52 protein-coding genes and 1 pseudogene (1 of these 53 only partly in view) are annotated in these 57,039 nt (G+C 63.5%); 28 read left to right on the top strand and 25 right to left on the bottom strand.

Going from position 1 to position 57,039, the window contains the following annotated elements:
- Window positions 1-158, bottom strand: the beginning of a protein-coding gene (locus VK804_RS06470; RefSeq protein ID WP_325369038.1) for an acetyl-CoA C-acetyltransferase. 1,015 nt of this gene lie to the left of the window's left edge; the window shows 158 of its 1,173 coding nt (coding positions 1-158); the start codon lies at window positions 156-158; its stop codon lies beyond the left edge, outside the window.
- A gap of 152 nt (window positions 159-310) precedes the next feature.
- Here VK804_RS06470 and VK804_RS06465 point away from each other — a divergent pair, with 152 nt between their 5' ends.
- The 6 genes from VK804_RS06465 (at window position 311) to VK804_RS06440 (ending at window position 6,609) form a co-directional block, all read left to right on the top strand.
- Window positions 311-964 carry a TetR family transcriptional regulator gene (locus tag VK804_RS06465; RefSeq protein WP_325369036.1) on the top strand — a complete coding sequence of 218 codons (654 nt, stop codon included), beginning with the start codon at window positions 311-313 and terminating at the stop codon, window positions 962-964.
- Between the two features lie 129 nt (window positions 965-1,093).
- A complete protein-coding gene (locus VK804_RS06460; protein WP_325369034.1) occupies window positions 1,094-1,852 on the top strand; it encodes an SDR family NAD(P)-dependent oxidoreductase in 759 nt (252 codons plus the stop codon).
- Window positions 1,853-1,925: 73 nt separating this feature from the next.
- Window positions 1,926-3,053 (top strand): acyl-CoA dehydrogenase family protein, encoded by a 1,128-nt coding sequence (locus VK804_RS06455; RefSeq protein WP_325369032.1) that lies wholly within the window; start codon window positions 1,926-1,928, stop codon window positions 3,051-3,053.
- A 120-nt stretch (window positions 3,054-3,173) separates the two neighbouring features.
- Window positions 3,174-4,418, top strand: coding sequence for an acyl-CoA dehydrogenase (locus tag VK804_RS06450; RefSeq protein WP_325369030.1), 1,245 nt, complete (start codon window positions 3,174-3,176; stop codon window positions 4,416-4,418).
- Window positions 4,419-4,562: 144 nt separating this feature from the next.
- A complete protein-coding gene (locus VK804_RS06445) occupies window positions 4,563-5,807 on the top strand; it encodes an acyl-CoA dehydrogenase (RefSeq protein ID WP_325369028.1) in 1,245 nt (414 codons plus the stop codon).
- A 106-nt stretch (window positions 5,808-5,913) separates the two neighbouring features.
- Entirely contained in the window at window positions 5,914-6,609 is a 696-nt protein-coding gene (locus VK804_RS06440; RefSeq protein ID WP_325369026.1) for a nitroreductase, read from the top strand.
- Window positions 6,610-6,745: 136 nt separating this feature from the next.
- Here the strand turns inward: VK804_RS06440 and VK804_RS06435 are convergent, their stop codons facing one another.
- Window positions 6,746-7,543, bottom strand: a complete 798-nt coding sequence (locus VK804_RS06435; RefSeq protein ID WP_325369024.1) for an enoyl-CoA hydratase/isomerase family protein — start codon at window positions 7,541-7,543, stop codon at window positions 6,746-6,748.
- Window positions 7,540-8,652, bottom strand: coding sequence for a cyclic nucleotide-gated ion channel (locus VK804_RS06430; RefSeq protein WP_325369022.1), 1,113 nt, complete (start codon window positions 8,650-8,652; stop codon window positions 7,540-7,542). The genes VK804_RS06435 and VK804_RS06430 overlap by 4 nt, the downstream gene beginning before the upstream one ends.
- A gap of 424 nt (window positions 8,653-9,076) precedes the next feature.
- Between VK804_RS06430 and VK804_RS32960 the strand changes: the two genes are divergently transcribed.
- A complete protein-coding gene (locus VK804_RS32960; protein ID WP_414642726.1) occupies window positions 9,077-9,988 on the top strand; it encodes a hypothetical protein in 912 nt (303 codons plus the stop codon).
- A 198-nt stretch (window positions 9,989-10,186) separates the two neighbouring features.
- On the opposite strand, the gene VK804_RS06420 is transcribed toward VK804_RS32960, so the two are convergent.
- Window positions 10,187-11,584 carry a TAXI family TRAP transporter solute-binding subunit gene (locus VK804_RS06420; RefSeq protein ID WP_325369020.1) on the bottom strand — a complete coding sequence of 466 codons (1,398 nt, stop codon included), beginning with the start codon at window positions 11,582-11,584 and terminating at the stop codon, window positions 10,187-10,189.
- A gap of 424 nt (window positions 11,585-12,008) precedes the next feature.
- On the opposite strand from VK804_RS06420, the gene VK804_RS06415 reads away from it, so the two are divergent.
- Window positions 12,009-12,365: a DUF3307 domain-containing protein gene (locus VK804_RS06415; RefSeq protein ID WP_325369098.1), complete on the top strand. Its 357-nt coding sequence runs from the start codon at window positions 12,009-12,011 to the stop codon at window positions 12,363-12,365.
- Between the two features lie 182 nt (window positions 12,366-12,547).
- Window positions 12,548-12,952 carry a hypothetical protein gene (locus VK804_RS06410; RefSeq protein ID WP_325369018.1) on the top strand — a complete coding sequence of 135 codons (405 nt, stop codon included), beginning with the start codon at window positions 12,548-12,550 and terminating at the stop codon, window positions 12,950-12,952.
- Window positions 12,953-13,098: 146 nt separating this feature from the next.
- Here VK804_RS06410 and VK804_RS06405 read toward each other — a convergent pair whose 3' ends face one another.
- Both VK804_RS06405 and VK804_RS06400 read right to left on the bottom strand, forming a co-directional pair.
- Window positions 13,099-13,434, bottom strand: a complete 336-nt coding sequence (locus VK804_RS06405) for a YkgJ family cysteine cluster protein (protein WP_325369016.1) — start codon at window positions 13,432-13,434, stop codon at window positions 13,099-13,101.
- Window positions 13,435-13,480: 46 nt separating this feature from the next.
- Window positions 13,481-14,179 (bottom strand): YafY family protein, encoded by a 699-nt coding sequence (locus VK804_RS06400; protein WP_325369014.1) that lies wholly within the window; start codon window positions 14,177-14,179, stop codon window positions 13,481-13,483.
- Between the two features lie 216 nt (window positions 14,180-14,395).
- Between VK804_RS06400 and VK804_RS06395 the strand changes: the two genes are divergently transcribed.
- Window positions 14,396-15,124 carry a glutathione S-transferase family protein gene (locus tag VK804_RS06395; protein WP_325369012.1) on the top strand — a complete coding sequence of 243 codons (729 nt, stop codon included), beginning with the start codon at window positions 14,396-14,398 and terminating at the stop codon, window positions 15,122-15,124.
- Between the two features lie 3 nt (window positions 15,125-15,127).
- Here VK804_RS06395 and VK804_RS06390 read toward each other — a convergent pair whose 3' ends face one another.
- Complete coding sequence (locus tag VK804_RS06390; protein WP_325369010.1) at window positions 15,128-15,754, bottom strand: pyridoxamine 5'-phosphate oxidase family protein; 627 nt, start codon at window positions 15,752-15,754, stop codon at window positions 15,128-15,130.
- 100 nt (window positions 15,755-15,854) lie between these two features.
- Here VK804_RS06390 and VK804_RS06385 point away from each other — a divergent pair, with 100 nt between their 5' ends.
- Window positions 15,855-16,751, top strand: coding sequence for a LysR family transcriptional regulator (locus VK804_RS06385; protein ID WP_325369007.1), 897 nt, complete (start codon window positions 15,855-15,857; stop codon window positions 16,749-16,751).
- 170 nt (window positions 16,752-16,921) lie between these two features.
- Here the strand turns inward: VK804_RS06385 and VK804_RS06380 are convergent, their stop codons facing one another.
- The 3 genes from VK804_RS06380 to pobA form a co-directional block, all read right to left on the bottom strand.
- Window positions 16,922-17,335 carry a PaaI family thioesterase gene (locus VK804_RS06380; protein ID WP_325369005.1) on the bottom strand — a complete coding sequence of 138 codons (414 nt, stop codon included), beginning with the start codon at window positions 17,333-17,335 and terminating at the stop codon, window positions 16,922-16,924.
- A gap of 260 nt (window positions 17,336-17,595) precedes the next feature.
- Window positions 17,596-18,174 (bottom strand): glutathione S-transferase family protein, encoded by a 579-nt coding sequence (locus tag VK804_RS06375; RefSeq protein WP_325369003.1) that lies wholly within the window; start codon window positions 18,172-18,174, stop codon window positions 17,596-17,598.
- 125 nt (window positions 18,175-18,299) lie between these two features.
- Entirely contained in the window at window positions 18,300-19,469 is a 1,170-nt protein-coding gene (pobA, locus tag VK804_RS06370; protein WP_325369001.1) for a 4-hydroxybenzoate 3-monooxygenase, read from the bottom strand.
- A gap of 140 nt (window positions 19,470-19,609) precedes the next feature.
- Between pobA and VK804_RS06365 the strand changes: the two genes are divergently transcribed.
- The 9 genes from VK804_RS06365 to VK804_RS06325 all read left to right on the top strand — a co-directional run bounded on the left by VK804_RS06365 (window position 19,610) and on the right by VK804_RS06325 (window position 28,572).
- Window positions 19,610-20,626: a TRAP transporter substrate-binding protein gene (locus VK804_RS06365; protein WP_325368999.1), complete on the top strand. Its 1,017-nt coding sequence runs from the start codon at window positions 19,610-19,612 to the stop codon at window positions 20,624-20,626.
- 82 nt (window positions 20,627-20,708) lie between these two features.
- Complete coding sequence (locus tag VK804_RS06360) at window positions 20,709-21,218, top strand: TRAP transporter small permease (RefSeq protein ID WP_325368997.1); 510 nt, start codon at window positions 20,709-20,711, stop codon at window positions 21,216-21,218.
- Window positions 21,219-21,221: 3 nt separating this feature from the next.
- A complete protein-coding gene (locus tag VK804_RS06355) occupies window positions 21,222-22,541 on the top strand; it encodes a TRAP transporter permease (protein WP_325368995.1) in 1,320 nt (439 codons plus the stop codon).
- Window position 22,542: 1 nt separating this feature from the next.
- Window positions 22,543-23,004: a DUF3237 domain-containing protein gene (locus VK804_RS06350; RefSeq protein ID WP_325368993.1), complete on the top strand. Its 462-nt coding sequence runs from the start codon at window positions 22,543-22,545 to the stop codon at window positions 23,002-23,004.
- Between the two features lie 183 nt (window positions 23,005-23,187).
- Window positions 23,188-23,991 (top strand): crotonase/enoyl-CoA hydratase family protein, encoded by an 804-nt coding sequence (locus VK804_RS06345; RefSeq protein ID WP_325368991.1) that lies wholly within the window; start codon window positions 23,188-23,190, stop codon window positions 23,989-23,991.
- Window position 23,992: 1 nt separating this feature from the next.
- Window positions 23,993-25,888, top strand: coding sequence for a feruloyl-CoA synthase (locus VK804_RS06340; protein WP_325368989.1), 1,896 nt, complete (start codon window positions 23,993-23,995; stop codon window positions 25,886-25,888).
- A gap of 18 nt (window positions 25,889-25,906) precedes the next feature.
- The gene (locus VK804_RS06335) at window positions 25,907-26,668 is read left to right on the top strand and encodes an SDR family NAD(P)-dependent oxidoreductase (protein WP_325368987.1); all 762 of its coding nucleotides are present in this window, start codon (window positions 25,907-25,909) and stop codon (window positions 26,666-26,668) included.
- A 244-nt stretch (window positions 26,669-26,912) separates the two neighbouring features.
- Window positions 26,913-27,332, top strand: coding sequence for a thioesterase family protein (locus VK804_RS06330; RefSeq protein WP_325368985.1), 420 nt, complete (start codon window positions 26,913-26,915; stop codon window positions 27,330-27,332).
- Between the two features lie 88 nt (window positions 27,333-27,420).
- On the top strand, window positions 27,421-28,572 hold the full coding sequence (locus VK804_RS06325; RefSeq protein WP_325368983.1) for an ABC transporter substrate-binding protein: 1,152 nt from the start codon (window positions 27,421-27,423) through the stop codon (window positions 28,570-28,572).
- Between the two features lie 118 nt (window positions 28,573-28,690).
- Here VK804_RS06325 and VK804_RS06320 read toward each other — a convergent pair whose 3' ends face one another.
- The 4 genes from VK804_RS06320 to VK804_RS06305 all read right to left on the bottom strand — a co-directional run bounded on the left by VK804_RS06320 (window position 28,691) and on the right by VK804_RS06305 (window position 32,765).
- On the bottom strand, window positions 28,691-29,086 hold the full coding sequence (locus VK804_RS06320; RefSeq protein WP_325368981.1) for an endonuclease domain-containing protein: 396 nt from the start codon (window positions 29,084-29,086) through the stop codon (window positions 28,691-28,693).
- Between the two features lie 135 nt (window positions 29,087-29,221).
- Complete coding sequence (locus VK804_RS06315) at window positions 29,222-29,953, bottom strand: ABC transporter ATP-binding protein (RefSeq protein ID WP_325368979.1); 732 nt, start codon at window positions 29,951-29,953, stop codon at window positions 29,222-29,224.
- Window positions 29,950-31,719, bottom strand: coding sequence for a branched-chain amino acid ABC transporter ATP-binding protein/permease (locus VK804_RS06310; protein WP_325368977.1), 1,770 nt, complete (start codon window positions 31,717-31,719; stop codon window positions 29,950-29,952). Before VK804_RS06310 ends, VK804_RS06315 begins: the two co-directional genes overlap by 4 nt.
- A gap of 5 nt (window positions 31,720-31,724) precedes the next feature.
- On the bottom strand, window positions 31,725-32,765 hold the full coding sequence (locus VK804_RS06305; protein WP_325368975.1) for a branched-chain amino acid ABC transporter permease: 1,041 nt from the start codon (window positions 32,763-32,765) through the stop codon (window positions 31,725-31,727).
- Window positions 32,766-32,958: 193 nt separating this feature from the next.
- Here VK804_RS06305 and VK804_RS06300 point away from each other — a divergent pair, with 193 nt between their 5' ends.
- Window positions 32,959-33,507, top strand: coding sequence for a MarR family transcriptional regulator (locus tag VK804_RS06300; protein ID WP_325368973.1), 549 nt, complete (start codon window positions 32,959-32,961; stop codon window positions 33,505-33,507).
- An 89-nt stretch (window positions 33,508-33,596) separates the two neighbouring features.
- On the opposite strand, the gene VK804_RS06295 is transcribed toward VK804_RS06300, so the two are convergent.
- The 4 genes from VK804_RS06295 to VK804_RS06280 all read right to left on the bottom strand — a co-directional run bounded on the left by VK804_RS06295 (window position 33,597) and on the right by VK804_RS06280 (window position 40,003).
- On the bottom strand, window positions 33,597-35,750 hold the full coding sequence (locus tag VK804_RS06295; RefSeq protein WP_325368971.1) for an EAL domain-containing protein: 2,154 nt from the start codon (window positions 35,748-35,750) through the stop codon (window positions 33,597-33,599).
- A gap of 211 nt (window positions 35,751-35,961) precedes the next feature.
- Window positions 35,962-37,251, bottom strand: a complete 1,290-nt coding sequence (locus VK804_RS06290; protein WP_325368969.1) for a glycerate kinase type-2 family protein — start codon at window positions 37,249-37,251, stop codon at window positions 35,962-35,964.
- A gap of 128 nt (window positions 37,252-37,379) precedes the next feature.
- Complete coding sequence (locus VK804_RS06285; protein WP_325368967.1) at window positions 37,380-38,606, bottom strand: ABC transporter substrate-binding protein; 1,227 nt, start codon at window positions 38,604-38,606, stop codon at window positions 37,380-37,382.
- A 167-nt stretch (window positions 38,607-38,773) separates the two neighbouring features.
- Window positions 38,774-40,003 (bottom strand): ABC transporter substrate-binding protein, encoded by a 1,230-nt coding sequence (locus VK804_RS06280; RefSeq protein ID WP_325368965.1) that lies wholly within the window; start codon window positions 40,001-40,003, stop codon window positions 38,774-38,776.
- Between the two features lie 378 nt (window positions 40,004-40,381).
- Here VK804_RS06280 and VK804_RS06275 point away from each other — a divergent pair, with 378 nt between their 5' ends.
- Window positions 40,382-41,374, top strand: coding sequence for an ABC transporter substrate-binding protein (locus tag VK804_RS06275; protein WP_325368963.1), 993 nt, complete (start codon window positions 40,382-40,384; stop codon window positions 41,372-41,374).
- Between the two features lie 161 nt (window positions 41,375-41,535).
- Here VK804_RS06275 and VK804_RS06270 read toward each other — a convergent pair whose 3' ends face one another.
- The 6 genes from VK804_RS06270 to VK804_RS06245 form a co-directional block, all read right to left on the bottom strand.
- Window positions 41,536-42,765 (bottom strand): ABC transporter substrate-binding protein, encoded by a 1,230-nt coding sequence (locus VK804_RS06270; protein WP_325368961.1) that lies wholly within the window; start codon window positions 42,763-42,765, stop codon window positions 41,536-41,538.
- A 19-nt stretch (window positions 42,766-42,784) separates the two neighbouring features.
- Window positions 42,785-43,807, bottom strand: a complete 1,023-nt coding sequence (locus VK804_RS06265; protein WP_325368959.1) for a branched-chain amino acid ABC transporter permease — start codon at window positions 43,805-43,807, stop codon at window positions 42,785-42,787.
- 2 nt (window positions 43,808-43,809) lie between these two features.
- Window positions 43,810-44,688, bottom strand: a complete 879-nt coding sequence (locus VK804_RS06260) for a branched-chain amino acid ABC transporter permease (RefSeq protein ID WP_325368957.1) — start codon at window positions 44,686-44,688, stop codon at window positions 43,810-43,812.
- A gap of 11 nt (window positions 44,689-44,699) precedes the next feature.
- Entirely contained in the window at window positions 44,700-45,413 is a 714-nt protein-coding gene (locus VK804_RS06255) for an ABC transporter ATP-binding protein (RefSeq protein WP_325368955.1), read from the bottom strand.
- Window positions 45,410-46,231, bottom strand: coding sequence for an ABC transporter ATP-binding protein (locus VK804_RS06250; RefSeq protein WP_325368953.1), 822 nt, complete (start codon window positions 46,229-46,231; stop codon window positions 45,410-45,412). Before VK804_RS06250 ends, VK804_RS06255 begins: the two co-directional genes overlap by 4 nt.
- A gap of 75 nt (window positions 46,232-46,306) precedes the next feature.
- A complete protein-coding gene (locus VK804_RS06245; RefSeq protein ID WP_325369096.1) occupies window positions 46,307-47,200 on the bottom strand; it encodes an IclR family transcriptional regulator in 894 nt (297 codons plus the stop codon).
- Window positions 47,201-47,378: 178 nt separating this feature from the next.
- On the opposite strand from VK804_RS06245, the gene VK804_RS06240 reads away from it, so the two are divergent.
- The 6 genes from VK804_RS06240 to glpK all read left to right on the top strand — a co-directional run bounded on the left by VK804_RS06240 (window position 47,379) and on the right by glpK (window position 56,707).
- Window positions 47,379-49,475, top strand: a complete 2,097-nt coding sequence (locus tag VK804_RS06240; protein ID WP_325368951.1) for a 3-hydroxyacyl-CoA dehydrogenase NAD-binding domain-containing protein — start codon at window positions 47,379-47,381, stop codon at window positions 49,473-49,475.
- Window positions 49,476-49,587: 112 nt separating this feature from the next.
- The gene (gene pimA / locus VK804_RS06235; RefSeq protein ID WP_325368949.1) at window positions 49,588-51,273 is read left to right on the top strand and encodes a dicarboxylate--CoA ligase PimA; all 1,686 of its coding nucleotides are present in this window, start codon (window positions 49,588-49,590) and stop codon (window positions 51,271-51,273) included.
- Window positions 51,274-51,447: 174 nt separating this feature from the next.
- Window positions 51,448-52,638 (top strand): pimeloyl-CoA dehydrogenase large subunit, encoded by a 1,191-nt coding sequence (pimC, locus tag VK804_RS06230; protein WP_325368947.1) that lies wholly within the window; start codon window positions 51,448-51,450, stop codon window positions 52,636-52,638.
- A 229-nt stretch (window positions 52,639-52,867) separates the two neighbouring features.
- Window positions 52,868-54,010, top strand: coding sequence for a pimeloyl-CoA dehydrogenase small subunit (gene pimD / locus VK804_RS06225; protein ID WP_325368945.1), 1,143 nt, complete (start codon window positions 52,868-52,870; stop codon window positions 54,008-54,010).
- Window positions 54,011-54,173: 163 nt separating this feature from the next.
- Window positions 54,174-54,947: an SDR family oxidoreductase gene (locus VK804_RS06220; RefSeq protein ID WP_325368942.1), complete on the top strand. Its 774-nt coding sequence runs from the start codon at window positions 54,174-54,176 to the stop codon at window positions 54,945-54,947.
- A 254-nt stretch (window positions 54,948-55,201) separates the two neighbouring features.
- On the top strand, window positions 55,202-56,707 hold the full coding sequence (glpK, locus tag VK804_RS06215) for a glycerol kinase GlpK (RefSeq protein ID WP_325368940.1): 1,506 nt from the start codon (window positions 55,202-55,204) through the stop codon (window positions 56,705-56,707).
- Window positions 56,708-56,840: 133 nt separating this feature from the next.
- On the opposite strand, the pseudogene VK804_RS06210 reads toward glpK, so the two are convergent.
- Window positions 56,841-57,039 (bottom strand): annotated as a pseudogene (locus VK804_RS06210) (hypothetical protein); the annotation flags it as partial.

Below are 57,039 nucleotides of genomic sequence, written 5' to 3'. Positions count from 1 at the left end.
ATGATCACGTCCTCGATCTGGTCGGGGGCGGCGCCCGAGCGCTCGACCAGCGCATCCAGCACCGAAGCGGCGAGATCGGCCGGATGCCAGCCGGCGAGGCGGCCTCCCTTGCGGCCGCCCGCGGTGCGCGCGGCGGCGACGATATAGGCCTCGGCCATGACGGTTCTCCCTGCTTGTTATGGGGCATGGTTTGAATGACGGGAGCGGATTTAAGGTGCGCAGAGGGATTTAGTCAATCAATCAATTAACTCTTGAGTGCGGCCGCTTCATCGGCTTATCTGCCTTCGCAAATTCTCCCGACGGGCGGGCCATGGCGTCACAGTTGAATACCAGTATGCCGGTCAGGCATCCCTCGGCGAAGAACAGCACCGCCGAGAAGCTCCTGGTCGCGGCCAGCGAACTGATGATCGAACGCTCCTCGATCGAGGTGTCGCTCAGCGACATCGCGCAAAAATCCGGCGTCAACGCCGCCCTGGTGAAATATCATTTCGGCAACAAGGACGGCCTGTTGCTGGCGCTGTTGGCGCGCGACGCCGCCACCGAGGTGGAGAACCTCGAATATCTGCTGGCGCAGCCGATTCAGCCTACCGCGAAACTGAAGCTGCATATCGCCGGCATCATCCGCGCCTACCACCAGTTCCCCTATATGAACCGGCTGATCCATTATCTCTTGCATGAGAGCAGCGCGGAAGCCGCTGACGAGGTTTCAAAGTTCTTCGTGGCACCCTTGCTTGATTTCCATCGCCGCCTGCTCGCCGAAGGCACCAGGGCCGGCGAGTTCCGCGCCATCGATCCCGTGCTGTTCTACACCAGCCTGATCGGCGCCTGCGATCACCTGTTCTTCGGACGGCACGCGATGTCGCGCGCGTCCGGCGTCGGCCCCGTCACCGACGAGGTCTGCCGCCAATACATCAAGCACATGGAAGCGCTGATTTGCGGAGGCATGTTGAGAAGAAGCGAATAGCGAATGGCGAATGGAAGCGGCGAATAGCGAATAGCGAATAGGGAAGAACAGAGAAGGGTCATTTTCCCCATTCGCTATTCGCCACTCGCCATTCGCCCCAAAGAAAGAAACATCAAGGGAGGTTCTCTCATGCAGTTGAAAGACGTTGCCGTTCTCATCACCGGTGGAGGCTCGGGCCTGGGCGCCGCCACTGCGCGTGCCATGGCCGCCAAGGGCGCGAAGATCGCCGTGCTCGACCAGAGCCTGGAGAATGCCGAAAAAGTCGCGGCGGAAGTAAAGGGCGTGGCCGTCCATGCCGACGTCACCGACGAGGCCCAGGTCAAGGCCGGCATCGCCAAGGCCGAGGCCGCCCATGGTGTTGCGCGCGTCTTGATGAACTGCGCCGGGATCGGCGGCTCGCAGCGTATCGTCGGCCGCGATGGCGTCTATCCGCTGGCGAAGTTCGTCCGCATCATCAATGTCAACCTGATCGGCACCTTCAACGTGCTGCGGCTGTTCGCCGAGCGGCTGGTCACGGCGGAGCCGATCGGCGAGGAGCGCGGCGTCATCATCAATACTGCCAGCGTCGCGGCCTATGAGGGCCAGATCGGCCAGATCGCCTATGCGGCGTCCAAGGGCGGCGTGGTCGGTCTCACGCTGCCGGCGGCGCGCGACCTCGCCAGCCAGAAAATCCGCGTCAACACCATCGCGCCCGGCCTGTTCCTGACGCCGCTGTTGATGGGGCTGAACGAGGAAGCGCGGAAAAGCCTCGGCGCGCAGGTGCCGCATCCGGCGCGGCTCGGCGATGCCTCGGAATACGGCAACCTCGCGGTCCACATCGTCGAGAACCCGATGCTGAACGGCGAAACCATCCGCCTCGACGGCGCCATCCGCATGGCGCCCCGGTAATTTCATCGTCGTCCCGGCGAAGGCCGGGACGACGCGACACGAAAAATACCTCACACAAGCCGAGTAACACGCCATGAACTTCGATTTCTCCGACGAACAGAAACAGCTCCGCGACGAAGCGCGAAAATTCCTCGCCGAGAAATGCCCGCCGAAGGCGGTACGCACGGTGCTGGACGGCAAGGAGCCCTATGACCGCGGCCTGTGGAAGGGGCTTGCCGACATGGGTTTTCTCGGGGTCGCGATCCCCGAGACCTATGGCGGCGCCGGCGCCGGCCATCTCGAACTCTGCGTGATCGCGGAGGAAATGGGCCGCGCGCTGGCGCCGGTGCCGTTTTCATCCACGGTGTATCTCGCCGCCGAAGCGATCCTGCTCGCAGGTTCCGAGGCGCAGAAGCAGAAATGGCTGCCGCTGATCGCATCGGGGGAAGCGATCGGCACGCTGGCCCTGTTCGAGGGCAAGGGCAATCCGTCGCCGCAAGCGATAAAACTCGTCGCTTCCGGCGGCAGCCTCAATGGCACCAAGAAGCCGGTGCCCGACGGCGCGATCGCCGATTTCGCCGTCGTTGCCGCGCGCACCGGTTCGAGCGGGCGCGATACCGACGTCTCGCTGTTTCTGGTCGACATGAAGGCCGAAGGCGTCGAGGCCAAGGCGCTGACCAATGTCGATCCGTCGCGCGGACAGGCCGAACTCACCTTCAAAAACTGCAAGGCCGAGCCGCTCGGCGCCGCCAACGAAGGCTGGAGCATTCTTTCGCAGGTGCTCGACCGCGCCGCCGTGCTGATGGCCTTCGAACAGGTCGGCGGCGCCGACCGCGCGCTGGGAATGGGCCGCGACTACGCGCTCGACCGCATCGCCTTCGGCCGGCCGATCGGCTCGTTCCAGGCGGTGAAGCATATGCTGGCCGACATGTATGTCTCCGCGACCTTGGCGCGCTCGAACTGCTATTACGGCGCCTGGGCGCTCTCGACCAACGCCTCGGAACTGCCGGAAGCCGCCGCCGCCGCGCGCATCAGCGCAACGCAGGCGTTCCAGCATTGCGCCAAGAACAACATCCAGGTCCATGGCGGCATGGGATTCACCTGGGAATTCGACTGCCACATGTACTACCGCCGCGCCAACGCCACCGCATTGGGGCTCGGCTCATTGTCGTATTGGGAAGACGCGCTGATCGACCGCATGCGCAAGCGGAATGCGGCGTAGCCACAACGTCATTCCGGGGCGATGCGAAGCATCGAACCCGGAATCTCGAGATAATTAACTTCTAGATTCCGGGTCTGGTCCTTCGGACCATCCCGGAATGACGAGCAAGGATCAGGCGAAATGAATTTCGACGACACCCCGCAGGAAGCCGCATTCCGCGCCGAGGCGAAGGCCTGGATCGCCGCCAACGCGCCGAAGCAGTATGAAGAGGAATTGAAAAAATCCTCGCTCGGCCGCACGGCGCTGAAGGGCGCCAACATCCTCGAGGTCGCAAAGGCCTGGCAGAAGAAGAAGGCGGACGCGGGCTGGGCCTGCCTGCATTGGCCAAAGGAATATGGCGGCCGCGGCGCCACGCCCATCGAGCGCGTGATCTGGCAGCAGGAGGAGGGCGCGTTCGGAAAGCTCTCCGGCCTGTTCATCATCGGCCACGGCATGTGCGGGCCGACCATGATGGCGTTCGCCGCCGAAGACCAGAAGCGCAAATACCTGCCGCCGCTGGCCTCTGGCGAAAACATCTGGTGCCAGCTGTTCTCCGAGCCCGCCGGCGGCTCCGATGTCGCGGGGCTTCGCACGCGCGCGGAAAAGAGTGGCAGCGACTGGATTATCAACGGCCAGAAGATCTGGACTTCCGGCGCGCATTATTCGGACTACGGCATCCTGCTGACGCGCACCGATCCCAACGTGCCCAAGCACAAGGGGCTCACCATGTTCTTCCTCGATATGAGGAGCCCGGGGGTGGTCATAAAACCGATCAAGCAGGCCAGCGGCCAGTCCGATTTCAACGAGGTGTTCTTCACCGACGTGAAAATCCCGGACGCGCAGCGGCTCGGCGAAGTCAATGACGGCTGGAACGTGTCACTGACCACGCTGATGAACGAACGGATGTCGATCGGCGCCGGCGTCTCCACCGGTTTTCCCGAGTTGTTCGAATTCTGCAGCAATTTGATGCTGGAAGAGGGTCCTGCGATCGACGATCGCAACGTCCGCTCGAAACTCGCGCAATGGGCGGTGAAGGCGAGCGGGCTGAAATATACCAGCATGCGCGCGATCTCGGCGCTGTCGAAGGGCGAGCGGCCGGGACCGGAGAATTCGATCGGCAAATTGGTCGCAGGCTCGATGGTGCAGGACGTCGCGGCCTACGCGCTCGATCTGCAGGGCGCGAGCGGCGTGCTCAGCGGGCCGGAGGATGCGGAGGCCACCGGCAAATTCCAGGCGATGCTGTTGCGCGCGCCGGGAACCCGCGTCGAGGGCGGCACCGACGAGATCATGCGCAACATCATCGCCGAGCGCGTCTTGGGCCTACCCGGCGATATCAGGGTGGACAAGGACGTGCCGTTCAACAAGATTCCGACGAAGGGACGATGATGCTCGTGTCCCGGACGCGGTGCAGCTCTCTTGGCGCTGCTCCGCAGAGCCGGGACCCAAAGAACGCTACTCGATGGACCCCGGATCAGCAGCGCATCACTTCGTGCTGCGCGGCGTCCGGGGAACGACCAGAGGAGAATGTGAATGAATTTCGATGACACCCCGCAGGAAGCCGAATTCCGCGCCACCGCGCGGAAATGGATCGACGGCAACGCGCCGAAGGAGCTGGAAGCCGAGCTCTCGAAATCCTCGCTCGGCCGCATCCGCCTGCAGCACCACGACATGGTCGAGGTCGGCAAGGCCTGGCAGAAGAAGAAGGCGCAAGCCGGGTGGGCCTGCCTGCACTGGCCGAAGGAATATGGCGGCCGCGGCGCCACGCCGATCGAGCGCGTGATCTGGCAGCAGGAAGAGGGCGTCTACGGCAAGCTGACGCAGCCGTTCCAGATCGGCGAGGGCATGTGCGGCCCGACCGTGATGGCCTATGGCTCTGAGGAGCACAAACGCCATTACCTGCCGAAACTCGCCGCCGGCGAACAGATCTGGTGCCAGCTGTTTTCCGAGCCCGCCGGGGGCTCCGACGTCGCGGGCCTGCGCACCCGCGCGGAAAAGCGCGGCGACGACTGGATCATCAATGGCCAGAAGATCTGGACCTCGGGCGCGCATTATTCGGATTACGGCCTGCTGATCACGCGCACCGATCCCAATGTGCCGAAGCACAAGGGCCTGACGATGTTCTTTCTCGACATGAAGAGCAAGGGCGTGGAGGTGCGCCCCATCAAGCAGGCCAACGGCATGCAGGAATTCAACGAGGTCTATTTCACCGACGTCGTGATCCCCGATTCGCAGCGGCTCGGCGCGGTCGGCGACGGCTGGAACGTGTCGCTGACCACGCTGATGAACGAGCGCATGTCGATCGGCTCGCGGCTCGCCACTGGCTTTCCCGAGATGTTCGAGTTCTGCTCCAACCTGATGACCGACGACGGCCCGGCGATCGACGACCGCGCCACCCGCTCGAAGCTTGCGCATTGGGCGGTGAAGGCGAGCGGGCTGAAATACACCAGCTACCGCGCGATATCGGCGCTGTCGAAGGGCGAGCGGCCGGGGCCGGAAAACTCGATCGGAAAATTGGTCGCCGGATCGATGCTGCAGGACATCGCGACCTATGCGATGGATCTCGAAGGCGCCGCCGGCGCCTTGACCGGAGCAGACGAGGAACAGGCGCGCGGCCAGTTCCAGCAGATGCTCTTGTCGTCGCCGTCGATGCGGATCGCCGGCGGCACCGACGAAATCCTGCGCAACATCATCGCCGAGCGCGTGCTCGGGCTACCCGGCGACATCCGAGTCGACAAGGACGTGCCGTTCAACAAGATTCCGACCAAGGGACGATAGCTTGTAGGGTGGGCATCGCGCTTGCGATGCCCACCGCGCGTCACGATAGGTGGTGGGCACGCTTCGCTTTGCCCACCCTACGGACGCTGAGAGAGGCGACAACATTATGGACACCAAAACCGACACCGCGCCGATCGAGGTGCTCGAAGAACTGCTGAGCGAGCGCTTTTCCTGCCGCGCGTTCCGGCCTGATCCGGTGCCGCGCGCGACCATCGAGCGCATTTTGGCGGCGGCGCAGAAGACCGCGTCGTGGTGCAACAGCCAGCCATGGCGGCTCGAGATCGCCTCGGGGCAAGCGACCAAAAAATTCCGCGACGTGATGTACGGCGCCGCCAGTAGCGGCAAGCCGAACAGCGGCGATTTTCCGTTCCCGCGCGAATATCGCGGCGTCTATCTGGAGCGCCGGCGCGAAAGCGGGTTTCAGCTTTACAATTCGCTCGGCATCCCCAGAGGCGACAAGGCCGCCTATGCCAGGCAGGCCCTGGAAAATTTCAATTTCTTCGGCGCGCCGCATGTCGCCATCGTGCACACCGACGAGGCGCTCGGTGTCTACGGCGCGATCGACTGCGGCGGCTATGTCACGAGCTTCATGCTGGCGGCGCAGGCGCTCGGCATAGCCACCGTGCCGCAGGCGGCGCTGGCGTTTCATTCCGAACCGGTGCGAGCGCATTTTGGATTGGGCGACGACCGCAAGGTGGTCTGCGGCATTTCCTTCGGCTATCCCGACCGCGCCCACAAGGCCAACAGCTACCGCACCACGCGGGCCTCTGTCGGCGATACCGTCACCTTCATCGACGAATGATCGTAACCCTCCGCGACGCAGCGCAGCAAGAGTGCCGCGAGCTGGCTCCACTCTACTTTGCATGGGGTTGTTTTCGCGATTTTTGTCCACGCCCTGCCTTGCGGGATGAATTGATGCAACTCCAACACGTCACACCCTAAAACTTCGGCGGCCGTTTCTCCGCGAACGCGGCGATGCCTTCCTTGATCTCGGCGCTGCGCATGCTGTCGCGGGCGCGGCGGTCGGCGGCGGCTTCATCGAGCTTGCCGCGGGCGAATTCGTTGATGGTGCGCTTCATGCCGGCCATCGCCACCGGCGCGTTGCCGGCGAGCAGCGCCGCCAGCCGGTCGACCTCCTGGTCCAGCGCTTCCGCCGGCGCCATCGCGGTGAGATAGCCGATCCGCAGCATCTCCGCGGCGCCGATCTTCTCGGCGGTCAGGAACAGTTTCTTGGCATTGTCGACGCCAAGCCGCGTCACATAGCGGGCGATGCCGCTCTTGTAATAATGCAGCCCGAGCCGTGCGGCCGGCATGAACATCTCGCAACTATCGACGCCGATGCGGAAATCGCAGGCCAGCGCCAGATCCGTCGAGCCGCCATAGACACCGCCATTGAGCCGGCAGATCGTCGGCAGGCTAAGGTCTTCGAGCCGGTTGACCACGACCTCGAACGCGCTGTCTGCGCTCTTCTCCTCCATCGCGCTGGTGGCGCGCTCTGCGACCGAGTTGAGGTCGTAGCCGGCCGAGAAGGCGCGTCCGGTACCGGTCAAGACCAATACCCTGATCGCAGCATCGGCCTCGATCCGGTCGAACAGTTTCAGCAACTCGTCGAGATCGTCGGGCTGCAACCGGTTCAGATGCCTGGGACGGTTGAGGCGGATGGTGGCGCGCGGGCCGCTCAGTTCGAGCACCGGCGCGCTCGCGATGTCGGCGGCGGTGGTGTGTTGCTGCATCATTTGTTCTCCTGCTCGCGGCGCTTGGCCTCGACGTCGATGGTCTCGGCCAGGTCGGGATGGCGCGCCATCAGCATGCGGAAGTCAACGAGATCGAGCACCAGCAGCCGCGACACCTGCGTGGTGGTGATGTTGGCGGAACGCAGATTGTTGCCGAGCAGCGCCATCTCGCCGAAGAACGCGCCTTCGCCGAGCCGCACCTGCTTGCCCGGCAGATCGACCTCGACCTCGCCGTCCGCGATGAAATACATGCAGTCGCCGGCCTGGCCCTTCTTGATGATCATGGCGCGCGCCGGCAGGTCCATGGTGCGCAGCATATGCGTGACGTCGGCGATCGCCGCCGGGCCGAGCGCTGCGAAGAACGGCACCTTGGTGACGGATTCCCAGGTTTTGAGGAAATTGTCGCGGCGGGTTTCGGCGGCAAATCCGGTGGCGAGGATGCCGGTCCACAGCCCGAACACGCCGAGCCCGCAGATCATCACGACCGCCGCGACCACGCGGCCGAGTGGCGTGATCGGCACCACGTCGCCATAGCCGGTGGTGGTCAGCGTCGCCACCGCCCACCACAGCGCCGCGGCGACGCTGCCAAAACCCGCCGGCTGCACATCGCGCTCCAGGAAATACAGCGCCACCGAGGCCAGGAACAATACCATCAGGAAGATCACCAGCACGCTCAAGAGCGGCCCGCTTTCCAGCACCAGCACCCGGCGCAATTGCCGCAGGCCCGGAATCCCCGGCACCACCTTGAGCGGCCAGAATGCCGCCAAGAGCCACGCGGTTTTGGGATCGGCGCCAAGGATCAGCGCCAGCGGAACCGCGACGGCGCCGGCAGCATCCACCAGCCCGCGCCCGGACAGCGCATAGCCCCATCCGCGCTCCGCCTGGAAAGCATGGCGAAGCCGCACCACCCATTCGAACGCGAAGAAAGCAAGGCACGCCCACAGCACCGAGTCGACCCAGTGATGCGCCGCCTGATAGGCGGGATCGATGGTCAGAAGCAGGAGCATCGCGACCCCGATCGCGACCGCGACATAGGCCGCCTTGGTCATGTTGCGGCCGGCGGTGGCGGCCACGAACTGCGCCAGATCGGAGGTGACGGACGGCTTGAACATGGGTGGCGCGGTGCCCGTTGCTGGAAGAAGCCCGACGGTCATTCCGTCGCGGCTGGCCCCAAAGTGCCCCCCTGGCGCGAGATCGTCAACGAGGCGCTGTCGTCTGTGGGATGGGTTGAGCCCTTCGCGAAACCCATCATCTTCGCCCGCGGTCATGCGTGTTTCGTGGGGAAGGGTAGACGGGATGAGCGCAGCGATATCCGGGGTCTTCATACGATGATTCCCGCATGCCACTCATGCGGGCTACTCAGCCATCGGGTAGCTCTCATTGCGAGGCCGCCTTCTTCACTGTAAAGTGCTCGCGTTGCAGTTGTGAGCAGCGACGTCGAAACGCCGTCGTCCTCACCTGACGGGATTTCCAGGGCTGAATTGCGTCATGATGCCGAGCGGCCGCGCTGTCTGTGACTTCGTTGTTCGAGTGGTGTTGATCGCCGCCGTCAGCCTGGCGATGACTGCCGTTCACGCCGAGGATCTCGGGAACAGCCCTCCGTCGCCCCCGGGCAGCGGATCGAACGATCGCGCTGCGCCGAAAAGCGAAGCGGCAGAAGCCTGGGATGCCGTCAAGGATACGACCAATCCGGCGCTGCTCGAAGCCTTCGTCCAGCGCTATCGCAACACCTTCTTTGCGGTGCTCGCAACGGCACGGATCGGCGAACTCAAGGCGGCCGCCGCCAAGGCATCGCCGCCTGACGCACCGAATGCCGTCCGAACCTACCCGGTACGTCCGATGCCGACGGACGGCGTCCGCGAACGCGTGGTGCTCTACGACGAAGACCCTTCCAATCCGACCGGCCGGCAATATGTCGGCTCGGTGGTCTGGCGCGCCGAACCCGTCAAGGCCGCAGGCAAAGCGCGCGAACCCGCCGTCCGCGCCGAAATCGAGGTGCCATCGCGCGGGCTGCGGATGACGATGTCGTTCAAGCGCAATCTCGACCCCACCTTGCCGGCAAGCCACGTCGCGGAACTGACGTTCCAACTGCCGGCCGGCTTCGAGGGCGGCGGGATTTCGAACGTGCCGGGGATCCTGATGAAATTGAACCAACAGGCACGGGGTGTGCCGCTGGCCGGGGTTTCCGTTGCCGTCGCCGGCGGGCTTTTCATGGTCGGGCTGTCGAATGCGCCGGCGGACCGGGAGCGCAACCAGAACCTGCTATTGGAGCGTTCGTGGATCGACATTCCGATCGTCTACACCAACCAGCGGCGCGCCATCCTGGCCATCGACAAGGGCACCTCCGGCGATCAGGTGTTCAAGACCGTTTTCATGGCGTGGGATCAATATCCCGGCGCGGCGCAGCCGGCAGCCACGGCCCCCGGCGGCAATGGCGACACGCGGTGAGATCGCGAAGTCATGCGCGGTGATCTCCCCTCGGGCATGACGATCAGTTGCCGTCATTGCGAGGAGCGCTTGCGACGAAGCAATCCATTCTTGCTTTCTTTCTCGTTGCACGATGGATTGCTTCGCTTGCGCTCGCAATGACGGTTTGAGCACCAGTTGCAACTTCGCTATTTGAAAATGCGATCCGCGAAATGCCGCTCACGCGCTTTGCGCGGACTTCACCACCACCACGTTGTCCTCGTGGCCGGCGCGCCGCTTCAGGTGCTCCCGGCGCATGCTGATTTGCTCGCGGACCAGTTCGTAGCCGAGCTTGAACGTATCGAGCCCGTCGCTGGAGATGGTGCCGTCGCGCAGGCCGATCACCGCGCCGCGCAGCACGCCTTCGAGTTCGTCCTGCAGGGCTTCCAGCGCATCCGGCGAGGAGGCGTGCTCGATCCGCTCGCCAATGTCGAGAATGGCGGTCGCAAGTTCGCTGGCCTTTTCCGGCGCAACCCGGGTCAGGCTGGTATAGATGCCGGCGAAGATCGAGCCGATGACGCTGAGCGCGGCGGCGCCGAGATAAAGCACGTCGCTGTAGCGTTCCATGAACGACTTGGTGGAGTCGTTGATGTAGTCGGCCGCGCCCCGGTGCGCGACGACGAAGGCGTCCTTGTCGGTGTCGGCCGGTTCGATCCGGGAGGCGAAGCCATCCGGCAACGCCAGTTCCGCCTTGTTCTCATAAATGGCTCGCGCGAGATCCTCCGCCGTCGTCGCCGACATCCGGGAGGATGCGACCAAAAGCCACTGCAAGCCGATCGTATCGAGGTCGTCGTCGGGAATCTCGGGCGAGGAGGACAACTCGCCTGTCGAAAGCGTCTCCTCGGTGATCCCGGGATTGCGCTGCGTCAGCGCTTTCGACTCGTCGATCTTGTTGATGGTGAAGGCGCCATGCTTGGCATATTGCTCGTAACGCTTGTCCTTCACCAGCGTCGAGGTGTGCGCGAGCGCAATGACCGCGCCATAGCCGCCCGAGCCGAACAGCTTGTCGAGCGTCGAATTCGGCGGCGCCATCTGCACCCGCGCGGCGTCGGCATTGTCGGAGATGTCCAGTAGGCTGCGGACGAAGGCCAGATTGTTGTCGCCGTCGGCCAGCACCGCGATCTTCTTTTTTCGCAAGTCGGCCAATGAGGCGATCTTCTTGCTGCCCGGGCTGATCAACAGCAACACGTCATGTTCCAGGATCGCCAGCGCGCGGGCGCGCGGCGGCACCTTGGCGTCGGTGCGCAGCACCGCTAGATCGGCCTGCCGGCGGTCGAACGCGGCGAGCGCCTTGGCGCTGTCGGGGCTGGCGACGATCTTCAGTCGCAGCCGCGAATTGGTGTTCTTGAGCATGGCGGCAAGCCTCGTGGCGAAGCGCGCCTCGACGCCGTTGGCGTCGCCTGTCGCGAACACCAGCGTTTCCGAATTGCGCAGCCAGACCCGCACCCCCCATACGGTTGCCGCCGTCAGGATCAGCGTCAGCACAAGGAACAGCAACATCTGCCGGCGGTTGCTGTTGACGGCTTGCGAACGCCCGGGCGGCGGCTCGGCGGATGGCGTCGGCATTTCAGCACCCATGGCTCAACCCCGTGACGCTCAACCCCGCGAACTGCTGGCGTTGGCGCCGCACAATCGGCACCGCGGACTGCCCGACGAGATCGTAAATGTCTAAAATAGAACGACAATTCTTGTCCTTCGATGATATCCGCACCCAGGCGGATTGCAAACCGGGGCGCGCGGGCAACCATACCTTCGAAGGTTGCATTCGCGCCGCGGCCTATCGCCGTTCGGCAACACCTGGCGTTTTTCGAGTTCCATGCAGGTGCAATCCGGCCCGGGAGATGTCATAAAAGGGCAATACCGGGCGATGTCCGGGGTTTAGAAGGGGCACCAAGCCTCCGTTGCCGCCCGTGTCATTTTCAAGTCAGTCCGAGCGAGGACGTTCAGCTTGTCGTTTCCCTCCCTGTCCTCGTCGGTTCCGTTGGCTGCGCTGATCGGATGGATGTTGCTGCTGACCGTCAAGCACATCATCGCCGATTTCGTGCTGCAGACATCCTGGATGGCGATCGGCAAGGACCAGAAGCACGGCTGGGCGCTGCCGCTCTTGGCGCATTGCCTCGTGCACCTTGCGGTTGCATTGACCCTGATCCTGATCGTGGCGCCGCGGTTCTGGTTCGTCGCCCTGATCGATTTCGCCATCCACATCACCATCGATCGTGCCAAGGGATTCTGCGCCGCGCATTTCGGCATGACGCAGGAGAACAAGCACCCGTGGTTCTGGACCCTGATCGGGGTCGACCAGGCGCTGCACCATCTCACCGATTTCGGCCTGTCGATTTTCATGGCGGCCAACGGCTGACGGCGTTCATGGACGCGGGTCCTCCCCGCGCAGGCGGTGGCCTGGCTCCGATCGGATTGCCGCAGGCTTGGCGCGTTCCGATTCGCAGGCTTCGATCAAGACCCCCGGAGGACTACTGGGTGCGCTGGTTAACCTTTCGTTAGAGAGTTGCACTGCATCCTACGTAGCGGGGAGATACGCAGATGTTTTCAAGCCGCGACGCCTTCGAGAACGATTTCTGCCCGGTCCGGGACGAACTGCTGGGCGAAATGTACCGTGCCAGCGAGAATGGCTTGCCCAAGCTCGTCGACAGCGTGACCTCCGACGTCCGGGCGATGCTGGCGCTGTTCTGCTACCGCCGCAGCCATTTGCACTCGCTGGCGATCGCGATCGCGGCAAGCTGCAGCGAGCGCGAACTGATCCAGCTCGGCGGCCGCGTCGGTTCCACGCTCTACGCGCTGTCGCGCGAACCCGCCGCGCGCGCCGCGCCGTCCTCGTCCTACGGCAACCGCAAGCCGATCACGCTCTCGACCAAGCCGCTCTCGACTTTCTCGCCGATCGAGGATGAACTCGACGACGAGGATTTTGTGGAAGCTGTGACGGCTTAAATCCCAACGGTTTGTAGGGTGGGCAAAGCCAACGGGTCGCGCGAATGCGCGCCCGATGACAGGCTCCGCGTGCCCACCATCTTGCAACAATACGTGACTGCCGGTCTCGTCGCGGTGGGCACGGCGCAAGAGCGCCTTTGCCCACCCTACTGATCCGCCGATTCCGCCAACACCGGCAGCCCATGCTTGCGCCGCGCCATCGCGCACTCGGCATCGCCGGGCATGCAGGTGCGGCAGACTTCGGGCCGCATGGCGTAAATGGTGCAGGAGGTCGCGACGCCGACCTTGCCCGACAAGGCCGAACAGCGGTCGCCATCGCAGCGCATGCCGGAAGATTTCTCGTTGACAAATTGTGCCGGGATCGAATCCAGCGCCGCGTCGTCCTCGGTCGAGAAGCGCGGCCAGTTGGCCGAATAGGCGCAGCAGGCGCCGCAAGCCTGGCAGAGGCTTTCGGCATCGAGGGCTGGACCGGCATGCTCCATGGCGACCGTCTAGCGCGGAATGAACCGGTCCGCCATCATGTATCCATCAGGTATCCTTCGGCGCTTCCCAGACCAGGCTCCTGCGCCATCGCGCCCGCAGCAGGTCGCGCCGCTCCGGATATTTCTCGTCGAGATAGGCGGCGTCGACCACGCGATCGGTCCGGAAGCTGCGAAAATCCCGCCGCAGCTCGCACCAGGCCGCCAGAATCCGCACCGCCTCGTGATAGCCGATGGCGATCGGCCAGATCGTGCGCTCGCTGTCGCGGCCCTGCTCGTCGCGATAGCGCAGCGTGATTTTCCGCCCCTCGTGGATCTGCGCCCGCGTCCGCGCCATGTCGATGCGGTCGGGCTCCCTCTGCCAGGCCGCGCGGGCGCGGCTGGCGGGTTCGAGCACGAACGGCCGCAGGCGTTCGGGAACGGTGTCGGCGATTTTCGCGATCAGGTCGGAGGCGGCGCGCGACAACACCAGATCGGCGTGTCCGGCGACCCATTGCGCGCCGAGCACGGCGGCTTCGATCTCGTCGGGGGTGAGCATCAACGGCGGCAGGTCGAATCCCTTCTCCAGGATATAGCCCATGCCGGCCTCGCCGCGGATCGGCACGCGCTGCTCCATCAACGTCGCGATGTCGCGATAGATGGTGCGCTTGGAGGTTTCGAGTTCCGCCGCGATCGCATCCGCCGTCAGCGGTTTGCGGGTGCGCCGAAGCACCTGGATGATCTGGAACAGCCGGTCGGCGCGTCTCATGGTTCATCTCTTTTCCGAGCGCTGCCATCGATGCTGACAGCATGTTGGCAGCAGGGGGCAAGTATAACGGGACAACACTCAAACGAAGAGGAATTTGTCCATGATGATTATCTACGGCCTCGACCTTTGGACGACGGTGTCGCCGCTGCTGACACCACGGTGGCAGCAGGGGGTGGCTAGCCTGAGGCGCCTGCTCAGGAAATCGGGAGCGCTCTCGTGATCACGCTTTACGGCTTTGGCGAAGGTTTTGGGCTGCCGGAAATCAGCCCGTTCGTGACCAAGACCGAGGTCCAGCTGAAGATGGCGGGCCTCGCTTTTCGCAAGGAGAAGGCGAAGCCGCCGGCTTCGCCCAAGGGGCAACTGCCCTATATCGTCGACGCGGACGAAAGCATCGCCGATTCCACCTTCATCCGCGCGCATCTCGAAGGCAAATACGGCGTCGATTTCGACGCCCCGCTCAGCCTGCAGGCGCGCGCACAGGCCTGGGCGTTCGAGCGGATGATCGAGCATCACCTCTATTGGGCGATGGTTGGCGCGCGCTGGGTCGATTCCGAGAATTTTGCCAAGGGTCCGGCGCATCTGTTCGACGGTGCGCCCGAGCATCTGCGCGAAAAGCTTCGCGAAGACGCGCAATTCCGCGTCGCCGAGAACTATTTGCTGAGCGGTCTCGGACGCCATGCCCCCGACGACGACGTCGATCTGGCGCTGCGCTCGCTGTTTGCGCTGTCGGTCCAGCTTGGCGACAAGCCGTATTTGATGGGCGATAGCGCCTGCGGCACCGATGCCACCGCGTTCGCCACGCTGGCGGGGATCCTGACGCCGTTCTTCGACTCTCCCCTGCGCGCGCGGGCCGAACAGTTCGGCAATCTCACCGCCTATGTCGACCGGATGATGCTGGAACATTATCCGGACTTTGGCTGGACGCCGCTGCGCCAGGCGGCTTGAGGGTTACACCGGAGCCGGCGCGGCCTTGGCGGCCGCGAGCTCCGCCTCCAGTTCGGCGATCCGCGCATCGCGCGCAGCCAGCGCCGCGGCGACATCGGCGGCATCGAATTTTTGCGGAATGTGCTGCGGGCAGTTGGTGTCCCAGGCCGCGATCCTGAACACGATCACCTGCTCGGGCCGCGCCCCGTAACCCCTAGGCATCAGCGACTGCAGCAGCGCCGGATCGTCGTCGACCACGCGCGCCTCGCCCCAGATTTTAACCCGGCGGCGATGCGCATAATCCATCAGGAAGATCTGCGCCTTGGGATTTTCCGAGAGATTGCCTTGCGTGATGTACTGCCGGTTGCCGCTGTAATCGGCAAAGGCAAGCGTGGTCTTGTCCAGGATTTTCAAAAACCTCTTCGGTCCGCCGCGGTGCTGGATATAAGGCTGTCCGTCGGCTGAAGCGGTCGCGAAGTACAGGCTATCGGCCTGCGCCAGGAAGGCCGCGAGATTCTCGTCGATTTCGGTGCGCCACCCACCGCGCTCCTCGACATGGGCATACGCCCCGCGCGACCCCTTGCGGGCCTGGATCGCCTTGACGGACGGGGTGAAGGCGACATCGCTGGAATAGGTGTGAAGGTCGGACATCGGAAACTTCCCTGTTTTTCTTCCATCAAAGTGGCCCCCTTCAGAAATTAAACAATCGGCCGCATTGACACTTCATCATTGCAACATATGAAATAGTCTCATGGATCGCATTGACGCCATGCAGGCCTTCGTCGCGGTGGCCGACCTCCAGGGTTTTGCGCCGGCGGCGCGCAAGCTCGGGCTGTCGCCTTCGGGGGTGACGCGGCTGATCGCGGCGCTGGAGGATCGGCTCGGCGCGCGGCTGTTGCAGCGGACCACGCGCAAGGTCGCGCTGACCGATGTCGGCGCCCGCTATCTCGAACGCGCCCGCCGCATCCTTGCCGACGTCGAGGAAGCCGAAGGCGCGGCCGAGGGCGAACGTATCAAGCCGAGCGGACGGCTTGTGGTCTCGGCGCCGGTCGGTTTCGGCCGCCTCCATGTCAGCCCCGTGATGTCGGCCTACCTGAAGCGCTACGGCGAAGTAGCCGGCGAATTGCGACTGGAAGATCGCATGATCAACCTGGTCGAGGACGGCGTCGACCTCGCGGTCCGGATCGGTCACCTGGCGGATTCCAGCCTGGTGGCGCGCCAGGTCGGCGATATGAGGCGGCTCGTGGTCGCCGCACCGGCCTATCTCGAGACGCATGGCGAACCCGCAACGCCCGCGGCGATCGCCACGCACGCCACGATCCAGTTTGGCGCCACCGCCGCGCCGCCGGACTGGCGTTTCGTCGAGGACGGCCGCGAGGTCCGCGTGACGCCCGCGCCGCGATTTGTCACCAACAGCGCCGATGCCGCGATCCAGTATGCGGAATCAGGCGGCGGGCTGACGCGGGTGATGTTCTATCAGGCGGCCGACGCGCTCAGGCGCGGCGGGCTCAGAATCGTGCTGGCGAATTTCGAGCCGCCGCCACTGCCGATCCACCTGGTCTATCCGACCTCGCGGCTGTTGTCGGCCAAGGTGCGGGCGTTCATCGATCTCGTGATCGAGGTGAGCGACTGGCATTTTGGGAAGTGAGGCTCGGCCCTAAACAAAACTCTCGTCATGGCCGGGCATAGCCGTCCGAAGGACGGCGTCGCTCGCCTATGCCCGGCCAGCCACGTCTTTTTCCTCGTCCGGCAGGAAGACGTGGATGCCCGGCACAAGGCCGGGCATGACGGTTGTGGGCTTCGCGACGGGGCGCAAGGCTATTCCCCCTTCTTCACCACGCGGAACGTCGCATTGGCGCGCGCGATGATCGCGTCGTCGGCCTTCACCAAACACTGCGCGAAGCAGAGCGTGCTGCCGGTCTTGATCACGTCGGTCTCGACCGTGAGCCATTGCCCGATCTGGGCGCTGCCGACAAAATCGATGGACATGCTGACCGTCACGAGCGAATGGGTGCCGTGCATCTTGTGGCCACAGCTGTGCCCCATCGCCTTATCGGTCAGCGCTGCGATCAGCCCGCCATGCACGAACCCGCGCGCATTGGTGTGCGGCGTCGCCAGCCGCAGGCCCAGGATGATCGCGTCAGGAGTCAGCTTCGAATAGATCGGCTCCCATGGATCGGTGAGCGGACTGCGCCGCGACTGGCGTTCGAAACCCTGGGGGATATCGGTCATATGCGGCTCGCGTGTTTCCGATGCGGCCATCATTAAGCGCGATGCGCGCGATATTCACTGCTTACAAAGTTTTAAACGGGATTTCGGCGGGTGTTTGAAACGGAAGGCGCGCCGTCATTCCGGGATGGTCCGAAGGACCAGACCCGGAATCTCGAGATTCTCCGATGTGCCATTGCACATCGTAGTTCGATGCGGAGCCTGTCATCGGGCCGGCCAAAGGCCGGACCCGTTGGCATCGCCCCGGAATGACAACAGAACATTCACGCCGGCAATTCATATCCGATCGCGGTTTCAATCTCGATCGTCTTCCGCACCGCCGGCCGCGCCATCATGCGCGCGTAATGCGCCTCGAGATGGGGGAAGGTGCCCGCCGCGGGCTTCAGGGAATTGGCGAGCCGCCAGTACAGGCGAAACAGATGGATGTCGGCGATCGAATAAGTCTCCAGCGCCCAGCTGCTGCCCAGCCGACGGTCGGCGATCTGCCAGACCTCGATGGCATGATCCAGTCCGCGCTGCCGCGCTGGATGCAGCGTGGCGGCGGCGAACGACATCCATGAAAACGCCTGCGCCTCGGCCTCGATATTTTCGCGCGGCAACAGTTTTGCGTCTGGAAAGCGTTTCGCCAGATAAAACAGGATCGCCAGCACCTCGAACAGCGGACACCCGTCGACGAGCAGCGCCGGAACCTTGCCTTCCGGATTGAGCGCCAGATATTCCGGGGAGCGCAGGTCGTTTGCCTTGAACGACATCGGCCTGGCCTCGAAGGGGACGCCGATCTCGTGCAGCGCAATGTGCACGGCCATCGAACTGGAGCCAGGGGCGAAATAGAGGGTAAGCATGGTATGACCTCGTCATTGCGAGCGAAGCGAAGCAATCCACGACGCAGCACCGCTGCCAGAATGGATTGCTTCGTCGCTCGCGCTCCTCGCAATGACGGCGGCGGGGCCGCCGCGAATTTCAATCCTCAGTACGGCAATCCCACATAATTCTCCGCCAGCGATGTCGCCGCCGCCTTCGAGTTGACGAGATAGTCGAGTTCGGCCAGTTGAATACGCGCGCCGATGTCGCCCTGATCGGGGAACTTATGCAGGATCGAGGTCATCCACCATGAAAAGCGCACCGCCTTCCAGACCCGCGACAGTGCCTTTTCGGAATAGCCATCGACGCCTGCGGAGGATTTCTCGTCGTAATATTCGCGCAAGGCCCGCGACAGATAATGCACGTCGCTGGCGGCGAGGTTGAGGCCCTTGGCGCCGGTCGGCGGCACGATGTGGGCGGCGTCGCCGGCGAGAAACATCCGCCCGAACCGCATCGGCTCGGCGACGAAGCTGCGCAAGGGAGCGATGCTCTTTTCGATCGAGGGCCCGGTGACGAGATGATCGACCGCCCTTTGGTCAAGCCGCCGCTTCAACTCGTCCCAGAATCGCTCATCCGGCCATTGATCAACGTGGTCGTCGAGCGAGCATTGCACGTAATAGCGGCTGCGGTGCATCGATCGCATCGTGCACAGCGCAAATCCCCGCGCGTGATTGGAGTAGATCAACTCGTGGCTGACCGGCGGCGTCTCCGACAGGATCCCGAGCCAGCCGAACGGATAGACCCGCTCGAACGTCCGGATCGCGGAAGGTTTTACCGAGGCGCGGCTGACGCCATGAAAACCGTCGCAGCCGGCGATGAAGTCGCATGCGATCTCGTGGGTGACTCCGTCCTTGACATAGCTGACGCGCGGATGATCGGTGTCGAAATCATGCGGTTTGACGTCGCTGGCTTCATACACCGAAATCAGGCCGGCGGCCTTGCGCGCGTTCATCAGGTCCAGCGTCACTTCGGTCTGGCCGTAGATCATCACCGTCTTGCCGGTGGCCGCCTTCATGTCGATGCGATGACGGCTGCCTGAAAAGGCGAGTTCGATGCCGTCATGGAGCAGCCCCTCGCGATGCGCCCGCGCGCCTGCGCCGACTTCATCGAGCAGCGCCACAGTGCCTTCTTCCAACAGGCCGGCGCGGATGCGGCCGAGCACGTATTCGCCCGTCTGGCGCTCCAGGATGATGTTGTCGACACCGTAGCTATGAAGCAGTTGCCCCAGCAGCAATCCCGCCGGCCCCGCGCCAATGATTGCTACTTTTGTCCGCAATACTTGCCCCCCTGATTGCTATAGGCTTCAACGTGAGCCGCTTACGGGCGTAGCCGCCCGTCTTGCAATGATAATTATATCATATAACAATATCTGCAAAGGGCGATTGAAGCCCTGATATCAGAGGGGAGACGATCTCGATGAGGAAGACGTTCTTGGCGTTGCTGCTGGCCGCCAGCGTGACGCCTGCGCTCGCGCAGGAAAAGACCTTCGAGCTGAAACTGTCACATTGGGTGCCGGCCTCGCACCCGCTGCAGAAGGCGCTGGAGGACTGGGGCGCGGCGGTCGAGAAGGAAAGCGGCGGCACCATCCATTACAAGGTCTATCCCGCCCAGCAGCTCGGCAAGGCGTTCGACCATTACGACATGGCGCGCGACGGCATCGCCGACGTCACCTATATCAATCCGGGCTACCAGCCCGGCCGCTTCCCGATCATCGGTGCCGGCGAGCTGCCGTTCCTGATGTCGAGCGCCAAGGGCGGCTCGGAGGGGCTGGATGCCTGGTACCGGAAATATGCCGGGACGGAGATGAAGGACGTAAAATTCTGCCTCGCCTTCATCCATGCGCCGTCGTCGTTCCACTCGCGCACCAAGAAGATCGTGGTGCCTGACGACATCAAGGACATGAAGATCCGCCCTGCGGATGCCACCATCGCGAATTTCGTCACCCTTCTCGGCGGCACCAACGTGCAGTCTTCGGCGCCGGAGGCGCGCGACATCATCGAGCGCGGCGTCGCCGACGCGCTCACCTTCCCGTGGGGATCGCTGGTGCTGTTCGGCATCGACAAGGTGACGAAGTATCACATGGACGCGCCGCTCTATGTCACGACCTTCGCCTTCGTGATGAACAAGGACAAGTATAACGAGATGTCCGACCGTCAGAAGAAGGCGATCGACGACAACTGCAATACCGAGGCCGCCGGCCGCGTCGGCGAGCCCTGGGGCAAGTTCGAGGACGCCGGCATCGACAAGGTGAAGGCGGAGGAGGGGCACGAGGTCTACAAGCTGACGGCGGACCAGACCGCGCTGTGGAAAAAGGCCGCCGAGCCGCTGGTCAAGACCTGGGCCGACGCCGTCCGGAAGACCGGGACCGATCCGGACGCGGCGCTGACGGACCTTCGCGCCTCGCTCGCCAAGTACAACGCCCTGGCGCAATAGGGCGCAATCGCATTTCACCGCGGCGGCGGGACGATCCCGCCGCCGTTTTCTTACCTTAATCCTCTGACCCTCCGGAGCGGACATGAAGCGCGCGTCGATGGACCGTTTCATCGATACGATCGAATGGATCGCGGCCGGCTTCGTCGGCATCGTCGCCGCCAACATCTTCGTCGCGGTGCTGCTGCGCAATCTCTTCAACTATGCGATTCCGGATTCCTTCGACATCGGGCGCATGCTGCTCGGCATCCTGATCTTCTGGGGCATCGCCGCGACGAGCTATCGCGGCGGCCATATCACCGTCGATCTGGTCTGGGCCAATGTCGGCCCAAGGTACCAACGCTGGATCGACGTGTTCGCAACCCTGGTCCTGCTGTTCGTCGTCACCGTGCAGACCTGGACGCTGTTCGACAAGGTGCGCGGCACCTATAACGATCACGTCCTCACCTTCGACATGCATATGCCGACCTGGCCGTTCTTCGCGGTGGCGTGGATCGGCGACGTCTCCGCAGTGCTGCTGATCGCGATTCGCACCTACCGGCTGATCTTCCATCCCGAAGAGATGCACGACCCCAAGATCGCGGCCACGGAGTAGGGCATGAGCACCGACGCCGTCGCGATCCTTGGATTCGTCGCGCTGTTCGCGCTGATGCTGTTGCGCGTGCCGGTCGGCATGGCGATGGGGCTGGTCGGTGTTTCCGGCTTCGGCTATCTCGTGGGCGGCACGCCGGCGCTGAAGCTGGTCGGCCAGACCTCGATGCGCACGGTGACCGACTATACCTTCGGCGTGATTCCGATGTTCCTGCTGATGGGCACCTTCGTCAGCAATTCCGGCATGAGCCGTGATTTGTTCCGCGCCGCCAACGGTTTTGTCGGACATCTGCGCGGCGGCCTCGGGATCGCAACGGTCGCGGCCTGCGGCGGTTTTGCCGCGATCTGCGGCTCGTCGGTCGCAACGGCCGCGACATTTTCGGCGGTCGCCTATCCGGAAATGCGCCGCTTCGGCTATCCGCAATCCTTTGCCACCGGCGTGATCGCGGCCGGCGGCACGCTGGGGGCGATGCTGCCGCCCTCGACCGTGCTTGCGGTCTACGGCATCATCACCGAGCAGGACATCGGCAAATTGTTCATGGCCGGCATCGTTCCCGGCCTGCTCGCGATGACCATGTACATGATCACCATCGCGCTGATCGGCTATTTGCGGCCGGGCTTCCTGCCGAAAGGCGCCACCACCACCTGGCGCGAGCGTTTTGCCGGACTGAAGGACATCTGGGCGCCGGTGCTGCTGTTCGTGTTCGTGATCGGCGGGCTCTACGGCCTGCCATTCCTGCCGCGCTTTACGCCAACGGAGGCCGGCGGCGTCGGCGCCACCGGCGCGTTCCTGATCGGTGTCGCCACCGGTCGGCTCGACAGGGAAAAAATCCTCGCCTCGCTGTTGCAGGCGACCCGCACCGCGGCGGCGGTGTTCACGGTGCTGATCGGCGCGCTGATCTTCGGCTATTTCCTCACGGTGACGCAGACGCCGCAGAAGGTCACGGAATTTCTCACCGGGCTCGGTCTCGGCCCCTACGGCGTGCTGGCGCTGATCATGGTGATGTATCTCGTGCTGGGCTGCCTGATGGACGCCATGGCGATGATCATCCTCACGGTGCCGATCATCTTTCCCGTGATCTCTCATCTCGGCTTCGACCCGATCTGGTTCGGGGTCATCATCGTGATGACGGTGGAGCTCGGCCTGATCCATCCGCCGGTCGGCATGAACGTCTTCGTCATCAAGAGCGTGGTCAAGGACGTGTCCTTTGCCACGATCTTCAAGGGCGTGCTGCCGTTCGTGGCGACCGACCTGGTCCGGCTGGTCATCCTGATCGCCTTTCCGATCCTGGCGACCTGGCTGCCGCAACGCATGATGGCGCATTAGAATGGCACCCGCACTCCAAACCAAATACGTCTTCAGTCTCGCCATCAAGGTCGGCGCGCCGATCATTGCCGGCGATCACGGCCATGGTGTCAGGCGCGTGATCCCGATCCTCGGCGGCGAAGTTTTCGGCAACGGCTTCAAGGGAACGATCTTTCCGGTCGGCGCGGATTTTCAGACCATTCGCCCGAACGGTTTTACGGAACTGGAAGCGAAATACGCCTTTGAGCTGGACGATGGCGCCATCGTCTACATCGAGAACATCGGCATCCGCTTCGGGCGTAAGGAATTGCTCGACCGCATCGCCAAAGGCGAGATCGTCGATCCCGCGTCGATCTATTTCCGCTCGGTGCCGAAATTCGAAACCGGCAGTGAAAAATACCGCTGGCTGATGGAGAACCTGTTCATCGGCGTCGGCGCAAGGCACCCGGATCGCGTCGAGATCGACATGCATCAGGTGCTGTGAGGCCATCAGGCGGGGGCCTACTCGTCATTGCGAGCGAAGCGAAGCAATCCATGGCTCCGCGAAGGAAGCATGGATTGCTTCGTCGCTGCGCTCCTCGCAATGACGGTTTCGAGAGAGAGCCTTGTTGACTCCCCGTCCAATCGTTATAAAACATAACTATTCTGGACAGGACGTAATAAGCCCATGGGAAACGCCGCCCCCGCCGCCAAAGCGGAGCCTTCCGCGCTGCTCAAGGTCGAGCGTTCGGGCCCGGTGCTGTCCGTGGGCCTCAACCGCCCCGCAAAACGCAACGCGCTGAACGACGGCATCATCCTCGCGATCCAGGACTGCTTTGCTGACATTCCCGATGGCATCGGCGCGGTGGTGATCCATGGCGTGGGTGAGCATTTCTCGTCCGGTCTGGACCTCTCGGAATTGACCGAGCACGACGCTACCGACGGCCTGCGGCATTCGCAGATGTGGTACCGGGTGTTCGACCGTGTGCAATATTGCCGCGTGCCCGTGATCGCGGCGCTGAAGGGAGCTGTCATCGGCGGCGGGCTGGAGCTTGCCTGTGCCGCGCATATCCGGGTCGCCGAGCCGTCAGCCTATTTCGCGCTGCCCGAAGGCCAGCGCGGCATTTTTGTCGGCGGCGGCGGATCGGTGCGGCTCCCGCGGCTGATCGGGGTGGCGCGGATGACCGACATGATGCTCACGGGGCGGGTCTATTCCGCGACCGAGGGCGCGTCTTACGGCTTTGCGCAATATCTCGTCGAGAAAGACGGCGCTTTGCCCAAGGCGATGGAGCTTGCGGCAAAAGTCGCCGATAATGCGCCGCTGACCAATTTCGCCGTGCTGCAGGCGCTGCCGATGATCGCGGAAGCCAATCCGCAGACCGGGCTGTTGATGGAATCGCTGATGGCGACGGTGGCGCAAAGCGACAAGGAGGCCAAATTGCGCATCCGCGCCTTCCTCGACCGCAAGACCGCCAAGGTGAAGCCGGCCTGACATGAGCGCGACAGCCAACAGTTCGGCCCCCACCATGTGCAGCGATGCCCCGCTGCGTCCGATTTCGTTCGGCGATCCCTCTGTTACGATCGAGCGCCGCGACGATGGTACGATTTATCTGCGGCCAAAAATTGCGCTCGGCGAATATCCTGTCCGCCTCACCGACCGCCTGCACCATTGGGCCGGCGCCGAACCAGATCGCGTCTTCATGGCGGAGCGCGTTGGCGGCGGCTCGTGGCGGCAGATCACTTACGCCGAACTGCTGACCGCGAGCCGGCATATCGCCTCAGCCCTGCTGGCGCGCGGCCTTTCCGCCGAGAGACCGCTGGTGATCCTTTCCGGCAATTCGATCGATCATGCCTTGATGGCGTTCGGCGCGCTCTATGCGGGGATTCCGTTTTGCCCGGTATCCCCTGCCTATTCGCTGGTATCGCGGGATTTTGGCAAGCTGTCCTATCTGATGAAGCTGTTGACCCCCGGCCTCGTCTTCGCCGACGACGCGGATAAATTCGCTACCGCCCTGGAAGCCAATGTCTCCTTCGGAACCGAGATCGTCGTCGCCTCTGGCGCGCTACCAGGGCGCGACGTCACCGCGCTCGCCAGCCTGATGGCGACGCCGCTGCATCCCAGCCTCGACACCGTGCATGAGGCAATCGGTCCGGACACGATCGCCAAATTCCTGCTGACCTCCGGCTCGACCGGAAATCCCAAGGCGGTCGTCAATACGCAGGCGATGATCTGCGCCAACCAGGTGATGATCCGCGAAACCATGGCCTTCCTCAAGGACGAGCCGCCGGTCATTGTCGACTGGCTGCCGTGGAATCACACCTTTGGCGGCAATCACAATATCGGGCTGACGCTCTACAACGGCGGCTCGATGTATCTCGACCAGGGCAAGCCGATGCCCGGCGGCATCGAGGAGACCGTGCGGAACCTGCGCGAAATTGCGCCGACGGTCTATTTCAATGTGCCCAAGGGCTACGAATCGCTATTGCCATACCTGCGCGACGACAAGGCGTTGCGGGCGAAATTCTTCTCCCGGCTGCATGCGATGTTTTTTTCCGGCGCGGCGCTGTCGCCGTTCGTCTGGAACAGCCTCGACGAACTGTCTTTGCAGGAAACCGGATTCCGCGTGCCGATGCTGACCGGGTTAGGGGCCACCGAGACCGCGCCGTTCTTCATGTCGGTCACTCCTTCCACCAGCCGCTCCGGCCATGTCGGGCTTCCCGTGCCCGGCAACGACGCCAAGCTCGTGCCCAATAACGGCAAGCTGGAGGTTCGCTGCCGTGGGCCGAACGTTACGCCGGGCTATTGGCGGCAGCCGGAACTCACCGCCGCCGCTTTCGACGAGGAAGGCTTTTACAAGTTCGGCGATGCGCTCAAGCCGGCGGATCCTGCCGATTTGCACGCCGGCTTCGATTTCGACGGCCGCATCGCCGAGGATTTCAAGCTGGCCAGCGGCACCTGGGTCAGCGTCGGCCCGCTGCGCGCCCGCTTCATCGCAGCCTGCGCGCCGCTGGTGCGCGACGTGGTCATCGCGGGCATCAACCGCGACGAGATATCGGCGCTGGTGATTCTCGATCTCGACGGCTGCCGGCTGATCAATCCGACGTTGGCGCTGGACGACCTTGCCGCTGCCGCGGCCGATTCCCTGATCGTTGAGGCCTTCCGCGAGCGCTTTGCAAGATTCCTCGCGACCTCGACGGGATCGTCGACCCGGATCGCGCGCGCGGTGCTGCTGGATACGCCGGTCTCGATCGACCGCGGCGAGGTCACCGACAAGGGCTCGATCAACCAGCGCGCGGTGCTGGACGCTCGCGCCGCGCTGATCGACGAGCTTTACTCGCCGACGCCGGCCGAACACGTGATAACGCTGCTGCCAAATTCCAAACAATAATTCGTCAGGGAGAGAATCATGCAGTTGAAGGATCATGCGGCCATCGTCACCGGCGGCGCCTCGGGACTGGGCGCGGCCACCGCGCGAAGATTGGCGGCTGCGGGTGCGAAGGTTGCGGTGTGCGATCTCAACGCAAAACTTGCCGAAAGCGTTGCGGCGGAGATCAAGGGCACGGCCATTGCCTGCGACGTCACCGACGCCGCCTCGGCCGAGGCCGCGGTCGTGCAGGCGGCCAAGGTGCACGGTCCGGCGCGCGTGCTGGTCAATTGCGCCGGCATCGGCGTTGCCAAGCGCGTGGTCGGCCGCGATGGCCCGCATCCGCTCGCCGATTTCGAGAGGGTCATCAAGGTCAATCTGATCGGCACGTTCAACATGCTCCGGCTTGCGACGGCCGAGATGTCGAAGCTTGCACCGCTCGAGGGCGGCGAGCGCGGCGCCGTGATCAACACCGCCTCCGTCGCTGCCTATGACGGCCAGATCGGGCAGGCCGCCTACTCGGCGTCCAAGGGCGGCATTGTCGGCATGACCTTGCCGATCGCGCGCGAACTGGCGCAGTTCGGAATCCGCGTTCTCACCATCGCGCCCGGCCTGTTCCTCACCCCGCTGCTCGGCAGCCTGCCGCAGGAGGCACAGGACTCGCTTGCCGCCGCGATTCCATTCCCGCATCGTCTCGGCCAGCCCGACGAATTCGCGCTGCTTGCGATGCACATGATCGACAATCCCTATCTCAACGGCGAGGTGGTGCGGCTCGACGCATCGCTGCGCATGGCGCCGCGCTGAGTGATGGTTGGCGAATTGAAATTTGCGACGTGCATTCCTTCACCTCCCCCGCTTGCGGGGGAGGTCGACGCGCGCCGAGCGATGCGAAGCATCGTCCGGAGCGCGGCGGGTGGGGGAATTCTATCCACGCGACATCTGTTGCTTGGCTGGCACGCCCACCCCAACCCTCCCCCGCGAAGGGCGGGAGAGGGAGCCGACCGCCGTTGCTGCGCGATATTGCCCAGACTGAAACAAGGTTGAAGCCATGTTCGTTCATCGTCGCGATTTGCAGATACAGTGGGGCGATTGCGACCCCGCCAATATCGTTTACTACCCGCGCTATTTCGCGATGTTCGACGATTCGACCTCGATCATGTTCGAGGCCGCCGGCTTCTCCAAGCAGGACATCATCAAGAAGTACGGCCTGGTCGGCATTCCCATGGTGGATACCCGGGCGAAATTCTACATCGCGTCCACCCATGGCGACTGGATCACGATCGAGAGCCGGGTCGAGAGCTTCAAGCGCTCGAGTTTCGAGGTCACCCACAAGGTGTTCAAGGCCGAGGCATTGGCGATCGAGGCGTTCGAGACCAGGGTGCTGGTCGGCCGTCACCCCGACGATCCGGCGCGGCTGAAATCGGCCGCGGTGCCGGAGGAAATCGTCGCCAGGTTCATGCGGGGCTGACTCGCCTGATGGTATGACCTAAAGAAGGGGCTGAAATGTCGGGCGAATTTTGATCTAGACTAAGAACAACACTTAACGGGAGGAACGAATGAAAAGGCTTTACCTGTCCGCAGCCGTGATCGCGGCGTCGCTCGCTCTGCCGGCGCTACCCGCGCTGGCGCAAACCAATGAGATCGTGATCGGCATCACCGTCACCACCACCGGCCCAGGCGCGGCGCTCGGCATTCCCGAGCGCAACGCGCTGGAATTCGTCGCCAAGGAGATCGGCGGCGTGCCGCTGAAGGTCATCGTGCTCGACGATGGCGGCGATCCGACCACTGCCACGACCAATGCGCGGCGGTTCGTCACGGAGTCCAAGGCCGACATCATTATGGGATCCTCGATCACGCCGACAACGATCGCGGTGTCCAACGTCGCCAACGAGGCGGGCATTCCACATATCGGTCTCGCGCCATTCCCGATCACGCCGGAGCGCGCTAAATGGTCGGTGACGATGCCGCAGCCGGTGCCGCTGATGGGCAAGGGCTTGTACGCGCACATGAAGGCGCACAACATAAAGACCGTCGGCTATATCGGTTACTCCGATTCCTACGGCGACCTCTGGTTCAACGATCTCAAGACCCAGGGCGTGCCGCTCGGCTTGACGATTGTTGATGAGGAGCGCTATGCGCGCCCGGATACGTCGGTCACGGGGCAAGTGCTGAAGCTGATCGCCGCCAATCCGGACGCGATCCTGGTCGGTGGGTCGGGCACGGCTGCGGCGTTGCCGCAGACTGAACTGCGCGCGCGGGGCTACAAGGGGTTGATCTACCACAATCACGGCGCCGCCAGCATGGACTTCATCCGCATCGCAGGTCCCGCTGCCGAGGGCGTGATCATGGCGTCCGGTCCGGTGATGGATCCCGAGGACCAGCCTGACAGCGCGCTGACTAAGAAGCCCGGCATGGCGCTGGACAAGGCCTATGAGGCCAAATACGGCCCCAACAGCCGCAGCCAGTTCGCCGGCCATTCCTACGACGCCTTCCTGGTGCTGGGGCGCGTCATCCCGGTGGCGCTGAAGACGGCAAAACCCGGCACGCCGGAATTCCACGAGGCGATCCGCCAGGCCTTGCTCAGCGAACGCGACATCGCCGCCAGCCAGGGCGTCTACAACTTCACCGAAAAAGACCGCTACGGCCTCGACGACCGCGCGCGGATTTTGCTGACGGTGAAGGACGGGAAATACGTGCTGGTGAAGTGAGATTGCAACTCGGTCAATATCGAGTTCGACTCTTCCTTACCCTCCCCTGGAGGGGGAGGGTCGTCCGCATTCGGCGATGCGAAGCATCGTCCGATGCGGGCGGGGGCGGGGTGACAGTCTATCGTCGACGGCGGTGTTTCAGTAGTTCGGCTTCTGCGTCACGCGAACCATACAATTCAACATAAATCCGTTCGAGTACTGCCGTCAGGTCACGGGTGATCTCGGAATTCCAGAAGCGAACAACCCGATATCCCTCCTGCTCCAGCCAACGCTGTCTTTCTTGATCACGCCTGGCAGTTTCGTCATCGTTATGATGTCCGCCGTCAAGTTCGATGATCAAATGCTTGGCCGGGCAGAAAAAGTCGACGACATAGGGACCGATCGGCGCCTGCCGCCGGAAGTGTGTGCCTTCGACCGGCAGTTCCTTCAGCGCGCGCCACAATATGCGCTCGTGCGGCGTCGTGTTGGCCCGAAGTCGCTTGGCTGCTGCGCGGCGGATGGATGTGGACACCATGGGCATTGCACTCGCGGATAGATCACCCCACCCCGCTTAGACCGAACGATGCTGCGCATCGTCCGGTCCAAGCGACCCTCCCCCTCCAGGGGAGGGTGAAGTGAAACGCGACAGCGGTCTAAACGCAAGCGCGATTCAAATCGCGCTCTCGCCCTCATGGGTAAAGCCGAGATAGCTCGCGGCCACACGCGCGTTGGCGGCGATCTCCTTGGCCGGGCCGTTCAGGATGAATTCGCCGAGCTCCATCACATAGGCGCGGTCGGCGATCTTTAGCGCGGCCTGCGCGTTCTGTTCGACGAGCAGCACGGAGACGCCGCTGGCGCGAAGTTCGAAAATGGTGCGGAAGATGTCGGCGACGATGATCGGCGCCAGCCCGAGGCTCGGCTCGTCCAGCATCAATAGCTTTGGCGCGCCCATCAGCGCGCGGCCCATTGCCAGCATCTGCTGCTCGCCGCCCGACAGCGTGCCGGCGAGCTGCCGGCGCCGCTCCTTCAGGCGGGGAAACAGCGTGTAGACTCGCTCGAAGGATCTTGTCGCGACCGCCCGGGCGATCCGGAACGCGCCGAGCTGCAGATTGTCTTCCACGCTCATGGTGGCGAACAATTCGCGGTGCTCCGGCACCAGGCTCAAGCCCGCCGCGACGCGGTCTTCGATCTCGGCGCGCAACATGTCATCGCCGGCAAAGACGACACGGCCCTTCAGCGGCAAAATCCCCATAATGGCGTTGAGCAGCGTGCTCTTGCCGGCGCCGTTGGCGCCGATGATGGTGACGATCTCGTTGTCGCCGACCTCGAGCGATACCGCGCGCACCGCTTCGACCTTGCCATAGGCGATGTGGGCATCGGCTACCCGCAACAGCGCATTCATGCGGCCGCTCCGAGATAGGCCTTGATGACATCGGGATTGGTCTTGATCGCCTGCGGCGTGCCTTCGGCGATCTTGGTGCCGAAGTCGAGCACCACGACGCGGTCGGCGAGATCCATCACGAACCCCATGTCGTGCTCGACCAGCAGCACCGACATGCCGCCGTCGCGCAAGCTGCGCAGCAGCGCGGCGAGCCGCTGCTTCTCCAGATGACGCAAGCCTGCGGCGGGCTCGTCGAGCAAGAGCAGCATCGGATCGATGCACAGCGCACGCGCAATCTCGACGATGCGCTGCTGGCCGAGCGAGAGCGAGCCGGCGGGCGCGTCGATCTGGTCACTGAGCCCGACGCGCTCGATCTGGCGCGCCGCTTCCGCGAGCAGCCTTGCTTCGTCCGATCGATCGAGCCGGAACATGCTGGCGAGCGCGCCGGCGTGCCCGCGCAGATGCGCGCCGATCGCAACGTTTTCCAGCACCGTCATGTCCGGCACCAGCTTGACGTGCTGGAAGGTCCTGGCGATGCCGAGCTTTGCAACCTGTTGCGGCGGTGCGTTGTCGATGTTCCTGCCGAGCACGGAAATCGTGCCGCCGGACTTTGTCAGCACGCCGGTGATCAGGTTGAAGGTCGTGCTCTTGCCGGCGCCGTTCGGCCCGATCAGCGCGACGATCTCGCGGGCCTGCACGTCGAACGAGACGTCGTTGACCGCGATCACGCCGCCGAACTGCTTTCGCGCGCCCTCGACCTGCAGCAGCACCTCCGGCGTGCCCGGCGGTTTCGCCCGGGCGGGCAAGACAAGCGAAGTATCGGGCCGCTTGCGGGCCGGCTTGAACGGCAGTCGCGCCATCAGCCAGGGCCAGACCCCGGTCGGCGCCAGTTGCAACAGCGCCACCAGCAGGATGCCGAACACGATGGTCTCGAGCTGGCCTTGCCCGCCGAACACATAGGGCAGGTAGCTCTGCAATAACTCCTTCAGGATCACGACGATGGCGGCGCCGAGCACGCCGCCCCAGACATAGCCGGCGCCGCCGACCACCGCGACGAACAGATATTCGATGCCGGCCTGCGCGCCGAACGGGGTCGGATTGACCGCGCGCACGAAATGCGCATAGAGCCAGCCCGAAAGGCCGGCAAGTACCGCCGCATAGATAAAGACCAAAAGTTTGGCGCGCGGCGTTTGTACCCCAAACGCTTCGGCGGCAATATGCCCGCGCCGCAGCGCGCGGATGGCGCGCCCGGTGCGCGAGTCCAGCAGGTTCATCGTCAACAGCGCGGAGATCAGCACCGCGATCCAGATCGCGAAATAGATCGTGCCGGGGTCGATCATCCGCAGGCTGCCGATCGAAAGCGGCGGGATGCCGGAGATGCCGTCGTTGCGCCCCAGAAATTCGAGCTTGCTGAACAGATAGAACAGCCCGAGTCCCCAGGCGATGGTGCCGAGCGGCAGATAATGGCCGGACAGCCGCACGGTGACGATTCCGAGAAGGACCGCGGCGATGCCGCTCACCAACAGCGACATCGGCAACGTCAGCCATGGCGAGAGGCCATAGGCGGTGGTCAGCACCGCCGTCGTATAGGCCCCAAATCCGCAAAACGCCGCCTGGCCGAAGGAGGTGAGGCCGCCGACGCCGGTCAGCAGCACGAGCCCCATCGCCACCAGCGCGGACAGCCCGATATTGTCCAAGAGCACGATCCAGAACGGCGGCATGCCGGGCACGAACGGAATCGCCGCCATGACGAGCGCGAACACGATGATCGGCAGCCGCTGCTTCATCGCGATCAATCCTTTTCTTCCTCGACCGCGGGCGCCGCCAGCGACCGCAGCAGGAGAACCGGAAGGATCAGCGTGAAGACGATGACTTCCTTGAAATTGCTGGCATAGAACGAGGAGAACGCCTCCACCGTGCCGACCACAAGGGCCGCCACCGCGGTCAAGGGATAGCTGACGAGCCCGCCGATGATCGCGGCGATAAAACCTTTCAGGCCGATCAGAAAGCCGGTGTCGTAGTAGAGCGTCGTGATCGGCACGATCAGGATGCCGGAGAACGCGCCGATCACGGAGGCGAGCCCGAACGCGATCTGGCCCGACAGCGTGGTCCGGATGCCGGAAAGACGCGCGCCGAGGCGGTTGACTGCGGTGGCGCGCAGCGCCTTGCCGTAGAGCGTGAAGCCGAAAAACAGCCACAGACCGATGATGAAGGCGACCGTGATGGCGTAGACCGCGATGCTTTGGCCGGTGAAGCGCAAGGGACCTGCCGTGAAGGCTGCATCCGCAAGCGTCGGGCCGCGCTGGCCCTCGGCGCCGAAGAATACCAGCCCAAATCCCTGCAGCGCCAGGTGGCAGCCGACCGAGGCGATCAGCAGCACCAGCACCGAGGTATGTGCGATCGGCTGGAACGCGATGCGATAGAGAAACAGGCCGATGGAAGCCACGATCAGAAGCGACAGCGTGATGCTGACGGCGATCGGCGGATGATGGCCGGCGAACCAGAAGGTCAGCGCAAGGATGATGGAGGGCAGCCCGATATCGATCGCGAAGGCGCGCGAGACCAGGCGCGGGTGCAACGAGGCCCGCGCGGCGAACAGGTCGAGAGCGAACGCCACGATCCCCATCGCGAATGCGAGCCTTGCCGTGCCCGGCATCTGGCCCGACGACAGCGAGGCATAGGTCAGCGCGCCATAGGTGACGAACTCGCCCTGCGGAATCAGGATCACGCGGGTCACGGCGAACACCAGCACCAGCGCAAGCCCGAGCAACGCATAGATGGCGCCGTTGGTGATGCCGTCCTGAAGCAGGAACAGCATGATCGTCGTGTTCAAGGCTGGCGCTCCCCCTTAAATCATGGCTGCGGCCGCGCGCTTTCAGGAAGCCGCCGCCGGTTGCGATATCGGCAGTTGAAAACGGTTGGCGATATTTGATATGGTGGATAACAATTATCAAATATAATCTCAAGGCCCGGGCCGTTGCGGCCCGGCCGCCTTGCAGCCTAGCCCAGATTGCGAGCATCGAGCGATGACTGTTTCCAAGACCGCCATGGCCGACGCCGCCAAGCCTGATTCCGTCAAGCCTGATTCCGTAAAATCTCGTCCCGCCCGCAAGGAGCCCGCCGAGCCGGCCATCGAAAGCGCCGCGCTGCAGCTCGGCGAACTGTCTGAGCTATTGGGCTATTCGCTCAAGCGCGCGCAACTGAAGATCTTCGAGGATTTTCTGCGCTGTGTCGCGCCGCTGCAGCTGACGCCCGCGCAGTTCTCGGTGCTGCTGCTGCTCGACCGCAATCCCGGCCGCAACCAGACCGAAATCGCCAATACGCTCGGCATCCTCCGGCCGAATTTCGTGGCGATGCTCGATGGCCTCGAGAGCCGCGACCTCTGCGCGCGGATCCGTTCGGCCAACGATCGCCGTTCCCACATCCTGATGCTGACCGACAAGGGCCGCGCGGTGCTGGCGCGGGCGAAAAAACTCGTCGCCGCCAAGCACGAGGCGCGGCTGAACGAATTGTTAGGCCCCACCAACCGCGCCGCGCTATTGGAAATGCTGACCAAGATCGCGCGGGAGTTCTAGTTCGTCATTCCGGGGCGATGCGAAGCATCGAACCCGGAATCTCGAGATTCCGGGTTCGCGCTGACGCGCGCCCCGGAATGACGGGGGCCTCACGCCGCGGCGATGCGACCTTGATCCTTCCGCACGTCGCGCTCCGACAGGAACAGCCGCTCGATCTCATGGGCGGGCAGCGGCTTGCTGAACAGGAATCCCTGCATCTCGGTGCAGCCCTCCGACGTGATCCTGTCGAGCTGTTCGGAGGTTTCCACGCCCTCGGCGGTGGCCGTCATTCCCAGGCCGTTGGCGAGCGCCGCAACCGCGCGGACGATATTGAGCGACCCGGTGTTTTCCGCGATGTCCTTGACGAAGGAACGGTCGATCTTGATCTTGTCGAACGGAAAACACTGCAGATAGGTCAGCGAGGAATAGCCGGTGCCGAAATCGTCCATCGCGATCCGGATGCCGAGCGCGCGCAACTGGTGCAACACCGCAAGCGTGGTTTCCCGCTGCTGCAGCAATACCGTCTCGGTGATTTCGATTTCCAGCCGCGTCGGCGCCAGGCCTGATGCCGCCAGCGCACCGACGATGACCTGCATCAGGCCGGGGCTGCGGAATTGAACGGCTGAAATATTGACGGCGACATTGAGATTGCCCGGCCATCGGGCCGCAGTGGCACAGGCTTGCCGGATCACCCACTCCCCGATCGGGACGATGAATCCGATCTCCTCGGCCAGGGGAATGAAGCTGGCTGGCGAGATCAGGCCTTTCTCCGGATGGTTCCAGCGAATCAGGGCCTCGAATCCGCTGATTTCGCGGCTCGCCAGATTCACCACCGGCTGGTAGTAGAGTTCGAACTCGCCGGCGTGCAGCGCCTTGCGCAGGTCCTGTTCCATGATGCGGCGGGTCTGCATCTGCAGGTCCATCGCGGGCTCGAAAAAGCGGAAGGTGCCGCGGCCGTCGCCCTTGGCGCGGTACAGCGCGAGGTCGGCATTGCGCAGCAGCCGGTCGGGTCGCAATCCGTCGCCGGGCCCCACCGCGATGCCGACGCTGGCGCCGATCACGGCCTGATGGCCGTCGAGTTCGAAGGGCTCGCTCATCAGCGCAATGGCGCGTTGCGCCAGCGAGGTGGCCGCGGCGGGATCGGCGATCGGGGCCTGCACGATGACGAATTCATCCCCGCCCATCCGCGCGATGGTGTCGCTCTCGCGGACGATCCCGCGCAGGCGGTCGGCGACGATCTTCAACAGCTTGTCGCCGGCGGGATGACCGAAGGTGTCGTTCACCGCCTTGAACTGATCGAGATCGAGGTGGTGAACCGCGACCAATTCCTCGCAGTGAATTCGGCGGCCCAGCGCCTGTTCCAGCCGCTCGTTCAGCAATACGCGATTGGCAAGACCCGTCAGCGCGTCGTGGTGCGCCATGTATTCGATCTTGACCTCGGATCGCCGCTGCTCGGTGATGTCTTCATGGGTGGCAACCCAGCCGCCGTCGGGCATCGGCCGATGCCTGATCTTGAAGGTCTTGCCGTTTCGCAATTCGACGATGCTGTCGGTGGGTTCGTGGGACACGGCGACGTTGCTGCGCCAGTGCAGGTATTCCTCCCGGGTCATGGCCGGACAGCTGCCGGCCTCAAAGCGCATGTCGACGATTTCGGGCAGCGAGGTGCCGGAGCCGATGCGGTCGCGCTGGAGGTCGTACATTTCGACGTAGCGGTCGTTGCAGACGATCAACCGGTGCGAAGCGTCGAAGAAGCACAATCCCTGCGACATGTTGTTGATCGCGGTATCGAATTGCAGGTTTCGAATCCGCAGGCGCTCTTCCTGCTCCTGGCCGAGTTCGAGCTGCCGCTGCAGGCGGGCGCTCATTTCCTCCCGTGCCGTGATGTCCTCATGGGTGACCATTCCGCCGCCGCCGGGCATCGGGTGAACGGTGCAGGCAATGATCCGGCCGTCGGCGAATTCCTGGATGCTGGTGGCGGGAACCCCGGCGTTTCCGGCGCACTCGCGAAAATAATCGTCGAGTTGCGGTCGGACCTTGATCCCCAAATTCATGCGGCGCCGGATCAGTTCGCCGACGGGGGTCCCCGGCTTCACCTGCTCGGGTGAGAGCCCGTAAATTTCAATGTACCGCGCGTTGCAGAACACGACCTCGTAGCGGCCATCGAAGACCACCAGTCCCAGCGACATGTTGTCGATGGCCTCAGCGAGAAGCCGACCCGGGTGAGCTGGCTCCGGATCGGCGGTGCGCTCGATCGAATCCACCATTTGGCGTTCCTCCGCCGCAATTCTTGCAGGTGTCACGGTGCTCCGACGATGAGGAGCCCTACATTAGAAGCCAAGGCTGGTGAATTGCCTGTTCGAGATGCCGGTATTTCAGTCAACTTCCCGGGAATTAGCTGAACAAGGCGTTAAGATTTCGCGCGAACGGCAGGCCGCGCAATCGCGGGTGCGGCAGACGAGGTCCTCAGCGTGAGGATCATCTTCCCGTATCGACGAGGATCACCCTGATGTCGTTGACATTGGTGAGCGTCGGACCCGTCAGCAGGAGATCGCCGGTGGCCGCGAAGAACGCCGTGGCATTGTTGTTGTCGAGATAGTTCTTCGGGTCGAGGCCGAGCGAATCCATCATCGCGAAGGTGGTCGCGTCGATCATGGCGCCGGCCGGATCGGCGGCGCTGCCGCCGCCGCCATCGGCGCCGTCGGTGTCGGCCGCCAGCGCGGAAATGCCGGAGGTGTGCCTGAGCAGAGCGGCCAGCGCCAGCGCGTATTCCTGGTTGGGGCCGCCGCGCCCATTGCCGCGCACGGTCACCGTGAGCTCGCCGCCCGACAGGATCGCCACGCGCCTGCCCTGGGCGCGCGCCTGCAAGGCAAGTCGCGCGTGCTCGACGCCGACGTCGCGCGCCTCGCCTTCGATGTCGGCGCCGAGATCGACGATGTCGTAGTCGGCCTCGCTTGCGATTGCGATCGCCGCGTCGAGCGAGGCCCGCGGCCGCGCGATCAGTTCGAAGCGGGCGCGCGCAAAGGCGGCATCGCCGGGCTTGCAGCTCTCATTGTCGGGATTCTCGAGCGCGCGGCTGATCGCGTCGTCGACCTTGAGGCCGTATTTCGCGACGATGGCGCGGGCGTCCGCAAGCGTGCTCGGATCGGGCACCGTCGGCCCGGAGGCGATCGCGGAAGCGTTGTCATGCGGAACGTCCGAGATCGCCAGCGTCAGGATTTCGGCACGCCGGCCGGCGCGGGCGAGCCTTCCTCCCTTGATTTGCGACAAATGCTTGCGGACGATGTTCATCTCGCCGATCGGCGCGCCCGAGCGCAACAGCGCCCGGGTCAGATGTTGCTTCTGCGCGAACGACACGCCGGCCGCCGGCGCGATCCAGTTGGCGGAGCCGCCGCCCGACAGCAGCACCAGCAAGAGATCGTCGGCGCCGGCGGTCCCGGCGAGCCGCAGGCTTTGCTCGGCGGCCCGCAAGCTGGCCTCGTCGGGCACGGGATGGCCCGCCTCGATCACCTCGATCCGCCGCGTCGGCACGCCGTGGCCGTGGCGGGTGGTCGCGATGCCGGAGAGCCGCGCCGGATCGAGTTCCAGCGTATCGAGATAATGCCGCTCCGCGGCCGCGGCCATCACGGCGGCGCCCTTGCCGGCGGCAAGGCAGATCACCCGGCCTTTCGGCACGGGCTGCAGATGCGCCGCCAGCACGACGTCGGGATGCGCGGCGGCCACGGCCGCGTCGAAGATCGCGCGCAGCAGAGGGCGTCTGTCGGTCATGGTGTTACGGGAATGGAAATCGAGGACATGCCCCTGCTTATCCATCCGATTCCGGCAAAAGAAAACCCCCGCACGCCAAGCTGCGGGGGTTTGCAATGCTTCCGTGTCCTGGACGCGGTCCAGAACCTCTAGCCGCCGACGTCACCGGAGATGATGTCACCGAACAATTCCCACTTCTCGCCCTTGAACTTCATCAGCTGCAGCTGGCTGATCGGGGCAAAATCGGTCGGAGAGGTGTTGATCTTGATGCCCGGCAGCAGGACCTCGGTGCGGAAGTCCTTGAGGTTCGCCGCCTGCTTCATGACGTTCTCGCGAGTCAGGTCGTCGCCGCAGTTCTTGAGCACCTCGACCAGCGTTTGCGACACGCCGTAACCGACCACGGTCGAACCGTCGAGCTTGTTGCCTTCCGGAAAATCCTTGGCCATGAACTCGTAGAACGCCTTCATTCCGGGATCGTTGTCCCACTGCGGATCGGAGGCGTCCTTCAGGTAGGCTGCGGAAATGATGCCCTGCGAGTTTTCATAGCCAGCCGGCTTGATGACGCTGCCGACCGAGGCCGAAACGTTATTGAGGATGTGGAGCGGCTTCCACTCGATTTCTGCGACCTTCTTGATGGCCTGCGCCGCAAATTTCGGCGTCGTGATGTCGATGAAGATATCGGCGCCGGTGGCTTTCAGCTTGACGATATGGTTGTCGATGGTCGGTTCGGTGGTCTCGTAGCTTTCTTCGGCCACGATCATCGAGGCCTTGGCTCCGAGTCCGTCCTTGAGGCCCTTGAGATAGTCCTTGCCGTAGTCGTCGTTCTGATAGAGCACGGCGATCTTGGCATCGGGCTTCTCCTTGAGAATGTATTTGGCGTAAATCCGCGCTTCGCTCTGGTAGTTCGGCTGCCAGCCCATGGTCCAGGGGAAGTCCTTCGGATCGTTCCACTTGGTGGCGCCGGTGGCGACGAACAGCTGCGGCACCTTCTTCGCATTCATGTATTTGTGAATCGCCGAGTTCGGCGGCGTTCCCAGCGAATTGAAGACGAACAGCACCTCGTCGCTCTCGACCAGCTTGCGCGCCTGCTCGACCGTCTTCGGCGGGCTGTAGCCGTCGTCATAGCTGATGAAGTTGATCTTGCGGCCGTTGATGCCGCCTGCGGCGTTGATCTTGTTGAAATAGGCCTGTTCGGTCTTGCCGATCACGCCATAGGCGGAGGCCGGGCCGCTGTACGGCATGATGTTGCCGATCTTGATCTCGGTATCGGTGGCGCCGGTATCGTATTTCTTTTGGGCGAGCGCGCCATTGCTCGACGCCGCGAGCAAGACGAACGCGGCGGATGCAATCGCTACTCTGCTGATGGCAACAGGCATTCCAGATCTCCCGTGTTGGCTGTTGTGCATGCGCCCTCTTCTCTTGGTTTTATTGCGGCGCAGCGGCGAATTGAATACCATTTGACGGCGGCCATCAAGCAGCAGCCCCTGCGATGAGGTCGCAGGGGCTGCTTCTTTAGTAGTCAGTCCGTCCGCCGGGCGGGAAATCAGCCGCCGACGTCGCCGGAGATGATGTCGCCGAACAGATCCCACTTCTGGCCCTTGAATTTCTCCAGCTGGAGCTGGGAGATCGGGGCGAAGTCGGTGGCGCTGGTCTGAACCTTGATGCCCGGCAGCAGGCCGCCGAGTTCAAGGCCGTTGATGCTGGCCGCCTGCTTCATGATGTTCTCGCGGGTCAGGTTGTCGCCGCAGTTCTTCAGCACATAGACCAGACCCTGCGCCACGGTGTAGCCGTACATCACGGAAGCATCGACCCGGTTTCCTTCAGGAAAATACTTGGTGAGGAACTCGTCGAACGCTTTCATGCCGGCATCGTTCTTCCACTGCGGATCCGAGGTGTCCTTCAAATAGGCCGACGAGATGATGTTCTGGCTGGCGTCAAAGCCGGCCGGCTGGATAACGCTGCCGATCGAGGCCGAGACGTTGTTGAGGAAGTGCAGCGGTTTCCACTCCACCTCGGCGAGCTTCTTGATCGCCTGCGCCGCGAATTTCGGCGTGGTGACGTTGTAGAACACGTCGGCGCCGCTCGATTTCAGCGTGACGACGTGGGAGTCGATGGTCGGCTCGGTGGTCTCGTAGCTCTCCTCGGCTATGATCATGGAAGCGGCCTTGGCGCCGAGACCGTCCTTCAGGCCCTTGACGTAATCCTTGCCGTAATCGTCGTTCTGATAAAGAATCGCGATCTTGGCGTTGGGCAGGTTCTTGAGAATGTATTTCGCGTAGATGCGGGATTCGCTCTGGTAGTTGGGCTGCCAGCCCATGGTCCAGGGGAAATTCTGCGGGTCGTTCCACTTGGTGGCGCCGGTGGCGACGAACAGCTGCGGCACCTTCTTGGCATTCATGTATTTCTGGATCGCCGAGTTCGGCGGCGTGCCCAGCGAATTGAAGATGAACAGCACCTCGTCGCTCTCCACCAGCTTGCGCGCCTGCTCGACCGTCTTGGGCGGGCTGTAGCCGTCGTCGTAAGAGATGAAATTGATCTTGCGGCCGTTGATGCCGCCTTCGGCGTTGATCTTGTTGAAGTAGGCCTGTTCGGTCTTGCCGATCACCCCATAGGCGGAAGCAGGGCCCGAATAGGGCATGATATTGCCGATCTTGATTTCGGTGTCGGTGGCACCGACGTCGTATTTCTTTTGCGCCAATGCGTTCGTGCTGGACAGGGCTGTTATCGCGAGGGCAGCCGAAATGGCCCCCAATCGCAATAGGATAGCAGGCATCTGGACCTCCTTGGTCTGGTTGAATGTGTTGATTTTTTTGATTGGGAGCGCTTGGCGGCTCCGTGGCGCATTCAATACCCTTCGGCTGCGCCCATCAAGAAAAAGCCCCCTGCGACCGGGGTCGCAGGGGGCGTTATTTAGTCGAACAGCCTATGTCACGGACGTGCGAATCGGCGTATCGGAACCCCGGTTTTCATCAGGGCGCGAAGCCGCAATTCAAGCTCACTTGGTACGACTTGCGCGATGTCCGCCATGCCCCGATAGCGACCAAATCTTGCAGCGCGGCGAGATGTCGCGATGTGCCAACATGCGACTCATGCACCGCAAAGAACAGCCTGACGTGATATGCTAACCTTTGACCGGGCTGGAACGGGTCAAATGGCAATCAGCATTGGAAGGCGTCAATTCATATCCGCCCTTGGCGGCACGGCAGTTGCTTGGCCGCTCGCGGCGCGCGCGCAGCAGCCGGCGCTGCCGGTGGTTGGATTGCTCAACAGCGCATCGGCGAGCGCATTTGAACATCTCGTGCAGGCGTTCCGCGATGGCCTGGGTGAGGCGGGTTATGTTGAAGGGCGGAACGTGGCGATCGAATACCGTTGGGCCGAAGGTCAGATTGATCGGTTGCCAGCGTTGGCAGCCGAGTTGGTCCAACGTCAGGTCGCCGTGATCGTTACGTGCGGCGGGGACGTTTCGGCACGGGCAGCCAAAGCGGCGACGTCGTCGATTCCGATTGTCTCAACCATCGGAGGCGATCCCGTCAAGGAGGGGCTCGTTGCGAGTTTCAATCGACCAGGCGGCAATCTCACGGGTGCAACCTTGTTTGCATATTCGGCTGCTAAGCGGCTGGAGCTGCTGCACGAGCTGATTCCCAAAGCCGTCACAATCATGGCTCTCTTCGATCCAAGCGATCCAGTCGTTGTGCTCGACAGGGAGTCATTGCAGGCGGCGTCGAAAACACTCGGATTACAGCTGCGTTTTGCGAATGCGGGCACGGTGAGCGAGTTGGATGCGGCCTTCGAGACGATTGCTCCAGATCGGCCCGACGGCCTCTTTGTCGGCTCAAATCCATTTTTCAACCGTCAACGCGATCAATTAGTCGGATTAGCGGCACGTCATACGATTCCAACGATTTATGCATTTCGCGAATTTCCCGCAGCCGGCGGATTGATCAGCTATGGAAGCCGACTTGCCGATACATATCGCCAAGTAGGCATCTACACAGGCAGGATTCTCAAGGGAGAGAGTCCTGTCGACTTGCCGGTTGTGCAGCCGACTAAGTTCGAGCTGGTCATTAACCTCAAGACCGCAAAGGCACTCGGAATCACCGTGCCGAACTCGCTACTTGCTACCGCCGACGAGGTGGTCGAATAGACCTTTCGTAATGCGTCACTTGACGATGGCAAAATGACGCTGTGGGTCATTCGCTACCGGATCGAGTCAGCGGAAAGTCCGGCCATGTCCGCTACGCCCCGAACGCAACAGGCACCCCACCCCGGATCAAGTCCGGGGCAGGCCTTCCTCTCCAAAGCGCCTCAGTTGCTCAGTTCGCCGGAGATAATGTCGCCGAACAGGTCCCACTTCTCGCCCTTGAACCGCATCATCTGCAGCTGCTCGATCGGGGCGAAGTCGGTGGCGGAGGTGTTGATCTTGACGCCGGGCAACAGCGTGTCGGGCGTAAAGTCCTTAAGATTCGCGGCCTGCTTCATGATGTTCTCGCGGGTCAGGTTGTCGCCGCACATCTGGATCACCTTGACCATGGTCTGCGCCGCGCCATAGCCGTAGACCACCGAGCCGTCGAGCTTGTTGGCGTCGGCATAATACTTCTCCAGGAACGCATAGAATTTCTTCATGCCGGGATCGTTGTCCCACTGCGAATCCGCGCCGTCCTTGGCGTAGGCCGCCGACAGGATGCCCTGGCTGTTCTCGAAGCCGGCAGGCTTGATGACGCCGCCGACCGAGGCCGACACGTTGGAAACGATTTGCAGCGGCTTCCACTCGATCTCGGCAACCTTCTTGATCGCTTGGGCAGCGAATTTCGGCGTGGTGACACTGATGAAGACGTCGGCGCCGGAGGACTTCAGCTTGACGATATGGTTGTCGATGGTCGGCTCCGTGGTCTCGTAGCTTTCCTCGGCCGTGATCATCGACGCCTTGGCCCCGAGCGCGTCCTTCAGGCCCTTGAGGTAGTCCTTGCCGAAATCGTCGTTCTGGTAGAGCACCGCGATCTTGGCGTCCGGCTTCTCCTTCATCAGGTACTTGGCGTAGATATGCGCCTCGCTCTGGTAGGAGGGCTGCCAGCCCATGGTCCACGGAAAGTCCTTCGGATCGTTCCACTTGGTGGCGCCGGTAGCCACGAACAGCTGCGGCACCTTCTTGGAGTTCATGTATTTCTGGATCGCCGAGTTCGACGGCGTGCCGAGCGGATTGAACACCAGCAGCACCTCGTCGCTTTCGACCAGCTTGCGGGCCTGCTCGACCGCCTTCGGCGGGCTGTAGCCGTCATCGTAGGAGATGAAGTTGATCTTGCGGCCGTTGATGCCGCCCTCGGCGTTGATCTTGTTGAAATAGGCTTGTTCGGTCTTGCCGATCACGCCATAGGCGGACGCAGGACCCGAATAGGGCATGATGTTGCCGATCTTGATCTCGGTATCGGTGGCACCGGTGTCGTATTTCTTTTGGGCGAGTGCTGCGCCGGAGGTGACTGTGAATGCGATGACCGCCGTCGAGAACGCGGCGATACGTAATTGTTGTCCAGAAAGCATAGTCTCTCCTTGGTTTAAGTCAGTTCAGGTTCTTCTTGAATTTGCCGACCAGCCCGTGGGCGACGATGGCGACCTGCCTTGCGCCGTGCGGCACCAGGAAGATGACGAGGAACAGCAGCACGCCGAACACGGCGCCGGACAGACCCTTGGAGATGCCTTCCGCGATGTTCGGCACGAAGATGATGAAGGCTGAGCCGACGATCGAGCCGGGCAGCCAGCCGACGCCGCCGACCACCATGCCGAGGAACAGCTGGATCGCCAGCGTGATGGTATAGCTGTCGGGCGCCACGAACTGCACCACGATCGCCCCCAGGCCGCCGGCGACGCCGGTGATGCCGGCCGAGACGCCGAACGCCAGCGTCTTGTACAGCGCGACGTCGATGCCCATCGCGGAGGCCGCGATCTCGTTGTCGCGGATCGCCATGAAGGCGCGCCCGGAACGCGATTTCAAGAGATTGACGGAGAAGATGTAGATCGCGAGCGCGATCACCAGCGTGAAATAATACAGCCACATGTCCTGCGACATCGGCAGGCCGAACGGCGCGTCGGGCTTGTCCACGACCAGCCCCTGCACGCCGCCGGTCCAGTACTCGAAATAGCCGAGTTTCAGGAGCTGCGGCATCGCGGTCGCCAGCGCAAAGGTGGCCAGCGCCAGGTAGACGCCGGACAGCCGCAGCGCCGGCTGCCCGAACAGGAATCCGAAGGCAAAGCAGATGATGCCGGAGATCGGCAAGGTCAGCGCGTAGTTCATCCCGGCATGTTCCATCAGGATCGCCGTGGTATAGGCGCCGACCGCGTAGAAGGCACTCTGGCCCAGCGAGAATTGCCCGCTGCCGCCGGTCAGGATGTTCAGCGCCAGCACCGCGAGGCCATAGACCAGCAGCATCGTCATCTGGAAGATGATGAAGTTCTTCACCAGCAAGGGTGCTACGACCAGAAGTCCGAGCACCACCAGCGAGGTGCCAGTGCCCAGCGTCATCGCCCGCTTCGGTACGGCCTCGACCGTGGGCGCTTCGGTGACGATTTCCTGAATGGCGCTCATGATCAAACTCGCTTCACGATGGGCCGGCCGAACAGGCCCGCCGGTTTGACGACCAACACGGTGATAATTAGCGCCAGTGCGATCGGCAGCTTCAGCTCGTTGCCGACGCCCGGGATATAGGTTCCGGCGAGATTTTCGAAGATGCCGACCAGGAAGCCGCCGATCACGGCGCCGAACGGGCTGGTCAGCCCGCCGAGCACGGCGGCGGCAAATCCGTAGATCAAGACGCCGCCCATCATGTTCGGCTCCAGGAACACCACCGGCGCGATCAGCATGCCGGCGATCGAGCCGATTGCCGCCGCCATGCCCCAGCCGAGCGCGATCATCCAGGAGGTGTTGATGCCGACCAGGCGGGCCGATTCAGGCAGCGCGGCGGCGGCGCGCATGGCGAGCCCGATCCGCGTGAACTGGAAGAAGAAATACAGCGCGATCAGCAGCAGCACGGTAACGCCGATCATGCCGGCCTGATGGGTCGAGATCAGTTGGCTGCCGAGGAAAGGGTGCGAGCCGAAGGGGGTCGGATATTGCTTGATGGTGAAGTCCCAGATCAGTCCGGCGACGCTGTTGATGATCGCAAACAGCGCGATGAAACCGGCGACGTTGGTCAGGATCGGCGCTTTCGCCAGCGGCCTGAACAGCAGCCGCTCGATGGCGATGCCGCCGGCGAACGAGATTGCCAGCGTCAGCATGAAGGCGCCCCAGTAGGGGACGCCCCACTGCATCAGCTGCCAGGAGATGAAGGTCGAGAACATCGCCATCTCGCCCTGCGCGAAATTGAGATGGTCGATGGCCTGGTAGATCATGACCACGGCGAGCGCCATGCAGGCATAGATCGCGCCGGTGGAAATGCCGGCCAGGATTTGATTGGTGAAAAGCTCCATCGCCGCGCTCCTCAGTAGCCCAGATAGGATTTACGGACGTCTTCGTTGTTGGCGATCTCGGCGGCATTGCCCGACATCACGATCCGCCCGGTCTCGATCACATAGGCGGTGTCGGCGAGCTCCAGCGCCAGCTGCGCGTTCTGCTCGACCACCAGGATGGTGACCTTGTCGTCGCGATTGATCTTGCCGAGAATCTTGAACAGGTCGCGCACGATCAGCGGCGCCAGGCCGAACGACGGCTCGTCCAGCAGCATCAGCCGCGGCCGCAGCATCAGCGCGCGCGCCACCGCCAGCATCTGCTGTTCGCCGCCGGAAAGCGTGCCGGCCTGCTGGGTGTGGCGTTCCTTCAGCACCGGGAAGTGATCGTACATGCGCTCGATGTCGGAAACCACGCCGGCCTTGTCCCGGCGGGTGATGGCGCCGAGCTGGAGGTTTTCCTCGACCGTCATGGTGGTGAAGGTGCCGCGGCCCTGCGGCACGTGCGCGATGCCGAGGCGGACGATGTTTTCGGTGGAGCGGCCGGCGAGCGAAGCGCCCTCGAATTCGATCGCGCCGGTCGAGCGCACCATGTTGCAGATCGCGCGCAAGGTGGTGGTCTTGCCGGCGCCGTTGGCGCCGAGCAGCGTGGTCATGCTGCCTTCGTTGAGACCGAATTCGAGCCCGTGCAGCGCCTGGACCTGGCCGTAATAGGCGCGCAGGTCCCGTACATTGAGCATCGCCGTCATTGGTCCTTGCTCCCGAGATAGGCCTTGATGACGTCGGGATCGGACTGCACCTGGGCCGGCGTTCCCTCGGCGAGCTTGCGGCCGAAATTCAGCGCCACCACGTGGTCGGCGATCGACATCACGAGACCCATGTGATGTTCGACCAGGAGCACGGTGACATGGCGGTCGTCGCGGATGCGGCGGATCAGGTCGCCGAGCACATGGACTTCCTCATGGTTGAGGCCGCCGGCGGGCTCGTCGAGCAGCAGGATTTTCGGCTCGGCGGCGAGCGCCCGCGCCAATTCGACGCGCTTCTGGGTGCCGAACGGCAGGCCGGAAACCGTGACATGGGCGACCTCGTCGAGGTCGAGATAGCTGATGATTTCGTGGACGCGCTTGTTGAGTTCGGCCTCGCCGCGGCGGACCCAGGGCAGCTTCAGCGAGTCGCTGACGATGTCAGAGTTGGTGCGGGCGTGGGTGCCGACCCGGACGTTGTCGAGCACCGAGAGATTGGGAAACAGCGCGACGTTCTGGAAGGTGCGGCCGATGCCGATTTCGGCGATCCGGTGCGGCGGGCGCTTCAGGATGCTCTCGCCTTCCATCAGGATGTCGCCCGAACTCGGCTGGTAGAGCCGGGACAGGCAGTTGAACAGCGTGGTCTTGCCGGCGCCGTTCGGGCCGATCAGGCCGAGGATCTGGCCCTGCTGCATGTCGAAGGAGACGCCGTTGAGCGCGATGATGCCGCCGAACACGACACTGACCTCGCGGACCGCGAGCAGGGGGGCGAACCCGGACGCAAGCCGGGGCTGATGTCCCTGTGCGAGCTGTACCTGCGTCATTTTGCTGCGCCCGAGCCGGTTACGCCCGAACGCGCTGCGCCGGAATGATCGCGCGAAGCCATGCGCCGACCACGCCTACCTGATCCCCTCGACCACACGTGCAACTTTCCCTCCTGCTCTCAACTTCCTGCTCTCTTCTTTTTTTGATTGCGGCTTTGCGCCGTTGCCGAACATGGAATGCGGCGCGGCGCCGCCGAGTGCGGCTTCGATGTTCCTTACCATCGCCACGAGGCGAGGTCCAATATCGTGGCGCAGCCGGTCTTCCGTGAAGCGGAATGCCGGCGCGCCACAGTTAAACGCATATGGACCGGTTCCGTCATTAAGCTTTAGTGCTACGCCGACGGCGGCGATGTCGTCGTGCCACTCGCCCGCCGAAATCGCGAAACCGTGCCTGGCCACCGTCTCGCCGGCGCGTTCGATGCCGTCGCGCAGCTTCGGCCAGCGGCTGCCGTAATATTCGCGCAGTTCGCGCAACAGGTTGCCGCGCTCCTCTTCGGGCAGCGCCCAGACATAGGCGCGCCCCATCGCCGTGGTTGCAATCGGAATTCGCGAGCCGACGTCCAGTTGCACGCCCAATGTCATGCCGCGGCTCTGGCCGAAATAGATCATGCTGGTGCGGTCGCGGCCGCCGACCGCGACCGCGCCGCCGGTCTCGCGCATCACTTCCTCGCGGAACGGCTCGGACAAATGCCGAACGCCGAGATTGGCGAGCGCCGCATAGCCCAGCGCCATGGCCGCGGGCGCCAGTTGATATTTCTCGAACCGCGGAACGGGTGTAAGGTAGCCGAGCCTAGTCAAAGTATAGGTCAGCCGGGAAACGGTCGGCTTTGGCAGGTTGGTACGGGCCGCGATCTCCTGATTGCCCAGAAGCCCGTCGTTGGGACGGAATGCGCGCAACACATCGAGGCCGCGGGAAAGCGCGACGACGAAGCTGCGATCGGTCGCCACTTTCTTGCCTGGACGTTTCATCGCCTGCCGCTGGACGGACCTCGTTGACAAGGGACGTGCTTCAAAATAACCCTCCCTGTCAAGATGTGGAATTAAATTCCGCAGTGCGAAACAGGCGGCAGCCACCTAGAACAACGCGACTAAGAACGACATAACCAAGAACGACATAACCAAGAACAAGGTATCCAGGGAGAGTCTCGTGAGCGAAGTCGTAAAACTCGAGCGTCATGACGTCATCGCCATTGTCACGGTCAACAGCCCCCCGGTGAACGCGCTGAGCGCCGCGGTGCGCGGTGGCATTTTGGACTGTATGAAGGCCGCGATATCAGATCCCGAAGTGAAGGCGATCGTGCTGACCTGCGCGGGCCGCACCTTCATCGCCGGCGCCGACATCACCGAATTCGGCAAACCGCCGAAGCCGCCCGGCCTACACGAGGTGCTGACCATCATGGAGAACTCGCCGAAGCCGATCGTTGCCGCGATCCACGGCACCGCGCTCGGTGGCGGGCTCGAGGTCGCGCTCGCCTGTCATTTCCGGGTTGCGACCAAGGACGCACGGCTCGGCCTGCCGGAAGTGAAGCTCGGCCTGCTGCCGGGCGCCGGCGGCACCCAGCGCCTGCCGCGCGCGGTCGGACCCGAATTGGCGGTCAAGATGATCGTCGGCGGCGACCCGATCAGCGCTCAGGAAGCGCTGAAGAACGGCCTGATCGAGGAAATCGTCGAGGGTCCGGCTGCGGGCGGTGAGGCCTTTGCCCGCAAGGTGCTGGCGGAGAAGCGACCCTTGCGCAAACTGCGCGACGACGATTCCAAGCTCGCGGCGGCGAAAGCCGACCGCTCGATCTTCACCAATGCGGTGGCGGCGATGACCAAGCGCGCCCGCGGGCTGGAGGCGCCGTTCGCGGCAGCCGACGCGGTCGGTGCGGCCATCGACCTGCCGTTCGACGAAGGGCTGAAGAAGGAGCGCGAGGGTTTCCTGAAGCTGGTCGCGAGCGACCAGTCGAAGGCGCAGCGCTATGCTTTCTTTTCAGAGCGCGAGGCCGCCAAGATCTCCGGCGTGCCCGAGGGGACGAAGCCGCGCAACGTCGAGCGGGTCGCCATCATCGGCGCCGGCACCATGGGCGGCGGCATCGCGATGTCGTTCGCCAATGCCGGTATTCCGGTGACGCTGATCGAGACCGGCGAGGAGCAGCTCAAGCGCGGCATGGGCGTGATGCAGAAGAATTACGAGGCCACCGCCGCGCGCGGCGGCATTCCGGCGGACGCGCCCGCCAAGCGCATGGCGCTGATCACCGGCGTGGTCGGCATTGAAAACGTCAAGGACGCGGACCTCGTGATCGAGGCCGTGTTCGAGACCATGGCGATCAAGAAGGAAGTGTTCGAAAAGCTCGATCAATATGCCAAGCCGGGCGCGGTGCTGGCCTCGAACACCTCCTATCTCAACATCGACGAGATCGCGAAAGTCACAAAACGTCCGCAGGACGTGCTCGGCATGCACTTCTTCTCGCCGGCCAATGTCATGAAGCTGTGCGAGATCGTCCGCGCCGACAAGACCGCGCCGGACGCGCTGACCACCGCGGTCGCGGTCGCCCGCAAGATCGCCAAGGTGCCGGCGGTGGTCGGCGTCTGCGACGGCTTCGTCGGCAACCGCATGCTGTCGCAGCGCGGCAAGCAGGCGGAAAAGCTTTTGTTCGAGGGCGCGCTGCCGCAGCAGGTCGACGCCGTCGTCACCAAATTCGGCATGCCGATGGGACCGTTCGCGATGGGCGATCTCGCCGGCCTCGACATCGGCTGGCGCTCGCGGAAAGATCGCGGCATCAAGTCGGAAATTGCCGACGCGCTGTGCGAAGCCGGCCGCTTCGGCCAGAAGACCGGCAAGGGCTACTACAAATATGAGGGCGGCTCGCGTTCGCCCTTGCCCGATCCCGACGTCGAAAAGCTGATCGACGAGACGCTGACCCGGCTCGGGCGCAAGCGCCGCGTCGTCTCCGACGACGAAATCCTCGAACGCATGATGTATCCGATGATCAACGAGGGCGCGCGGATTCTCGAAGAGGGCATCGCGGCGCGGCCGAGCGACATCGACGTGATCTGGCTCTACGGCTATGGCTGGCCGATCTATCGCGGCGGCCCGATGTTCTATGCCGATCAGGTGGGCCTGAAGCACATCGCCGACCGGCTGTCGTTCTACGCGAAGGAGACCGACGATCCCCGTCTGGAGCCCGCGCCGCTGCTCAAGCGCCTCGCCGCCGAAGGCAAGACCTTTGCCTCGCTGACACAGACCGCGAAAGCGGCGTGATGGGCTCGCGCCCTCTCTCCACGTCATTCCGGGGCATGCGAAGCATGAACCCGGAATCTCGAGATTCCGGGTTCGCGCTCCGCGCGCCCCGGAATGACGACAGGCGGTGGGCATGACCCATCCCGGCGAGAAATTCTATCCGGAAGGCGTCCACTGGGACGACCCGATCGCGACGGGAACGCTGCCCGACCTGCTGTCGCAGGCCGCGGCCGACTACGGCGCGCGGCCGGCGATCGAATTCCGCGACCGCCCGATCAGCTACGCCGAACTCGAAGCGATGGTCGAGGTCGCAGCCGCTTCGTTCCTGCGCGCGGGCTACGGCAAGAACAACTCGGTCGCGCTGTTCCTCGGCAATACGCCGGATCATCCGGTCAATTTCTTCGGCGCGCTCAAGGCAGGCGCGCGCATCGTGCATCTGTCGCCGCTCGACGGCGAGATCGCGCTGTCGCACAAGCTCAGCGATAGCGGCGCGCGCGTGCTGGTCACCTCCAACCTGTCGGCGTTGCTGCCGGTCGCGCTGAAATTTCTCGCTCACGGTCTGCTCGATCGCCTGATCGTGTGCGAGGACGACGACTGGGGCAAGGTCGGCACGCCACAGACGCCGCTGCCGAAAAATCCCGCCATCATCACCTTCCGCCGGTTCATCGACGGGGCGACGAAGCCTTCGCAGTGGCCTGACATTTCCGCCGATGACACGGCGCTGCTGCAATATACCGGCGGCACCACCGGCCTGCCGAAGGGCGCGATGCTGAGCCATGGCAATTTGACCTCGTCGGTGTCGATTTACGACGTCTGGGGCAAACGTGCCCGCGCGGAGCGCGGCAACCCGGTCGAGCGTGTGATCTGCGTGCTGCCGCTGTTTCACATTTTTGCGCTGACAGTGGTTCTCCTGAGCTCGCTGCGGCGCGGGCACCTGATCTCGCTGCACCAGCGCTTCGACGTCGAAGCCGTGATGCGCGACATCGAGGTCAAGCGCGCGACCGCGTTTCCCGGCGTGCCGACGATGTGGATCGCGATCGCAGGCCTGCCCGATCTCGACAAGCGCGATCTGTCCTCGCTGGTGAGCTGCGGCTCCGGCGGCGCACCGCTGCCGGTCGAGGTCGCCAACATCCTGGAGCGCCGGGTCGGCATGAAGCTGAAGAGCGGCTGGGGCATGACCGAGACCTGCTCGCCCGGCACCGCGCATCCGCAGGAAGGCCCGGACAAGCCGGGTTCGATCGGGCTGATGCTGCCCGGCATCGAACTCGACGTGGTGTCGCTCGATGATCCCAAAAAGATCGTGCCATCAGGCGAGGTCGGCGAAATCCGCATCCGCGGGCCCAATGTGACCAAAGGCTACTGGAACCGGCCAAAGGAAACCGCCGACGCCTTTGTCGGCGACCGCTTCCTCACCGGCGATATCGGCTACATGGACGCGGACCGCTATTTCTATCTGGTCGACCGCAAGAAGGACATGATCATCTCCGGCGGTTTCAATGTCTATCCGCAGATGATCGAGCAGGCGATCTACACCCATCCCGCCGTCCACGAGGTGATCGTGATCGGCATTCCCGACGCCTATCGCGGCGAGGCGGCAAAGGCCTTCGTCAAACTGCGTGACGGCGCAAAGCCGTTCTCGCTGGACGAACTCAAGACGTTCCTCGCCGGCAAGCTCGGCAAGCACGAAATCCCGGCGGCGCTGGAATTCGTCGACGAGCTGCCGCGCACGTCAGTCGGCAAGCTCTCGCGCCATGAACTGCGCAATCAGCAGCCCGCCGCGCTTAAACCGCAGCAACTCGCCTCGGGAGGCCGCGCGTGACTCTTTCAGCGTCGTCCCGGCGAAGGCCGGGACCCATACGCCGTGTCGCTCGTAATGGAAGATGGTGCCGATGGCCTTTGCGACAACAAGCATCGGTGGTTATGGGTCCCGGCCGTCGCCGGGACAACGAACGATAAGGTAAGGCGTTAATTCATCCGCTCACAGGAGGATCCGATGGATCTCAGCTTCTCTAAGGAAGAACTGGCGTTTCGCGACGAGGTGCGGGCGTTCTTCAGGGACAATGTGCCGCCCGCAACCCGGCAGAAACTGCAGGAAGGCCGGCACCTGTCGAAGCAGGAGATGATCGACTGGTGGCGCATCCTCAACAGGAAAGGCTGGGGCGTGTCGCACTGGCCGAAGGAATATGGCGGCACCGGGTGGACCTCGGTACAGCATTACATCTTTAACGAGGAGTTGCAGATGGCGCCGGCGCCGTCGCCGCTCGCCTTCGGCGTCAGCATGGTCGGCCCGGTGATCTACACCTTCGGCAACGAGCAGCAGAAGAAGCATTATCTGCCGCGCATCGCCAATGTCGAGGATTGGTGGTGCCAGGGCTTTTCGGAGCCCGGCTCCGGCTCCGATCTCGCTTCGCTGAAAACCAAGGCCGAGCGCAAGGGCGACCACTACGTCGTCAACGGCCAGAAGACCTGGACCACGCTGGCGCAGCACGCCGACTGGATCTTCTGCCTGTGCCGCACCGACCCCTCGGCGAAGAAGCAGTCGGGCATTTCCTTCATCCTGATCGACATGAAGACCAAGGGCATCACGGTGCGGCCGATCCAGACCATCGACGGCGGCTATGAGGTCAACGAAGTATTCTTCGACGACGTCAAGGTGCCGCTGGAAAACCTGGTCGGCGAGGAGAACAAGGGCTGGGACTATGCCAAATTCCTGCTCGGCAACGAGCGTACCGGGATCGCCCGGGTCGGCGTTTCCAAGGAGCGCATCCGCCGCATCAAGGAATTGGCCTCGAAGGTCGAGTCCGGCGGCAAGCCCGTGATCGAGGATTTGAAATTCCGCGAAAAGCTCGCCGAGGTCGAGATCGACCTGAAGGCGCTGGAACTCACACAGTTGCGCGTCGTCGCCGACGAGGGCAAGCACGGCAAGGGCAAGCCCAATCCGGCTTCATCCGTGCTCAAGATAAAAGGCTCGGAAATCCAGCAGGCCACGACCGAGCTTTTGATGGAAGTGATCGGCCCGTTCGCCGCGCCCTTCGACGAGCATGGCGACGACGGCTCCAACGAGGCGATGGACTGGACCGCGCAGATCGCGCCGAGCTATTTCAACAACCGCAAGGTTTCGATCTACGGCGGCTCCAACGAGATCCAGCGCAACATCATCACCAAGGCGGTGCTGGGGCTCTAGCCGTCATTCCGGGGCGCGCGAAAGCGCGAACCCGGAATCTCGGGATTCCGGGCCCACGCGAAGGCGCGTGTCCCGGAATGACAACAATCAAGATGTGGCCACTGCTCAGTCGTCATGGCCGGGCTTGACCCGGCCATCCACGTCTTGACGCGGAGGAAGTGAGACGTGGATGCCCGGGTCAAGCCCGGGCATGACGAACTAAATTCGTTATTCGGAGAAAGCAGAGAACATGGATTTTGATTTGTCCGAGGAGCAGCGGCTTCTCAAGGAAAGCGTCGACGGCCTGTTGGGGGATTCCTACGACTTCGAGGCGCGCAAGAAGTACATGAAGGAGAAGGGCGGCTGGAGCAAAGCCGTCTGGGGCAAGCTGGCCGAGCAGGGCCTGCTCGGGCTGCCGTTCTCCGAGGACGATGGCGGCTTCGGCGCGGGGGCGGTCGAGACCATGATCGTGATGGAGGCGCTCGGCAAGGCGCTGGTGCTGGAGCCGTATCTGGCGACAGTCGTGATCGGCGGCGGTTTCCTGCGCCGTGGCGGCTCGGCCGCGCAGAAGGCTGAACATATCCCGGCGATCATCGACGGCAGCAGGACCTTTGCCTTCGCGCAGCTCGAGAAGAATTCGCGCTACGATTTGTCCGACGTCTCGACGTCAGCGAAGAAGAAGGGCGACGGCTGGGTGATCGACGGCGAGAAATTCGTGGTCCTCAACGGCGAGACCGCCGACATGCTGATCGTCACCGCGCGCACCAAGGGCGGCCAGCGCGACGCCGCCGGCATCGGCGTGTTCCTGGTGCCGGCCAGTGCCAAGGGCGTCGCGAAGAAGGGCTATCCGACCCAGGACGGCCTGCATGCCGCCGACATTTCCTTCACCGGCGTCGAGGTCGGCGCCGACGCTGTCATCGGCGATCCCGAAGGCGGCTTGCCGCTGATCGAGCGCGTGGTCGACGACGCCCGCACCGCGATGTGCGCGGAGGCCGTCGGCGCGATGGATGAATCGCTGAAAACCACGGTGGAGTATCTGAAGACCCGCACCCAGTTCGGCGTGCCGATCGGCAGCTTCCAGACCCTGCAGCATCGCGCCGCCGACATGTTCGTCGCCGTCGAGCAGGCGCGGTCCATGTCGATGTTCGCGACCATGGCGAGCGATTTCGACGATGCCAAGGAGCGCGCCACCGCGGTGGCGGCGGCGAAAGTGCAGATCGGCAAGTCGGCAAAATTCGTCGGCCAGCAGTCGATCCAGCTCCATGGCGGCATCGGCATGACCCAGGAAGCGAAGATCGGCCACTACTTCAAGCGCCTGACCATGATCGAGAACACTTTTGGCGACACCGACTACCACCTTCGCCGCGTCACCAATTCAGGCGGGCTGGTGTAAGAGAAAACCGTCACCCTGAGGTGCCGTCGCGCTTTGCGACGGCCTCGAAGGGTGGGGGCTGGCACCGAACTATCTGCCCATCCTTCGAGGCTCGCCCAGCGGTGCAAGTGCACCGCGAGGCTCGCACCTCAGGATGACGGCGTCACTTGCGGAGAAACTCGAAATGAAATCCACCCCGTTCGATCTCACCGGCAAAGTCGCCGTCATCACCGGTTCGAGCCGCGGCATCGGCCGCTCCTCGGCCGAACTGCTGGCGAAACTCGGCGCCAAGGTCGTGATCTCCAGCCGCAAGGCGGATGCCTGCAAGGAGGTCGCCGATGGCATCAACAAATCGGGCGGCGATGCCCATGTCATCGCCTGCAACATCTCGCGCCGCGACGAAGTCGAGGCGCTGATCGCGGGCGCCACCAAGCATTACGGCAGGATCGACATCCTGGTCTGCAACGCGGCGGTCAATCCCTATTACGGCCCGCTGCTCGACATCAAGGACGAGGCCTTCGACAAGATCATGAGCTCTAATGTCAAGAGCAACATCTGGCTCTGCGCCCTCGCAATCCCGCAAATGGCCGAGCGCGGCAGCGGCTCGGTCGTCATCATCTCCTCGATCGGCGGCCTTCGTGGCTCGACCGTGATCGGCGCCTACGGCATTTCGAAAGCCGCCGACTTCGCGCTGTGCCGCAGCCTCGCCGGCGAATGGGGCCCGAAGGGCGTGCGCGTCAATTGCGTGGCGCCGGGCCTGGTCAAGACCGATTTCGCCCGCGCGCTCTGGGAAGACGAAGAACGCCTGAAACGCCGCTGCGCCACCACGCCCTTGCGCCGCATCGGCGAGCCCGACGAAATCGCGGGCGCGGTCGCCTATCTCGCCTCGGATGCCGCAAGCTTCATGACCGGCCAAACCATCGTCGTCGACGGCGGCGTCACCACCGCGTCGGCGTAGTCAAACCCTCTCCCGCACTTCGCGGGGGAGGGTGCCGAGCCAACGGGTCGGCGCGAAGCGCCGCCCGATGATAAACTCCGCGAGGCGGGTGGGGGCTCTCTCAGCGAGTCCCGATGCCGAGAGAGCCCCCACCCCAGCCCTCCCCCGCGAAGAGCGGGAGAGGGAGCGCAGGCACCGGCGATATTGACCTTCACGCCCCAATCCGCTTGCCTCTGCGCAAACCCGCACAACAAACATCCGGGGGAAGCAACACCATGTCCTTTGTGCTGGCCATCGATCAGGGCACCACATCCTCGCGCGCCATTGTGTTTCGCTCCGACATCTCGATCGCGGCGACCGCGCAAGCTGAATTCCCACAGCATTTTCCGGCTTCGGGCTGGGTCGAGCACGAGCCGGAGGACATCTGGACCTCGACCATCGCAACCTGCCGCGACGCGCTGAAGAAAGCGAATCTCGCGGCCAAGGACATCGCCGCGATCGGCATCACCAACCAGCGCGAGACCACCGTGGTGTGGGACCGCGCGACGGCTAAGGCCGTCCACCGCGCCATCGTCTGGCAGGATCGCCGCACCGCCGACATCTGCGCGAGACTCAAGGCCGAAGGCCACGAGCCGGCGATCTCGCAAAAAACCGGCCTGATCATCGATCCCTATTTCTCCGGAACGAAAGTCGCCTGGATCCTCGACCACGTTCCCGGCGCGCGCGAGCGCGCCGATCGCGGCGAGTTGCTGTTCGGCACCGTCGATTGCTATCTGCTGTGGCGGCTGACCGGCGGCAAGGTGCATGCGACCGATGCCACCAACGCCTCGCGCACGCTGCTGTTCAACATCCACTCTGGTGAATGGGACGACGATCTCCTGAAAATCTTGCGCGTGCCGCGCTCGATGCTCCCGGAGGTGAAGGATTCCTCGCACGCCTTCGGCGAAAGCATCAGTGAGCTGTTCGGCGGCGCCATCGCGATCTCGGGCATCGCCGGCGACCAGCAGGCCGCCACCATTGGACAAGCCTGCTTTTCGCCGGGCATGATCAAGTCGACCTACGGCACCGGCTGCTTTGCGCTGCTCAATACGGGCGCGACGCCGGTGGCCTCGAACAACAAGCTCCTGACCACCATCGCCTACCAATTGAAGGGCCAGCGCACCTACGCGCTCGAAGGTTCGATCTTCGTCGCGGGCTCGGCGGTGCAGTGGCTGCGCGACGGGCTGGGCATCATCAAGACCGCCCATGAATCGGACGAACTCACCGAGAAATCCGATGCCACGCAATCGGTCTATCTGGTGCCGGCCTTTGTCGGCCTCGGCGCGCCGTACTGGAATCCGCGCGTGCGCGGCGCGCTGTTCGGGCTGACCCGCAACACCGGCCCCGCCGAACTCGCGCATGCCGCGCTGGAAAGCGTCTGCTACCAGACTTTTGATCTCTGGGCCGCGATGCGCGCCGACTGGCCCGACGCCAACGCCGCCAATGTCGTGCTGCGCGTCGACGGCGGCATGGCGGTGTCGGACTGGACCATGCAGCGTCTCGCCGATCTTTTGGACGCGCCGGTCGACCGCCCGATGATCCGGGAAACCACCGCGCTCGGCGCCGCCTATCTCGCCGGGCTGTCAGCGGGCGTCTATCCCGAGCCCGCGAAATTCGCCGACAACTGGCGGCTGGAGCATCGCTTCAAGCCGGCAATGTCTGCGGCGACAAGGGAGCGGAAGCTTGCGGGATGGGCGCGCGCGGTGAAGGGGCTGTTGGCGAGCGATGAGGGGGAGGGGTAGTCCGGCTAATTAGCGATCACAATCCTCGTTTTTACCGCGGTGCCAGCGCGTGTCGACAATTCCAATGCTCGAAAAGTCGAAGATCTCGCAATTCTCGATATTAACACTCAATCCGGCAAGAATGTTGACACCGTTAGCGCCCAGGCGTGGCGGCCGCGCCGCTGATGCTGAGGTTGCGCAGGATGACGACATCGGTTGATCCGGCGTTGACGGTAATACCGTTGGTTCCTGACGCCAGAATGGAGGCCATTCCCTTCCCGTCGATGGTAATCGACTTCGTGATGGTGACGGGGCCGTATCCGCCCGGATCGAGAACGTCGATCTCGCCGCCG

This window comes from Bradyrhizobium sp. (assembly GCF_035484855.1).
Lineage (GTDB): Bacteria > Pseudomonadota > Alphaproteobacteria > Rhizobiales > Xanthobacteraceae > Bradyrhizobium.
The sequence above is the reverse complement of the archived record's forward strand: the minus strand, read 5'-3'. Positions and strand labels throughout refer to the sequence as shown.

Coding starts and splice junctions, on each gene's coding strand:
- pimC (WP_325368947.1), top strand. CDS start 51,448: ATGGATCTCAGCTTCTCTAAGGAAGAACTGGCGTTTCGCGACGAGGTG.
- VK804_RS06415 (WP_325369098.1), top strand. CDS start 12,009: ATGTTGCTGCTGACCGTCAAGCACATCATCGCCGATTTCGTGCTGCAG.
- VK804_RS06375 (WP_325369003.1), bottom strand. CDS start 18,174: ATGCTTACCCTCTATTTCGCCCCTGGCTCCAGTTCGATGGCCGTGCAC.
- pimA (WP_325368949.1), top strand. CDS start 49,588: ATGACCCATCCCGGCGAGAAATTCTATCCGGAAGGCGTCCACTGGGAC.
- VK804_RS06430 (WP_325369022.1), bottom strand. CDS start 8,652: ATGTTCAAGCCGTCCGTCACCTCCGATCTGGCGCAGTTCGTGGCCGCC.
- VK804_RS06340 (WP_325368989.1), top strand. CDS start 23,993: ATGAGCGCGACAGCCAACAGTTCGGCCCCCACCATGTGCAGCGATGCC.
- pimD (WP_325368945.1), top strand. CDS start 52,868: ATGGATTTTGATTTGTCCGAGGAGCAGCGGCTTCTCAAGGAAAGCGTC.
- VK804_RS06265 (WP_325368959.1), bottom strand. CDS start 43,807: ATGAGCGCCATTCAGGAAATCGTCACCGAAGCGCCCACGGTCGAGGCC.
- glpK (WP_325368940.1), top strand. CDS start 55,202: ATGTCCTTTGTGCTGGCCATCGATCAGGGCACCACATCCTCGCGCGCC.
- VK804_RS06325 (WP_325368983.1), top strand. CDS start 27,421: ATGAAAAGGCTTTACCTGTCCGCAGCCGTGATCGCGGCGTCGCTCGCT.
- VK804_RS06250 (WP_325368953.1), bottom strand. CDS start 46,231: ATGACGCAGGTACAGCTCGCACAGGGACATCAGCCCCGGCTTGCGTCC.
- VK804_RS06405 (WP_325369016.1), bottom strand. CDS start 13,434: ATGGAGCATGCCGGTCCAGCCCTCGATGCCGAAAGCCTCTGCCAGGCT.
- VK804_RS06355 (WP_325368995.1), top strand. CDS start 21,222: ATGAGCACCGACGCCGTCGCGATCCTTGGATTCGTCGCGCTGTTCGCG.
- VK804_RS06460 (WP_325369034.1), top strand. CDS start 1,094: ATGCAGTTGAAAGACGTTGCCGTTCTCATCACCGGTGGAGGCTCGGGC.
- VK804_RS06335 (WP_325368987.1), top strand. CDS start 25,907: ATGCAGTTGAAGGATCATGCGGCCATCGTCACCGGCGGCGCCTCGGGA.
- VK804_RS06420 (WP_325369020.1), bottom strand. CDS start 11,584: ATGGGTGCTGAAATGCCGACGCCATCCGCCGAGCCGCCGCCCGGGCGT.
- VK804_RS06450 (WP_325369030.1), top strand. CDS start 3,174: ATGAATTTCGACGACACCCCGCAGGAAGCCGCATTCCGCGCCGAGGCG.
- VK804_RS06310 (WP_325368977.1), bottom strand. CDS start 31,719: ATGAAGCAGCGGCTGCCGATCATCGTGTTCGCGCTCGTCATGGCGGCG.
- VK804_RS06270 (WP_325368961.1), bottom strand. CDS start 42,765: ATGCTTTCTGGACAACAATTACGTATCGCCGCGTTCTCGACGGCGGTC.
- VK804_RS06280 (WP_325368965.1), bottom strand. CDS start 40,003: ATGCCTGCTATCCTATTGCGATTGGGGGCCATTTCGGCTGCCCTCGCG.
- VK804_RS06320 (WP_325368981.1), bottom strand. CDS start 29,086: ATGGTGTCCACATCCATCCGCCGCGCAGCAGCCAAGCGACTTCGGGCC.
- VK804_RS06445 (WP_325369028.1), top strand. CDS start 4,563: ATGAATTTCGATGACACCCCGCAGGAAGCCGAATTCCGCGCCACCGCG.
- VK804_RS06440 (WP_325369026.1), top strand. CDS start 5,914: ATGGACACCAAAACCGACACCGCGCCGATCGAGGTGCTCGAAGAACTG.
- VK804_RS06330 (WP_325368985.1), top strand. CDS start 26,913: ATGTTCGTTCATCGTCGCGATTTGCAGATACAGTGGGGCGATTGCGAC.
- VK804_RS06365 (WP_325368999.1), top strand. CDS start 19,610: ATGAGGAAGACGTTCTTGGCGTTGCTGCTGGCCGCCAGCGTGACGCCT.
- VK804_RS06435 (WP_325369024.1), bottom strand. CDS start 7,543: ATGATGCAGCAACACACCACCGCCGCCGACATCGCGAGCGCGCCGGTG.
- VK804_RS06285 (WP_325368967.1), bottom strand. CDS start 38,606: ATGCCTGTTGCCATCAGCAGAGTAGCGATTGCATCCGCCGCGTTCGTC.
- VK804_RS06275 (WP_325368963.1), top strand. CDS start 40,382: ATGGCAATCAGCATTGGAAGGCGTCAATTCATATCCGCCCTTGGCGGC.
- VK804_RS06350 (WP_325368993.1), top strand. CDS start 22,543: ATGGCACCCGCACTCCAAACCAAATACGTCTTCAGTCTCGCCATCAAG.
- VK804_RS06260 (WP_325368957.1), bottom strand. CDS start 44,688: ATGGAGCTTTTCACCAATCAAATCCTGGCCGGCATTTCCACCGGCGCG.
- VK804_RS06380 (WP_325369005.1), bottom strand. CDS start 17,335: ATGACCGATATCCCCCAGGGTTTCGAACGCCAGTCGCGGCGCAGTCCG.
- VK804_RS06360 (WP_325368997.1), top strand. CDS start 20,709: ATGAAGCGCGCGTCGATGGACCGTTTCATCGATACGATCGAATGGATC.
- VK804_RS06390 (WP_325369010.1), bottom strand. CDS start 15,754: ATGTCCGACCTTCACACCTATTCCAGCGATGTCGCCTTCACCCCGTCC.
- VK804_RS06465 (WP_325369036.1), top strand. CDS start 311: ATGGCGTCACAGTTGAATACCAGTATGCCGGTCAGGCATCCCTCGGCG.
- VK804_RS06410 (WP_325369018.1), top strand. CDS start 12,548: ATGTTTTCAAGCCGCGACGCCTTCGAGAACGATTTCTGCCCGGTCCGG.
- VK804_RS06245 (WP_325369096.1), bottom strand. CDS start 47,200: ATGAAACGTCCAGGCAAGAAAGTGGCGACCGATCGCAGCTTCGTCGTC.
- VK804_RS06400 (WP_325369014.1), bottom strand. CDS start 14,179: ATGAGACGCGCCGACCGGCTGTTCCAGATCATCCAGGTGCTTCGGCGC.
- VK804_RS06315 (WP_325368979.1), bottom strand. CDS start 29,953: ATGAATGCGCTGTTGCGGGTAGCCGATGCCCACATCGCCTATGGCAAG.
- VK804_RS06455 (WP_325369032.1), top strand. CDS start 1,926: ATGAACTTCGATTTCTCCGACGAACAGAAACAGCTCCGCGACGAAGCG.
- VK804_RS06255 (WP_325368955.1), bottom strand. CDS start 45,413: ATGACGGCGATGCTCAATGTACGGGACCTGCGCGCCTATTACGGCCAG.
- VK804_RS06345 (WP_325368991.1), top strand. CDS start 23,188: ATGGGAAACGCCGCCCCCGCCGCCAAAGCGGAGCCTTCCGCGCTGCTC.
- VK804_RS06300 (WP_325368973.1), top strand. CDS start 32,959: ATGACTGTTTCCAAGACCGCCATGGCCGACGCCGCCAAGCCTGATTCC.
- VK804_RS06290 (WP_325368969.1), bottom strand. CDS start 37,251: ATGACCGACAGACGCCCTCTGCTGCGCGCGATCTTCGACGCGGCCGTG.
- VK804_RS06385 (WP_325369007.1), top strand. CDS start 15,855: ATGGATCGCATTGACGCCATGCAGGCCTTCGTCGCGGTGGCCGACCTC.
- VK804_RS06295 (WP_325368971.1), bottom strand. CDS start 35,750: ATGGTGGATTCGATCGAGCGCACCGCCGATCCGGAGCCAGCTCACCCG.
- VK804_RS06220 (WP_325368942.1), top strand. CDS start 54,174: ATGAAATCCACCCCGTTCGATCTCACCGGCAAAGTCGCCGTCATCACC.